Origin of the sequence: Rhizobium centroccidentale (assembly GCF_030182565.1) — a bacterium.
Lineage (GTDB): Bacteria > Pseudomonadota > Alphaproteobacteria > Rhizobiales > Rhizobiaceae > Rhizobium.
In genome coordinates, this window is record NZ_JAQJCG010000020.1 from 1 (window position 1) to 56,166 (window position 56,166).

Genomic DNA, 56,166 nt, shown 5'->3' on the forward strand with positions numbered 1-56,166 from the left:
TCGCGGTTTACGCTGGTGACGCGGGGTGGAGCAGCCCGGTAGCTCGTCAGGCTCATAACCTGAAGGCCGCAGGTTCAAATCCTGCCCCCGCAACCAATCTTTCCCTCTCCAAAGCCATTATCGCGGGCGCGAAGACTTCTTCTTCGCTGGCAATCCTAGCGCGTCAGAATGCCCAACATAACATCACATCAAGGCCGCAGGGCAAGGATAGCGATACGTTAGTTCTCATTTCGTCTCCTTCCTCTTTTTGTCTTCAGTGGCTTGATAGCTACGGCATCGTCACCATTGGCTTCATTGTCGTCGATAAGGCCGTCGTCATAGCTGTCGACTTCATCCTCTTCAATTTTGTGCGTCGGGAATGAAATATAATCTAATACGTCAGGGTTGAAGAACGCGGTGCGATGATAGCCCTCATATGGTAACCGGATCATGTTTGGTTGGTCGTCATCGTTCCCGCTGTGAGGATAATAGATATCGATAAGCGGCTCGATGCACTCGAAAAGGTTGCATTCGACATAAGTGATTTCTCGCCGCTTGCCGGTCGAGAACTGAACTGTCACTGTATGCGTGAGGGCCATAATCTCATCGGTTTCCCTCGCGCTCCTGGCCTTTTCAATCGGGAGGTCCTCGGGTTTGATAGCTCCCTTGGCGACCAGTTCATCGAACTGCTCATCGGTGATCATGATCTGACGTTGGACCCGCTCAACATCGTCCTCAGAAAAATCCGAAGTGTAGTCGTCGCCCACAGCCTCTTCATTTAGGATGGCCTCTACGATCGCCCAGTCGCGGGTGTCGGGCATCTGAATTGGCGTTGCCAGTTTGTAGTCATCATGATCCGGTCCGTAGGTGTCATAAGCTTCACTGGAAAAATAAAACTCAGAAATCGCTTTGCGCCGGATCGCGACGGTACGGTTGCCCAGGTCTTTGATCACGATGAATCGCTTGTCGCTCTGCAACTCGCTATAGGCTTGAGCGTAGGCCGCTTTTGAAATCGAAAGCACCAACGGCTCACCGCCACCGACGAAATGCACTGCACACTCACCGTAATATTGTAGATCCAGCGGGGCACTATCATCATAGAACGCTGCCTTTTTTGGTGGATGCTGACCAAGCAATTCCAATTCGGTTGTTTTGAAGTGCTTTGCGAGCTTGGCAAGGTAGCTCGTCGGAATCTCGGCCTTGCCCGTTTCCCAGCGCTGATACGTCGGTTGCGTCACGCCCGCCGCCTTGGCTGCCTGGGTCTGGGTCTCGGCATTCATAACTCGGAAATGCTTCAGTCGATTGATTGCCATTTGATTCTCCTGGAGGAGTTTGTATGCGTATATATGCGCATACACTCCGGTCACGCAAGGGAACCTTTTTGCTTCTAGATTGGGATACAGTCTGCGGACTGAATTAGTTTGCGTACATCTCTGCACGGTACCCGGCGAAACCAGTTCTGAATGAATGACCGACTCTTGACGTTTTGCAATCAGTTCCATTTCGCTAGCGAGCTACGCTTTCTCAGGCATCAGCCTCGCTCAGCGGTGATGATCCATGCGCGGGAGTCGAAGAGCACGCCTTCGGAGGTCATATGCGCTTCCAGTAAATCACGCAGTCGCTGCAGTGGTTGGTCGGGCGCCTCATCGGTGTGCACGAGCGCGTCCTTGACCATGTAGAGGCCGGCAAGGGCATCAAGGGCGGCATCGACATTGGCCCCATAAAACACTGGTTCGCGCACCTCTATAAAGTCGATCGAGATGAAGCCGGCGGCGCTTAGCAGTTCTTTGGCTATGGTGCGATCGCCAAGTGAAAACGGCTTGCCGGCATTTTCTGGAATTGCGCTTCCCGCAGCCAGCGCATTCCGGATTGCGCCAGACCATTCGTTGCGCTCCTGGCTTTGCCATACCATCCAGGCGATGCGTCCGCTCGGGCGTATTGCATGGGCGATATTGGCGAATGCTACCTGCGGATCGGCAAAGAACATGACGCCGAACCGGCTGATGCATAGGTCGAAGCCGGCGGCTGGAAATTCGTGGACTTGTGCGTCACCCAGCTCGAAGCCGACGTTGCGCAATCCCGCTTCAGCGCTACGTTGGCGCGCAATCTCAAGCATCTCGGCGGACGTATCCACGCCGACCGCGCTGCCTTGTGTTGCAGCAAGAGCTGCTTCCCGAGTGGTTTGTCCAGCGCCGCAGCCGATATCGAGTATCCGGTCATGCGTCCGGACGCGGGCGACGGCTCGCAAATGCCGGTTATGCCGTGATAGTTCAGCGTCGTAAAAATCAGCACATTGCAGCACTACAAGCCTCCCTCATTTCGTCTCAATCGCCATCGGGATCACTTCTCGCAAGACCTGCGAGCAGTTCTAACGCATTGTTCTTACACAATTCCGGATGGAAACCGCTGGGCATTTTTCTGAAACTGCTCTGATGGACGTCGATACCCCGTGTTGTAGCTTCCTCATAAACTGATTGCATAACAGGATCAGTTATGCAACATGGATTCCAGTTGCAATTTGCAATCGGATGGATTTTTCATGGAACAAATGGGATCATTCGCCGCCACCGAGACGTCAATCGAGGTCAAGGGCGCGAAACTTCAGACGGAGGCTTTCGGTGATCCCTCCAGCCCGCCCATCATACTGATCATGGGAATGATGGCTTCGATGCTGTGGTGGCCGGACAGGTTCTGCGAGGCTCTTGCCGCCCGCCAGCGCTATGTGATCCGATACGACCAGCGCGATACCGGCCTCTCGACACACTATCCGAGGGGCGAACCGCGTTATTCGTTCGACGACCTGGCCGACGATGCCATCGCCATTCTCGACGGCTACGGATTGGAAACGGCGCACGTGGCGGGCATATCAATGGGCGGCGCGGTTGCACAAGAAGTCGCATTGCGCTATCCCCCGCGTGTACGGACACTCACGCTGATCAGCACATCACCGCTCGGAGTCGGGGGCTTGCCCTCCTCGACAGAGGCCTATCAAGAGCATTCCAGGTCTGCCGAAGCAGTCGACTGGTCGAACCTCGAGGCTATTGCCGATTTTCTGCGTCGCGATACGGCGATGCTGGCCGGCACTCGGCATCCGCACGATCCTGATGCTGCAAGGGCCCTGATCGCCCGCGACATGGCGCGGGCGCCGTCATTTGCCAGTGCTACGAACCACTTCACGCTGGTGAGCGAGGACAGGCCAGCGAGGCTTCACGCTTCCGATATCAAGCTGCCGGTCCTTGCGATCCATGGCACGGCCGATCCGCTGTTTCCCATAGGGCACGGCGAGGCCTTCACTGGGGTCGTGCAAGGTGCGCGGCTGCACCGAGTCGAAGGCGGAGGGCACGAAATCCACGAGCTCGACATTGACGAGATCGTGCAGGCCATCATCGATCACACGGCCTGACAGACGTCCGCCCGACAGACAACCGGAAAGCCAGGCATGACCTCGCTTTCCGGTTCGTTAGAGCAATTCCAGGAAAAGTGGGTAGCGGTTTTCCGTCCGGAATTGCGAGATAACAAAGAGATAGAGCGGTTCAGAGATTCCGTGAAAAACTGAATCGCTTCAGAAATCAGCTTCTCGGCTTCAGGTTCTCTGCGTCGTAGAGCGGCTTGTAGCCGACGCCGGCGACTTCGACCGGGTAGGTCTCGCCGAAATATTCGACCTTCAGCTTGCGGCCTTCCTGGGCATAGGACCATGGGAGATAGGCGAGTGCGATATTCTTGCCGATGGTCGGGCCGTAGGCGATCGAGGTGGTGAAGGAGCGGCGGCCGAGGTCGTCGACCAGGGTTTCGCCGGTTTCGGGATCCATGACTGGGAGAATGCCGACGGGGTAACGGGCGACGCCGTTGGAGTCGATATTATCGGTCATGACGAGCGTGCAGAGCATGGCCGGCTGGTGTTCGCGGGCGCGATATTCGAGGTGCTTCGCCTTGCCGCAGAAATCGGCGTCTTTGACCTTCGGGCGGGCGAGATCGGCTTCCAGCAGATTATATTCCGTCAGCAGGTCGGCATTCTGCAGGCGTAGGCTCTTTTCCATGCGGCGGCTGTTGGCATAGGTCTCGACGCCGACGGCGATGGCGCCGGTGGAGCGCAGCGCATCCCAGACGGCTAGTGCATCGCCATAGGCCATGTGCAGTTCCCAGCCCTGTTCGCCGACATAGGAGATGCGGAATGCCGCGACGTTCCTGCCGGCAATGCGGATCTGCTTGATCGCGGCGAAGGGAAAGTTTTCGTGCGAAAGGTTTTCCGGGCTTTCGACGACCTTCTGCAGGTTGGTGCGGGCATTCGGTCCCCAGATGCCGATCGTCACATAGCGTTCGGTGACATCGGTGATGGTGACGTCAAAGCCCTTGTCCTCAGCAACGCGGCGCATGTAGTGGAAATCGCGCGGGCCGGCATCGGCGCCGTCGATCAGACGGCAGCGGTCGGCCATGCGGATCACGGTGAAGTCGGCGCGCACCATGCCTTCGTCGTCGAGGAAGTGGGTGTAGATGCCCTTGCCGATATTGGCGTCGCCGCCGATCTTGGCCGCGCAGAGCCACTCTAGCAGCTCGACATGGTCAGGGCCTTCGATGTCGTACATGGCGAAATGCGAGAGGTTGATGATGCCGCAATCTTCGCTCAGCGCAAGGTGCTCGGCATTGGAGACGCGCCAGAAATGGCGGTTGTCCCATTCGTTTTCACGCACGGGGATGCGGTCACCGTATTTTTCCAGCAAGTGCTCGTTGGCGGCATAGCCATGCGCACGCTCCCAGCCGCCAAGCTCCATGAAATAGCCGCCAAGCTCTTTTTCCCGCTCATAGAAGGGCGAGCGGCGGATGTTGCGGCCGGTGGCATAGGGTTCGCGCGGGTGGACGGCGGGGTTATAGATCTTCTGGGCGGCCTCGGTGCAGCGGCCTTCGATGAATTTCTCTTCCAGCATATGTGGGTAGAAGCGGGAATAATCGATCCTGTTGTGGTCGATCGGCGTGCGGCCGTCGGTCATCCAGTCGGCAACGAGCTTGCCGAAACCGGGGCCGTCCTTCACCCAGATGGCGACGCAATACCAGAGACCGCGGACCTTCTGGCTTTCGCCGACGGATGGGCCGCCATCGGTCGTGACCTGCAGCAGACCGTTGAAGGAATGGCCTTCATTGTAGCCGAGTTCGCCGAGGATCGGCGTCAGTTCCATGGCGCGCTCGAGCGGCTCGATGATCTGCTCCATGTCGAGATCGCGCTGCGAGGGCGACAGACGTGCCTCGTGCTTTTCAAGGAGATCGCGGGGATGGCAGAGGCGCGGGTTCTTTTCCTCGTAGTAACCCCATTCGATCTGGCCGCCCTCGGCAGTCTTCGGGTCGCCTGTGTCGCGCATATAGGCTGAGTTGCCCTGGTCGCGCATCAGCGGGAAGCCGATTTCCTTGCCGGTATTGGCGAATTCATTGTAGGGGCCGAAGAAGGTCAGCGGGTGGTCGACCGGCATGACCGGCAGGTCTTCGCCGACCATTTCGGCGATCAGGCGACCCCAAAGACCGGCGCAGACGATCACGTATTCGGCTTCGATCGTGCCGCGATGGGTAACGACGCCAGCGATGCGGCCATCCCTAACGATCAGCGACTGGGCCGGCGTGTTGGCGAAGGAAAGGAGCTTGCCGCTCTTTTCGCCCTGGTCGATCAGCTTGCCGGCAACGGTCTGCGAACGGGGAATGACGAGGCCGGCATCCGGGTCCCACATGCCGCCCTGAACCATGCTTTCCTCGATCAGCGGGAATTTCTCCTTGATCTCGGCGGGGTCGACCAGGCTCACGCGCGTGCCGAAGGCCTTGCCCGAGGTCACCTTGCGCTTGATTTCCGCCATGCGGTCATCATCGCCGACGCGGGCGACTTCGAGGCCGCCGACGCGGGCGTAGTGGCCGAGCTTATCGTAGAAATCGATGGAATAGAGGGTCGTCCAGCAGGAAAGGAAATCATGGCTAGTCGTGTAGCAGAAGTCGGATGCGTGGGCTGTCGAGCCGATATCCGTCGGGATGCCCGATTTGTCGATGCCGACAATATCGTCCCAACCGCGCTCGATCAGATGGTGGGCGATCGATGCGCCGACGATACCGCCAAGCCCGATGATGACGACCTTCGCCTTTTGAGGAAATACTGCCATTGCGTGCGACCCTGATTGATATTGGAAATGGATTTTATGATGTGTGCGGCGGCGACCAGAGCCTGTCTACGACATAATCAAGATGCTTGCACGACGATCGTAAGGCCGTTTCTTATCGAGATGCAGGGCGATAGCCGTTGATCGCCATGTCGCAAAGGCGACGGCATCTCTTCGATCGCTTATTGCGGGATCGACTGCATCATGATCTCGCGGCGCAAGACGGGGCCTTCTTCGCCGAAATAGGTGGTCAGCAGCTTGGCGAACGCGTCCGACTGGTAGGTCCCGGTCAATGTCTGATCGACGAGCAGGCGGAAGGCGGAGTCATCTTGCCGCAGGGCTATGCCATAGGGCTCATGCGTGAAGAGGCGGTTGCCGATGGCCAGCGCGGACGGGTTATGGGCATGGGAAGCCAGATCGAAGAGCAAGGCACGATCGGCGAAATAGGCATCGATCTTATGGCCTTCGAGCGCGACCAAGCCGTCCTGGTGCGTGGCGAACTCGGCAATCCGTGTCTTCGGCACGTCGGAGCCCAGCGCCTCGCGCAGCGTTGCGCCCGTCGTCGTGTTGGCACGAACACCGATGGTGCTCGTTGCCGGTGCCGCCTTGGCCGAGACCTGCGCCAGCCGCTTGTCGAGGAATAGCGCCATCAGATAATCGGGTGAATCCTTGCGCAGCAGGGCGCTGGCACCGGTGATGAAGATCGGCTGCGAGAAATCGACGCTTTGACGCCGGCCTAGGCTAATGGTCAGGGCGCCGCAAAGAAGATCGACCTGTCCGCTTTTGACTGCATCGAAGCCATCGGCAAGCGTCGTTTCGACATAGTCGCGCTTGAGATTGGCGACCTTGGCCGCGACAGCATCGGCAATCTTGCCGCAGAGGTCGATGGCATATCCCGTCGGGTTGCCATCCTTCTTCTTGAAGGAGAAGGGTTCTTCGTCGCTGATATAGCCGATGCGGATTGTGCCCTTTTGCGCGATAATGTCGAGCGTCTGCGCGGCCACCGCCGTATAGGCAGATATGCCAAGGAGAATGCCTGCCAGAACCAGTCGTCTCATGCAGTTTGCCGGCATGATCCCGATCTCCAAAAGAAAAATGGGCAATCGCAAGGGCTTAGGCGCAGATTATGGGTTGGCAAGTTTTTGTCAACGATGGATTGTCCCAGATGGTTGGCGATCGAGCAGGAGTGGCGGAATCGTTGCTCCCAAGCTGGTGTCCATAAACGTCCCTGCCGTTCATGGTGTCTGCGACGCGTTTTGGTAATATCACGAAGAGTTTCGTTACCCTGCCTCGGTTTGTGGCCTATCTCTACCGCACAATCGCAAATCCACGGAGATACGGAATGCAAGGGAGCAACGGGCCTGGAGGTCGAGGTGGTGTGATGGGCAGAGCGGGTTTTGCGCTATGCACCGGCTTTACCCTTTTTTCCATGGGCTTCGGTCTCGCGCTGACCTCGCCTGCCGCCGCGCAGACGATCATCGACGACTGGCAGAAGGTGAAGCCGCCGGCGGCGCCGGAGCTGAAGCAGATTACAGTCGATCCGAAGACGACGGCGCTTCTGATCCTCGACTTCAACGGTGCGCAGGACCCGACCAAGGGACCGTGCAACGTGAAGACCAAGCCGCGCTGCCTCGCCTCCGTCCCCAAGGTGAAAACCCTGCTCGATCAGGCGCGCGCCAAGGAGATGCTCGTCGTCTTCAGTCTGGCCGGCGTTGGCGAGGCGCAGGATATCGCAACGGCGCTGGCGCCCCTGGCGAGCGAGCCGATCGTCAAGTCCGGGCCGGACAAGTTTATCGGCACCAATCTGCGCAGCATTCTCTCGGACAAGGGCATCAAGACCATCATCGTTACAGGTACGGCCTCGGAGGGCGCGGTGCTCGATACGGCAACGGACGCAGCACTCAACGGCATGAATATCGTGCTGCCGGTCGACGGCATGTCGTCGACAGAGCTTTATGGCGAGCAATATGTGGCCTGGCACATGGTCAATGCGCCGGGCGTCTCGCAGAAGACGACGTTGACCAGCATCGACAGGATCAAGTTCTGATCTCTGGATCGGATGGTGACATCCCGCTCGTGATGGCAACGGGATGCCGCCATCAATCGACTATACCAAAGCTTCCTCGAACAGGTTCAGCAGCCGCTTCCAATGCCTTTCGGCGCCGATCTCGTCATAAACGCCATGATCCGGCACCGTCCATCCATGTGCCATGCCTACATAGTTTTCGATGGTGTGATCGACGCCGCCGGTGCGGAGCGCCTCGGCAAGACGCGCCGATTGTTCCGGCGGAAAACTGTTGTCGACGCCGGCGACACCGACATAGACGCGGGCCTTGATCTTAGCGGCGAGCCGGTGCGGACTGTCTTCCGCGTCGCTCGCAAGATTGCCGCCGTGGAAGCTTGCGGCTGCCGCGATGCGGTCGGGATAGGTGGCAGCGGCAGTCAGCGCGCGGCCCCCGCCCATGCAATAGCCCACCACGCCGGCCGTACCTTTGGCGCCGGCGGCTGAGAGAGCGTCGAGGAAGGCGGCACTATCGGCCTTGGTCATTTCCTGCGTCGTGCCGCGCAGCATCGCCATGATCGTTTCGCGGGAGGCGGGATTGCCGAAGGCACTGCCGTCGAAGGGGCCATAGGCGCCGAAGCGATAGAAGAGATCGGGAAGCAGCACGACATAGCCTCCGTTCGCCAGCCGCTGCGCCATGCCATCGAGCGCAGCGCGCGGACCCATGGCATCCATATAGAGGACCACGCCGTGCTCGGCTGATTTACCATTATCGGGGCGGAAGATAGCGGCTTTGGCGGTGCCGTCGGCCGTCTTGATTTCGATATCCTGTTTCATCGTCATTTCCCTTGCGATCTCATTATCGGCTCATGTCCCCGCAGCGCATGCCACTTTGGCAAACGGTATATAGACCCTCAAGAGCATGTTTCTTCGAATGGCCGAGACCATCGATCAACATCTCTTGAGTTTCGGCGCTCGTCGTCTGTGACATAGTATCGCCGGCAACGACGTCTGTGCGATGATCCCTTTGGAGGATGCGATTTCATGTCTTTTCGCCAGATGGTTCCCGGCCTGGCGCTGGCCTTTTCGCTGTTATCGGCAACGGCATCCGCCGCTCCGCCCGAGCAAGGTCATGGCGCGCCTGCCAGCGCGAGCGGCGTGCTCTCGCTCCTGCCGCCCGATGCCCTGAGCGACCATGTTCTCAATGCTGACGGCAAGACCATTCCCTATACGGCGACAGCGGGTACGCTCGATCTTTTCGGTCAGGATGGGCAGCGCAGCGCCGCGATCTTCTACACCGCCTATGTCGCCAAGAACCGGGATGCGAACCGGCCCGTGACCTTCGTGTTCAATGGCGGGCCGGGTGCCGCCTCCGCCTTCCTCAACCTCGGGCTCGTCGGCCCGCGTATCGTCGATTTCGGTGCAGACGGGCGTGATGGCGCCAATGCCAGGCTGGTCGACAACCCGCAAAGCTGGCTCGAATTTACCGATCTCGTGCTGATCGATCCGGTCGGCACTGGCTGGAGCCGCACCGCCAAACCGGACGACCAAAATGATTTCTATAGTGTCGACAGCGATGCCGAAAGCCTGGCCAAGGCGATCGCTCTTTATGTCGCCCACAACAGCCGGGCGGCGTCGCCGAAATATATTCTCGGGGAAAGCTATGGCGGTTTTCGCTCGGTCAAGGTTGCCAACAGCCTGCGCGAGGACCAAGGCATTCTGATTTCCGGCATCGTCATGCTGTCGCCGCTACTGGAGGGCCGGTTTGTCTTCGGCGGGGGTGAGGATGCGCTTGGCGCTGCCTTGCAGCTGCCGTCGCTGGCGGCCGCCGAGCTGGAACGGCAAAATGCCTTTAGCGAGAAAGCAATCCAGGATGCCCAGGCTTTTGCCTTGAACGAATATCTGCCAACTCTTGCCAGACGGCCGCCATCGGGAGGTGCCGGTCAGGCCTTCTATGGGCGTGTAGCGAAGCTGACCGGTATTCCCCAAGATATCGTTGCCAGGAACCAGGGCTTTCTCAGCGGAGTCTATCGCAAACATTCCGATGGCGATGGCTCCGATGTGGCGAGCGCTTATGACGCCTCGTTCCTTGCACCGGACCCCTATCCGCAGTCGGATGCCGAGCATGGCGGCGATCCCGTTCTGGATGGCTTCGTCCGCGCCTATGGTGGTGCCTTTTCAGGCTATGCCCGCGACGAGTTGGGCTTCCATACCGACATGACCTATACGCTTCTGTCGTCATCGGTGAACCGGGAGTGGAAATGGGGCGGCCACAACGGCGGCTCGCGCGGGACCGCCGGTGTTGGCGACGATCTCAAGGAGCTGTTATCGCTCTCACCATCCTTCCGCGTGATGATCGGGCAGGGTTACAGCGATCTCGTCATTCCCTTCGGCGTCAATCAATATGTGCTCGACCATATGCCCCCAGCCTTTGCGGATCGCGTGGCGATGAAGCTCTATCGCGGCGGCCATATGTTCTACACGCGGCCGGCGTCGCGCGAGCAATTCACGGGCGATGCCAAGGCGTTTTATGCCGTGCAGGTCAAGGCAGCGCCGGCAACGCAATCGAATTGACTGCCGCCTCCGGGCTCTGCCTGGAATACGGCGGCGTTGCGAGACTGGCCTTCACCTGTTTCTCGTAACCATGGCCTTGATGGTTTCGCAGAGTTCGTCCTTTGCCTGCTGCGGACTGATGTCGCCCGTCGTGGCGGCATAGGACAGCGCTTCGGCGGCACCCAGCATCGCCCAGAGGCCCGCTGATTTGATGGAGCCTGCATCGGCGAAAGGAGCCAGCAGCGCACGGCATTTCTCGATGAAAGCCGTGTCATATTCGCGTTTGATTTTTTCAAGCTCCGGCGAGCCTGCGAGCGCAGCGATGATGCCGGGTATTTCGCGCCCCTGCAGCAGCACGCAATCGACATAGGAGGCGGCTATCACCTCGGCCCTGCCTGCCAGTGTCGGGCTGCTCGCATCCAGCACCTTGTCCATCACTGCCGTCTGTCTGATATCGTACTCGCGATAAAGCGCGGCCAGTAGGCCGGAACGAGTCGTGAAATGGTCGTAGACGACGGGTTTCGTCACACCGGCACGTTCCGAAAGCCGCCCCAATGTCAGGGCTTCCGTTCCCTCTTCGCCGATGATTTGCCAGGCAACCTGGATGAGCTGCCGATAGCGCTCCTCCCGCGTCAGCCGGCTGCGGGGCTCCGTTTTCTTCATTTGCACGCTTGACATCGCTATATACCAAAAGTAACTTACTAAAAGTATATAAGACTAAGCCGCCTCTCACAATCTGTCTGCAGGAGTTTTTCACATGCATGCGCTTATCGTCGTCGCCAATCCGAATCCCGATTCGTTCAGCCACGGCGTCGCGGCCAAGGTTGCTGAAGGTATCACGGCTTCGGGGGCCACGTTTGAAATCGCCGATCTTACGGCGGAAGGTTTTGATCCGAGGTTCAGCGCTGCCGATATTGCTGCTCATCTCAGAGAAGGTCCGTCGCCTGATGACGTCGTTGCCGAGCAAACACGAATCGATTGTGCCGATGCGCTGGTGCTGGTCTATCCCGTTTATTGGTGGTCCATGCCCGGGCTCCTCAAGGGATGGATCGATCGGGTGTTCACCAATGGCTGGGCCTATGACGACATGCCCGATGACAGGCCGGTCAAGAGATTGCGCCGCCTTCCCATCCACCTAGTCGCTATCGGCGGCGCGACCATGCGCACCTATGCGCGCCACGGCTATTTCGGCGCCATGAGGACACAGATCGACCAAGGAATTTTCGGATATTGCGGCGCTCCTGTTGCGACATCCGAGCTGTTGTTGACGGAAGCGCAGGATATGAGTTCCCACCTCGATACCGCCCGCGCCATCGGGCAAAATCTCTTTGCCACTTCACGATCAACAAAGGCGGCGGATGCGGCCTAATCGTGCTGTTGCAGCTGAAAGAGATGCTTGATGCGCGAGCTTAGCGAGGTCACATGAGCGCCATGGCCGAGCATATCGGCATTGGCGAAGAGATGCTGCTCCTCCTCTATGCGCTTCGCCAGGATGGCGCCGAGCTCTTCGGCAAGGGTCGGCCGGTCGTGCAGCAGCGGCGCGAGACATTCCTCGCCGATTTCGTAGGTGACGACGAAGGTCAGGGCGCGAACCGTCCCGACTTCGCCCGATCCCATCAGCAGCCCGTTCTCACCGAAATAATCCCCTGGCGCGAGGCGCGTCAGCTCGATCTGGCGATGCCCTTCGCGGCGGGTGATGCTGACGACGCCCGAGCGGACGATCGTGAGCGCCCGCATGCGGGTATCCTGTTCGGCGATGACGGCATCCTTGCGGTAGGTCCGGCGCTGCATATGCGACGCCAGATGTTCCTTTTCATCCTCGGTCAGCGATGAGAACAGAGGGATATTGCTGACCAATCGCCAGGGCGTTCCCGGAGCATGTTGTTTCTCGTCGGGCGTTCCTGTCTTTTGCTCCATCGGCAGCACGACAGTGCCGGGCTGATCGGCGAATTTCAGGCCCGCCGCCTTGGTATGGCGGAAGAGCAGATCATAGATTTCATTCTTTGCGGATTGTGTCAGCGACATGTCGCGCACGCGAAAGGACAGCTGCAGTTCGATTGCCTGCCCATCGATGGAATTGATGGCGACGCTGGGTTCCGGGTTCTTTTGGATCGAGTTGCAGCTGATCAAGACGTTTTGCATCACATCCGCAATGATGCGCGGTAGGGTGGTCGGCTGGATGCGTACGGTGACGGTTGCGCCGTGGCTCTCGTCGGGTGAGGAAAGATTCGTCAGCCGCGTCTTGGCAAGGATACTGTTCGGAATGACGATCAGATCGTTGGTGCCGCTCAGCAATTGCGTGGCGCGCCAATTGGTTTCGACGACGCGGCCCTGGACATCATTTTCGAGGACGATCCAGTCGCCGACGGAGTAGGGACGGCCGAGATTGAGGGCGATGCCGGAGAAGACGTCGCTGAGGGTGCTCTGCAAGGCGAGACCGAGAATGATGGCGAAGACGCCCGATGTTGCGATCAGCGTACCGATCGGGACGCTGAAGACATTACCGACGATGGAGAGAATGGCGCCGAGATAGATGACGCCGACGATCAGATCCTGCAGCAGCCGGCCTTCTCGGGGCTTGCGTTCGAAAATCAGGAACAGCCGCACGCAGGCGATCAGCACCCAGGCGCCGTTGACCCACCAGACGATCTTGGCAAAGCCCGTGAAGGTGCGCAGCGTCACCGAGTCCTGCGGTGGGCTCGGCTCATAGGGGACGATGCCGTGATAGAACAAAAGTGCCGTCAGGCAGACGAAGAAAGCGATCTGGCCGATCAGACGGCCGGCCCGCTGATGACGCAGCATGACGCGGCTGACGAATGTGCCGACGACAACCAGAATGAAGAACTGGACGATCGGATTGCCAAGAAGCGCAATGGACATGGGGACTTGGTCGCACTCGGTCTTTCGGATGGGCGTTAAATTGGCACGAAAGAAGCGGCAGCGCCATATGCAGAAAAAGTATGATTAATTGACGCCGACGCCTTGATCTCAGGACTTGCACCTTGATAATTAGATGACGATTATCATCTTATATCTGTCATCCCATCCTGCTATCTGCTCTCGCAGCGCAATCCTTAGCGCTCCGACATCATTAAGGAATATCCATGACACAGTCTTTCGAGATTCGCGGCGATCTGCTGATCGGCTCAGATTCTACCGGTGGCAACAGAACCGTGCGTGCCGTCAACCCGGCGACCGGCGCAAACCTGGAGCCGGCCTTTGCGATCGCCAGCGAGAGCGATGTCGCCAAGGCTTGCGAGCTGGCGGCCCAGGCGTTCGATGTCTACCGCGCCACCAGCCCGGAGCAGCGCGCGGCATTTCTCGAAAAGATTGCCGACAATATCATTGGCATCGGTGATGCGCTGATCGAGCGCGCGACGGAGGAGACTGGCCTGCCGGTGGCGCGTCTGCAGGGCGAGCGTGCACGCACCGTCGGCCAGCTGCGGCTCTTCGCGCAGGTGGTCCGCGCCGGCGAGTGGCTCGATCTGCGCGTCGATCCGGCCTTGCCGGAGCGCAAGCCGCTGCCGCGGCCGGACCTGCGCCTGCGCCAGATCCCGCTCGGCCCGGTCGCCGTCTTCGGCGCCAGCAACTTCCCGCTCGCCTTCTCGGTTGCAGGCGGTGATACGGCGTCGGCACTTGCCGCCGGTTGCCCGGTCGTCGTCAAGGGCCATCTTGCCCATCCCGGCACGGGCGAGCTTGTCGGCCGCGCCATCCGTGCCGCCGTGGCCGCATCCGGCCTGCCAGAAGGCACGTTCTCGTTGCTGACTGGTGCCAACGAGACTGGTGCTGCGCTGGTGCGCGATCCCCGCATCAAGGCTGTCGGCTTCACCGGTTCGCGCGGTGGCGGCCTGGCGCTCGGCGCCATTGCCGCGGCTCGTCCGGAGCCGATCCCGGTCTATGCCGAGATGAGCAGCGTCAACCCCGTCTTCCTCTTCCCTGCCGCGCTTGCTGCGCGCGCAGAGGCGATCGGTACGGGCTTCATCGACTCCCTGACGCTCGGTGCCGGCCAGTTCTGCACCAATCCGGGGCTGCTTTTCGCGATCGAGAGCCCGGATCTCGACCGCTTCGTCCAGGCTGCCAGTGATGCGCTGACCGGCCGCGCGCCCGCACCGATGCTGACGCCCGGGATTCACGCCGCCTTCGACAAGGGCGTTGCCGCATTGGCGGAACATGAGGCGGTCAAGACCGTCGCTCATGGCGCTCCGGCTGAAGGCGTCAACCGGAGCCCGGGCATCTTCTTCGAGACGGAAGCGGAGGAGTTCCTGGCCGATGAGCGCCTTGGGCACGAGGTTTTCGGCGCGGCAAGCCTTCTCGTGCGCTGCAAGGACATTGAGCAGATGATCGCCGTTGCTGAGAAGCTCGAGGGCCAGCTGACCGCGACGCTGCAGATCGAAGCGGATGACTATGCCACCGCCGCCAAGCTGGTGCCGGTGCTGGAACGCAAGGCCGGGCGCATCCTCGCCAATGGCTGGCCGACCGGCGTCGAAGTCTCCCATGCCATGGTGCATGGCGGGCCTTTCCCGGCGACCTCGGATAGCCGTACGACCTCGGTCGGCACGCTCGCCATCCGCCGCTTCCTGCGTCCGGTTTCCTATCAGGATCTGCCGGAAGGACTGCTGCCGGCGGAATTGCGCGATGACGGCGTCAAGTCGCTGCCGCATCTGCTCGATGGCGTGCGCAAGGGTAACTGATCAGGGCCTCATCCGCTCTCGCCCTTCGAGGGGTCCTTCGGACCCTCCTCAGGGTGAGGGCTAATCTTTTCTGCCAAACGAAGCTAAGTACGAGTCGTTTCGAGTGAGCGGCTTTTTCCGCCCTCATCCTGAGGTGGGAGAGACTGAGCTTAGCGAAGGAGCGACCCTCGAAGGACGAGGGTCGGCCCCAACGCGCCACGCCAGGTATGAAATCGATTGGAAACCTCAAACCTCCGCGTAAACAATTCCCGTAAACGAGCCGGCATGGTGCAGGAGCTCGCGCTCGCCTGAACCATCTAGGCTTGCGGAATAGAGATTGCCGCCGATGTCGGTGAAGAACATGCGGTTGTTCGGGAGGTCGAGCGAGAGGCCGATGCCTTCGTCGAGGCCTTCGAGGACGACTTCGGAGGTTGCGGCGATATCGTTCATCGCTGCGCGGTTGACGGTATTGCCGCGGGGGAGATTGCCACGGTCGGTCCAGTAGATCGTGCGGGTGGCGAGATCTAGCTCAAGATCGATCGGTTCCGGCAGCTTATCCAGCAGAATTTCGATATCGCTGCGGCTCGTCGCGGTTTCGCCGGCCGGGATATTGATGCCGGCACGGAAGATGCGGCCGAGACCGGCATCCGGCGGCCCTTTCTGGGTCCAGTAGATCTGGCCGAGCGGCAGGTCGAGGGCGATGCCGACGCACCAGCGTTCGATATCGGCGCTGTCTTCGGGGCCCTCACCATTCTGCACCAGGGTTTCGATATCGCTGCCGTCGATATTGGCGCGCATGACGCGCATGCCTTCGCGGTCGCACCAATAGAGCTTGCCGTTGTCGCGGTCGAGCTGGATTTGCTTCGGCGTGACGAGCGTGCTGCTCGGCGGAATCAGCGTGATGTGGTTGCCGCCGTCGAGGTCCATGCACTCGATGGAACCGTCATGGGCGTTGTAGTCGTTGCCCATCTCCGTCCAGTAGATCCAGCCGTTCTCGCTGTCGACGAGAATGCCGTCCGGGCTGCGGCCTTGCCGCTGGACGATGAGCTTCAAATCGGTGCCGTCGATGGCGGAGGAGAGGATTCGTCCGTCGTTGATATCGAGGAAAAACAGTCTTTCGATCTTGTCGGTGGTGGTGGCAGGCGTCCGTGCTTCTGACATGAGAGCATCCTTTCGAGGGGCGGATCTGCGGATCACAGCGCGGCAATCATGGCATCGTTTGATGACAGCATCATTCGCCGCTGCGATCAGGACGAGCATCTGCTGCGCTGCAGCAAAGATCAAGGGCCGGATTGTCGCGGTCTACGCGGAGGGCTGTCAAATAAGTGTCATCGGCCTGATATAAATCCCCGGCATTCCCATAGAGCTGCACCACAGTCGAGGGCGGAAACCGAAGCCGGAGGTGATTGATATCATGTCGACGCTCCAGCAGATCGCTTTTCGCGCCGGCTGTTCGGTTGCGACCGCCAGCCGGGTGATGAATCGCAGCGGTCCGGTCAGCGACGAGATGGTGCGGCGCGTGCGCCGGGCGGCGGCAGAGCTTGGCTATCGGGCGGGTGGGCGCATCGGCACCGGCCGGCCGGCGATAGGCGTCCTCATTCCGAGCATCACCAATCCGGTTTTCGCGGCTTCGCTTTCCAGCATCCAGAACCGAGCTCTTCACGCGGGACATAGCGTGCTGATCGCCCAATCGAATTACGATCCGGCACAGGAGGTCGACGCCGTCGCCTCGCTGCTCCAGCAGCAGCCGACTGGGTTGATCCTGACGCTCTGCGATCCCGAGCGCAGTCTTGTTCTGTCCTCCGCCCTGCCGCCAACCGTGCTGCTCGGAAACCTGCCGACCGCCCGCTTCACCGCTGCGGTCGCGACCGATAATTTCGGCGCGGGCCGGGATTTGACCGATCACCTCCTAGGTAAGGGTCACCGCCGCATCCTGTTCATATCTGGCCATTTCGCGGCATCGGATCGGGCGAAGCTGCGCTATCTCGGCTATATCAGAGCGATGGAAGCGGCGGGGCAACAGCCCCTCGATGCGCTCGAAATTTCCTTCGTAAACAGCCTGGAACAGCTCGATCTTTCCGATGCGATTTCGCGGTTCGACCCGACGGCGATCATTGCTTCCAACGATCTTCTGGCGCTCGGTGTCATGGGCGCGCTTCGGCGTCAGGGCATTTCGATCCCTCGTGATATTTCGGTCGCCGGCTTTGACGGAATTTCCCTTGGTTTTCTGGGTGAGGTGTCTTTGACGACCGTGGAAATTCCGGATGGAACCATGGGGGCCGCTGCCGCCTCGCTGCTGCTGGATATGGCTGAAAATGCCGCGCCGCCGCGTCATCTGACGGTACCTTATCGGATGCGTGCGGGCGGCACAGTGCGCGATCTTGCCATTCCGTCCTGACGCTGCCCACGAATGGGAAACGCCGCCTCTTTTTGGGAGGCGGCGCGGTTCGTTCATATTGGTTCGTAAGATCAGCTGCGCGGCAGCAGGCCTTCGATGTCCGAAGCAGCGTCGTCGAGCGCTTCCTTCGGAGCGGCAGAGCCGTCGACGATGCGCGAGAGATTGTCGACGATGGTCTGCGTGACCTTGACGCCGTTCGCGCCCGGGAAGGCATACCAGGGAACCATGATCGACATCTGGCTGAGGCCAGCCTGGAACAGCGGGTTCTTCTTGTAGAAGTCACCGAGATATTCGGCCGACTTGGCGGCAAGCTCGTTGTTCGGAACATAGCCGGTGCCGGGAACGACGACCGAAGCGCCATAGGGACCGGCGGCGAATTTGGCGAATTTCCAGGCGGCTTCTTCCTTGACCGGGTCATGGGTCAGGATGACGACGGCGTTGCCGCCCGTCGGCAGGCGACCATTGACCGGGTCGATCAGCGGCAGCTTGGCAGTGCGCAGGTCGAACTTGGCGCCGACATTCTTGATGGTGTTGACGAGAGCTCCGGTCGTCTGGAATTCGAAGCCGACCTTGCCGGCTGCGAAAGCCTGTTCGCCCGCAGCCTTGGTGAAGACCGGCATGCCGCCTTCCTTGACGAAGCGCTGGATCAGTTCGACGGCCTTCTGGCCCTCGGGGCCGTTGAAGGCAACCTTCGTCTCGTCGTCGCTCAGCATCTTGCCGCCGGCGCCGAAGAGGAGAGCCGAGAACATCCAGTCGTCGCCCTGCCAGCGGAAGTCCATGCCGTCGACGCCGTTGCCGAGCGCCTTGATCTTGCCGGCGAGTGCAATGACCTCGTCCCAGGTCTTCGGCGGGTTGTCCGGATTGCCGCCGGCAGCCTTCACCAGATCGGCGTTGTAATACATGATCGGGTTGGACGTCGCGAAGGCGAGACCGACCTGCTTGCCCTTGACCTGGGCGAGCTTCAGGATCGTATCCGAGAAGCCTTTCTCGGCCATGTTGCCCTCTTTCTTGACGAGGGGGCCGAGATCGACGGCGACATTGCGCTCGTCGATCATGCGCAGACGGTTGAGGCCGATGAAGGTGACATCTGGCATTTCGCTGGTGCCGGCCTGGCGCAGGATGGTCTGGATGCCTTCCTCATAGGTGGCCGAAGGAGCGGCGAACTGGATCTTGATGTCCGGGTTTTCTTCCATGAACTTTTTCGAGATCGTGTCCATCACGTTCTTGAAGAAACCGGGCATCGGATAATGAACCGTCAGGGTGGTTTCGGCATAGGCCGGGACCGACACGACCATCGAAATGGCCGCGGCGGCGAGAATCTGGGTGATATGCTTCATCGCTCGTTCTCCGTTTTCGAATTTCGAACCGGTCAGCCTTTGAGACCGGTCATGGTGATGCCCTCGACGAAACGCTTCTGTGCCAGAAGGAATGCCGCGACGAGGGGAAGGGTGATGATCAGGGTTGCCGCCATGAGTGCGCCGTAGTCGTCGCCGGCTTCGGCGGCGCGGAAATACATGAGGCCTAGCGGCGGCGTGAAATATTCCTGCTTGGTGATGACGATCAGCGGCCAGTAGAGATCGTTCCAGTGCGCGACGACCGAGAAGATCGCAAAGGCTGTAACCGCCGGCCAGGCATTCGGCACGATGACGCGGGCGACGATGCCGATTTCCGACATGCCGTCGAGGCGGGCGGCATGGATCAGATCGTCGGGCATGGAACGGAAGAACTGCAGGAACATGAAGATCGCGAAAACCGAGATCGAGAAGGGTGCGACGAGAGCTGTATAGCTGTTCAGGAGCGACAGGCTGTTGAAGCCGACATAGAGCGGCAGCGCCGTCGCATGGATTGGGACCAGCAGGCCGAGCATGACCAGCACCATCATGGTGCGCGCCGCCGGGAACTTCAGCTTCGCCATGGCATAGGCGCAGGGAATGGCAATCAGCACCTGGAAGAAGAAGATCAGGCCGCAGACCAGGACGCCGTTGAACAGCAGCGTGCCCATCGAAACCTTGCTCAGCGCCTTGGCGATGTTCTCCAGGTAATAGAAATGCGTCGGGATCAGCTTCAAGGCCGAGGTGAAGATATCGTCCTGTGCCTTGCCGGCGGTGGAGATCATGAAGATGTAGGGCGCCAGGAAGATGAGCGAGCCGATGATCAGCAGCGAGAGGCGCAGGATGCGGCCGGGAGTGAAGCCTGTCGAGGTCATGTGTAATGCACCTGCCGGTCTTGGACGCGATATTGCAGGAAGGTCAGCACCACGAGGATGGCGAGAAACACTGTGGTCATCGCCGAGGCGTAGCCGACGCGGAGATAGACGAAGCCCTCCTGGTAGATGGTGAAGAGCAGGACTTCCGAGGCATGGTTCGGGCCGCCGTCGGTCAGGGCCTTCACCGTGTCGAACACCTTCACGGCATTGATGATGCTGATGGTGGTCACGAAGAGCGTCGTCGGCCCCAGCATCGGCCAGGTGACGAGCCAGAAACGGTCGAATGACGACTTTGCACCATCCACTTCAGCTGCGGCATAGAGTTCTCGCGGAATGGCGGTAAGGCCGGCAAGGAACAGCACCATGTTGAAGCCGACCGACTGCCATACGCCGATGATCGACAGGCTGTAGAGGGCGGTTGCAGACGAACCGAGCCAGTTGGGGCCACGCAGACCGATCTCGGCAAGCAGCGCGTTGATCGGACCGATCGTCGGATGGAAGAGATACTGCCAGACGGTCGCCATGGCGACGATCAACGAGGCGACGGGCAGGAAGTAGGCCGTGCGGAAGAAACTGCGGCCGATGCCTTCACTTTCGATGAGCAGAGCGACGCCGAGGCCGAGCGCGATCGAGACGGGTGCCACGATGGCGGTATAGGTCGCTGTGTTCCAGAGCGATTTTACGAAGGCGCGGTCACGCAACAGATGCGCGTAGTTCTCGAAGGCGACGAAGCGCAGGCTTTTGTCGCCGAGCTGGAAATCCGTGAAGCCGAGCACGACGACGGCGACGATAGGCACGATGATGAAGAGCACGATCAGGATGATGGCGGGCAAGGCGAAGAGGAGAGCCGTACGGGCCTCGCCGCGCTCGCGTGCCGCGGCCGTCTGCATCGGCAGGGAGGTGGCAGCGATGCTAGCCATGCGCCTTCTCCCGCGTGGCGTCGACGGTCGTCGGGCTTGCGCGCAGGCGGCGGCCGTCTTCGGCGAAGACCATGGCCTGTTGGGCCATGAGCGTCAGCGCAACGGGCATGCCGGCCGAAAGGCCGGCAGCTTCGGCCGGCGAGAGCTTGACGACCATGGTTTCGCCGATGGCGTCGAGCTTGGCATAGAGGATGACTTCCGAGCCGAGGAATTCCATGCGCTCGATATGGGCGGCGAGCGCATCCTGACGGCCCTGGGAGAGCTGCACGAATTCCGGGCGAATGCCGAGGGTCACGTTCCTGCCGGCAAAGGTACTGTCTTTGAGCGCCAGCCGGATGCCGCCGAAGGCGACGGTGCCGTTTTCGGCGAGCGCCGGCAAAAGGTTGATGCGCGGCTGGCCGACAAAGCGGGCGACTTCGACATGGGCCGGATCGTCATAGATCGTCTGCGGCGATGCGAGCTGCAGCAGCTGGCCGCCGATCATGACGGCGACGCGATCGGCCATCGACAGCGCCTCGGCCTGATCGTGAGTGACATAGACCGTCGGCACGCCGGCGCGGCGGTGCAGATCGACGATCTCACCGCGTGCATGGACGCGCAGATTGGCATCGAGATTGGAGAGCGGCTCGTCCATGAGGAAGACCGCGGGACGGCGCACCATGGCGCGGGCGAGCGCCACGCGCTGACGCTGGCCGCCCGACATCTGGCCGGGCTTGCGGTCGAGCAGGTGATCGATCTTCAGCGAGACAGCCATTTCGCGGACATCGCGGATGATGCCGGCGCGCGCCGCGCGCTGGCCGGGGATCAGCGAGCCGATGAAGGGCAGGCGCTGGACGCGCGACAGGCGGCGCATGGCGAGCGGCACGGCGATGTTTTCCGAGGCTGTCAGATGCGGATAGAGCGCGTAGGACTGAAAAACCATGGCGATGTTGCGGTCCGCCGCCGCAACGCCGGAAACGTCGCTGCCGCCGAGGACGATTTCGCCGCTGTCGGCATGGTCGAGGCCGGCGAGGATGCGCAGCAGCGTGCTCTTGCCGCAGCCAGACGGGCCGACGAGAGCAATGAACTCGCCGGGCTGGACATCAAGATCGACGCCTTTGAGGATGGCGTTGCCGCCGAAGGATTTGGCGATGCCGTGAAGCGAAAGTGCGCTCATTCGGTCGGCTCCTTTGCCTTGGGGGCGGCTTGCGGATAGACTTCCATGACGACGTCATCGAGGAAGTAGGCGGTCATGCCGGGAACGGCGACGAGTTCGGTCGAGACCGTCTCGCCAAGTTCATGGATCGCCGCGCCGATCAGCCGTTCGCCCGGCATTTCGCGCTCCATTTCGCCGAGAATGAAGGCTGCCGGCGGTGCCCAGACCAGGTTGGTATTGTTGAAGCGGCCTTCCCAGGTCCAGTGCAGGTGGCCGCTGCCGAAGAGAGCCACGTCATGGGTTGCGATCAGATCATAGAGCTGGCGGCGCTGCGCCGGACGAACGCTCCAGTAGCCGGTATCGCCCTCATCCGGCGCATCGACGAAGAGCGGCTTGTGCGCAAAGAGGGCAATGCGGCGCTCGCCACGGCTTTCGAGCATCTCCTGCAGCCAGTCGAACTGCTTCTGCTCCTCGGCATCCTCGAAGCCCATCAGCAGGCTGTTGAGGCCGATCAGCCGCCAGTTGTCGATATCCTTCGCCCAGTAGTCCGGACCGACCAGGCGGCGCCAGCGGTCCAGCCGCTCCGGATTGACAGGCTGATAGGAGCCGGGCAGGTGGCCGACATCGTGGTTGCCGGGCACGATCAGCATCGGCACGGAGACCTGCCGCATCAGATCCATGGAAAAGAGGAGATCTTCGTCTTTGTCGGCACCATCGACGCTGAGATCGCCGGTGTGAACGACGAGATCGGCGCCGCTTGCCTCGATCCATTTCGCCAGCGGCTCCCAATTGCCGTTGAAATGCGGCTTGTTGGGGCTCAAATGCGTGTCGGTGATCTGGATGATCTTCAAGGCGCTTCTCCGAAGTCTTCAGAATGGTGCGCCTGCGGAAGGAATGGCCTTCAGAACGGCGCGTCTCTGCGCTCTCTTTAGAAGGCTCCCATGTCAGTTAGGTAACGGGTCTTTTCAGCTGTTTTTCAGTTTTGTCACATCACCGTCAAACGACGCTGCAGCTCGCCTCATGCGGAATGGATGGGCTGTACGCGGCGGTATAGGTGCTATAGATCGTTGCGAAAGGGACCAGACATGTCAGACGAACAGAGCCGCATCACCAAACTTGAGGAAACGGTCGCCTACCAGGCCAAGACGATCGAGGAGCTTTCCGATCAGATTGCCGAGCAATGGAAGGTGGTCGAGCAGACCAGGCAGAAGCTGGACCGGCTGACCGAGCGCTTCCTGACGCTGGAGGAGCAGTCGCTCGATGCACCGGCCATTACCAAGCCGCCGCATTACTGAATAAGGCCGCCGCAGCGTTCACGTTTCGGTGTTACACGCCGCCGTATGTAACATTGAGCCTCGCCTTCCCGTATCTCCGTCTGACCGAAGAGTTTAGAATGGCGGTCGAGAGGAGAGTGTCATGAAGACTTCATCGACAGATATGATCCGCATCGGCTCGGCGCGGGTTGCGCGCCTTGCCGGACTCACGGCGGCCGCAGTGCTGGCCGGCGCCATCGCACTGCAATTTGTCGGCCGCGCATCGGCCGAGGATGCGCGTGTCATCCCGCCGCCGAGCGTGGACGAGAAGGCCGGTTCCGCCAGCGCGGAGACAGCGGTGCTTGCCGGCGGCTGCTTTTGGGGCGTTCAGGGCGTCTTCCAGCACGTCAACGGCGTCATCAGCGCGACGGCAGGCTATACCGGCGGCAGCAAGGATGCCGCTCACTATGAACTGGTAAGCACAGGCGATACCGGCCATGCCGAATCCGTGCGCATCGTCTTCGATCCGCACAAGATCAGCTATGGCCATCTGCTGCAGATCTATTTCTCAGTCGCCCATGATCCGACGGAGCTGAACTATCAGGGGCCGGATACCGGCACGCAGTATCGTTCGGCGATTTTCCCGACCAGCCAGTCGCAGGCCGATATCGCCAAGGCCTATATCGAGCAGCTCAATCATGCCAAAGCCTTTGATGCCGCAATCGTCACCAAGATCGAGCCGGCGCGGCAATTCTATGCCGCCGAGGCCTATCATCAGGATTTCCTGACGACGCATCCGACCTATCCCTATATCGTCATCAACGACCTGCCCAAGATCAAGAACCTGCAGCATCTCTTTCCCGGCGATTATCGCGCCGACCCGGTTCTGGTGACGGCAAGCGCCAGTGTGAAATGATGGCCTGCCCTGACCGGCGAGCGATGACCGCCGGTCAGGGCCGCCTTGCAAGAAATGCTCGTTACTCCTGGCTCGTCTGGTGTATTGCTGCGCCGTCAGACATTCATCAAGAGTGCGTTTCGTCATGATCGTCCGCGACCGGCCGAATCTCTTCCAGCTTTTCTTCATCGTCCGCGGGTCGATCATTCGGCGTATCCTGCCGCAGATCATCGCCATCTTTTTGCTATCGGCGCTGATCGTCTGGGGTCATGAGGCTCGGCCGAACCTCATCGTTTCCTTCAACGGGTCAGCGCTTTCGCTGCTCGGCATCGCACTTTCGATCTTCCTCGGCTTCCGTAACAATGCCTGCTACGACCGCTGGTGGGAGGGGCGGCGCGACTGGGGACAGCTCGTCCACCTCGCGCGCAGCTTCGCTCGGCAGACCCTGGTGCTGGAGAGTGCGGGCGAGGCCGGTGTTGAAGCGCGCAAGAACCTGCTGCGCCTGACCATGGCCTTCGCGCAGGCGCTGGTCTGTCTTCTGCGTGAAGGCAGCGACGAGGGCAAGGTGCTGCGCCTGCTGACCGCAAGCGAGGCGGAATTCTATCATGCGGCCCAGAACCGGCCCGACCTTATCCTGCGCCTCATGTCAGCCGATCTCGCGCGGCTGAAAGCATCGGGTGGGATTTCGGATATCCAATATCAGATGCTGGATATCACGATTGGTCAGATGGGTGCGGTGCAGGCGGCTTGCGAGCGGCTGCGCAACACGCCGCTGCCTTTCGGCTATACGCTGCTTTTGCATCGCACGGCCTATCTCTTCTGTTTCCTGCTGCCCTTTGGCTATGTCGATACGCTCGGCTGGGGCTCGCCCTTCGTGACTGCCCTCATCGCCTATACCTTCTTCGGTCTCGATGCGCTGGGCGACGAGCTGGAAGACCCTTTCGGCCATCGCCCCAATGCGCTCGCCATCGGTGCGCTTGCCGATACCATAGAGATCAATCTGCGCGAAGCGCTCGGCGAAACCGACCTGCCGCCGCTGCCGCAGCCCAAGGATTTCCTGCTGATGTAAAAAATCAGCAAAAAATATTCGCCGGGCGATGGAATAGAATCCGGAGTGCTTCCGTATATAGGTGTATGGAACGCAAAGGACGCACATTCGATGTTTTGGGGCAGCTCGGTTCGCTGAGACGTTACGCCCGCTCGCTCGTGCGCAATGCGGACGAGGCCGAGGATCTGGTGCATGACGCGTTGGTCAAGGCCTATGAGCGCAAGGCATCGTTCAGGCGCGACGGCAATCTGCGCACCTGGCTGCTGTCGATCCTCCACAATGTGCATATTGACCGCCTGCGCCAGAAGAAGTCTTTGAACCGCCGTCACGAGGAGGCTGTGGCCGACCTTGAAACAGCGCTGCCGGCATCGCAGGACCATACGGTGCGTTTGAACCAGGTCCGCGAAGCTTTCTTCAGTCTGCCCGAGGAGCAGCGCGAGGCGCTGCATCTCGTGGCGATCGAGGATCTCTCCTATCAGGAGGCGGCATCAGCACTTGGCATTCCTGTCGGCACGCTGATGTCCCGCATTGCCCGGGCTCGCGCGACGCTGCGCAGTTTCGAGGAGACAGCCTCCAAGGTTTCTCATCTCAGGCTTATCGAGGGAGGCGGCAATGAAAATCGTTGATCCGATCATCGATACCGATCTCGATGCCTATGTCGACGGTGAGCTCACTCTCGCACGCCGTGTCGAGGTGGAATCCTATCTCTCGGAGCATCCGGAGATCGCGGCCAAGGTGATGGCTGATATGAGCATCCGCGGCGAGCTGCGCATGGCGCTGGCCGGCGAAGGCCATGTGGTTCGGGCAGAAACGCGTGAGGCCGCGCGGCGGCTGGAGCGCGGGCTGGTCTATGGCCGCATGCTGGGCTCCTTCCAGCGAGTTGCCGCCATTGCGGTGCTGGTGACCACCGGCTGGGTTGCGCATACGTCCTTCGGCGCCTTCACGGCGAGCGAGGTGAGTGCGTCCACGCGGCCGCCGGCCTTCGTCGACGACGCGGTGCGCGCCTACAAGACGACGACTGTGCGCGAGGAGCTCAAGCCGCAATCGGCGGCTGCGAATTACAATCCGGATGAAATCCGCGCATCGACGGCAATCATTTTGCCGCAGCTGCCGGGTGGCTGGCGCGTCACCGATGCGCAAATCTATCCGTCCGAATTCGGTCCGAGCGTCGAAATGATGGTCGATGCCGGCGAAGACGGGCATTTGTCATTGTTTGCCGTTCGTCCGGGCAATTTTGCCGTCCAGGATGTCAGTCACATCAAGCGCGACGATGTCCAGGCTGCCTATTGGCAGATCGGCGAAGTCGCCTATGCGCTGATCGGTAACGGCAAGGCGGGTCAGCTTGACGGCGATGCCGAAAAGCTTGCCCGCAGCCTCTACTAGTTTGGATTAAAGGAGAACGACCATGAACCCGACCAATCCGCGATACGGCTACGGAGCCGCCGCCGGCTCTCAGGCGCTCTTCGACGAGGGGCTGCGCCGGCACATGCTGCGCGTCTACAACTACATGGGTATCGGCCTTGTCGTGACGGGAATCGTCGCGCTGATCGTCGGCACGACGCCGGCGCTCTATGTGCCGATCTTCCAGAGCCCGCTGAAGTGGGTCGTCATGCTGGCGCCGCTCGCCTTCGTGTTCTTCTTCTCGTTCCGCATCCAGTCGATGTCGGCCAGCACGGCGCAGATGATGTTCTGGGCCTTCTGTGCGGTCATGGGCCTGTCGCTGGCCTCGGTCTTCCTGGTCTTCACCGGCACGAGCATCGCGCGCACCTTCTTCATCGCCGCGACCATGTTCGGCGCGACGAGCCTCTACGGCTATACGACCAAGCGTGACCTTTCCAACATCGGCTCGTTCCTGATGATGGGTCTGTTCGGCGTGATCATCGCCAGCATCGTCAATATCTTCCTGGGTTCGAGCGCGCTGCAGTTCGCCATCTCGGTCATCGGTATCGTCGTCTTCGTCGGTCTGACCGCCTGGGATACACAGAACATCAAGGAACAGTATGCCGAAAACTACGATCAGGAATCGCAGCAGAAGCTTGCCGTCTTCGGTGCCCTGTCGCTCTACCTGAACTTCGTCAACATCTTCCAGCTGCTGCTGAACTTCACCGGCGAGCGGGAGTAGTTTGAAATTGCCTGCTTGAGCATGGTCTGAGCTAAAGGGCACTCCACGCCTTTGGTGATCATGCTCCGGTAATGCGTCTCCCTGGGGGCTTGTTGAGACGCATGACGCGCCTGCAGTATCTGCGCCGATACTGCAGGCGCAACTTTTTTGAGGGCGAGCCAACTTGGCTAAGCCGCTCGAAAATCACCTTCGCCGCCAGGCGGCAAAGGGGGAAGGTGCCGGACCAAAAGAGCACTGGTTTAAAGAAGAGGCCCGACAGCGCAGATCTGCTGCTGTCGGGCCTTTACTTATTCGGTCTGAATATCCTCGACCCCCCTCAGGAGAGGGCTAGATTGTTACCATTCGGCGACGCTGCCGTCCTCGTGGCGCCAGACCGGATTGCGCCAGCGATGGCCTTCCTTGGCGCGTTCGATAACATAGGCTTCGTCGACTTCGATGCCGAGCCCGGGACCCTGCGGAATGCTCACGAAGCCGTCGGCATACTGGAACACCTCCTTGTTGGAGATGTAGTCGAGGATGTCGTTGCCCTTGTTGTAGTGGATGCCGAGGCTCTGCTCCTGGATGAAGGCATTGTAGCTGACGGCGTCGACCTGCAGGCAGGCGGCAAGCGCGATCGGGCCGAGCGGGCAATGCGGCGCCAGCGCCACGTCATAGGCCTCGGCCATGGCCGCGATCTTGCGGCACTCAGTGATGCCGCCGGCGTGAGAAAGATCGGGCTGCAGAATGTCGACATAGCCGTCCGACAGGACGGACTTGAAATCCCAGCGCGAATAGAGGCGTTCGCCGAGCGCAATCGGCGTCGAGCAATGATTAGCGATTTCCTTCAGCGCCTCGCGGTTTTCCGATAGAACAGGCTCTTCGATGAAGAGCAGCTTGTAGGGTTCGAGCTCCTTGGCGAGCACCTTGGCCATCGGCCGATGGACTCGGCCATGGAAATCGACGCCGATGCCGATATAGGGACCGATCGCCTCGCGGATGGTGGCGATGGTTTCGACGGCCTTTTCCACCTTGTCATAGGTGTCGACGATCTGCATTTCCTCGCAGCCATTGAGCTTGATCGCCTTGAAGCCGCGGGCAACCACATCCTTGGCGTTGTTGGCGACGTCGGAGGGACGGTCGCCGCCGATCCAGGAATAGACCTTGATCTTGTCGCGCACCTGGCCGCCGAGCAGCGAATGGATCGGCTGTCCGAGGGCCTTGCCCTTGATGTCCCAGAGCGCCTGGTCGATGCCGGCGAGCGCCGACATGTGGACGGCGCCGCCGCGATAGAAGCCGGCGCGGTACATGACGTTCCAGTGATCTTCGATGAGGAAGGGATCCTTGCCGATCAGATAGTCTTCCAGCTCGTGCACGGCTGCCTGCACGGTCAGCGCACGGCCTTCGACCACGGGCTCACCCCAGCCGACGATGCCCTCGTCGGTCTCGATCTTCAGGAACAGCCAGCGCGGGGGAACGATATAGGTCGTCAGCTTGGTGATTTTCATGGGAATGATTCCGTTTGGCTTTGGGTTGTGTCAGCGGCGTGAGACCGCAGATCTCGGGGTTTCGGGATTTGTTTTCCGGCCTTTGTCCAGTCGTTCGACGGCGAGATCGCGGGCGGCAAGATCGAGCATATGGTGAGCGCAGACGCGGGCTGCATCGCGGTCGCGCAGGCGCAGCGCTTCCACGAGTTCGCCATGAACGGCAATCGCCTCGTCACGGCTCTCTGCGGCGACGTTGGAGGCGTGAAGCGCATATTTGAGGCCGGCATGCATGGCACTGGAAAGACGCAGGAACACCTGGTTGTGGCTGGCGCTGAGCAGCAGCTTGTGGAACGTCACGTCGGCCTCGGTAAAGCCTTCCGGATCATTGCCGCTGTCGCGCATCTGCTGCCATGCGCTCTCCAGGTCGGCAATTTCGCGAGCCGTAGCGCGCTCGGCCGCGTATTCTGCGGCCGCGGGTTCTATGGTGCGGCGCGCTTCAAGGATGGAGCCGAGAATATCGAAATCGGCGATATAGGGCCCCATCCATTCCAGCACATCCTGGTCGAGGATGTTCCAGTCGTCCTTGTCGCAGACCATGGTGCCGATGCGCGGCTTGCCGCGCACGAGGCCCTTGGACTCCAGCACCTTGAGGGATTCGCGAATGACCGTGCGGCTGACGCCGTACATTTCGCAGAGATCGTTTTCGCGCGGCAGGGTCGAGCCGGAGGGATAGCGTTCGGCGCAGATGTCTTCCGCGATGGCCGCTGTCACGTTTCTGCGCACGCGCGGACGGCGGCCAGGCTGAGCCGATGAGTCGTGCTCCTGTCTTTCGAGCGATTCCACCCTATCTCCTCCGCACCGTTTCGCATGCTTTCCTGAATACCTTCTCTTTCGACGAGAGGGCTTCCATGCGGGCGATGCCTTACGCGCTTCGCGACTATGCGAATGCGACAATACGGGAATCATCATACATTGGCAATACGCTTGTATGATGATTTAAAAGGCCTCGGTAACGCTATCCGGGAACAATCCCTCGTCCCGTGCTTTTCGAAATCGGCCTCGCTGCTGTTACGGCGTCGTCTTCGACGGATAGAAGGACTATGGTGACGATGCAGGCGGCCAAGCCGCTTGCCGTCGATCATCAACGGGAGGCGGTTCTGCTCCCGAAATTCATTCAACGACAAGGAGGACGACATGCAGATCAATCGCACAGGTTCGGCTCAATGGTCCGGTGGCTTGAAGGACGGCAAGGGTCAGATCTCGACGCAAAGCGGCGCGCTCAATCACTATCCTTACGGTTTTGTCAGCCGCTTCGAAGGTGTTGCCGGCACCAATCCGGAAGAGCTGATCGGCGCGGCGCATGCCGGCTGCTTCACCATGGCCTTGTCGCTAATCCTCAATGAAGCCGGCTTCACTGCCGAAAGCATGGAGACGACGGCCAAGGTAACGCTTGAAAGCGTCGAAGGCGGGTTCGCCATCACCGCCATCCACCTGACGCTGACCTGCAAGGTGCCTGGCGCCGATGAAGCGACCTTCACCGAGCTTGCCAACAAGGCGAAAGCCGGTTGTCCGGTTTCCAAGGCGCTTGCCTCCGTTCCGATATCGCTGGAAGTTCACGCCGCTTAAGCCGTCTGTCGGCCGTTCGCGTCGCGCTGGCTGGCGCGGCGCGTTTCGTATATATTCCGCATTCGGGGCATTGGGCTGTCATTTCCATCGGAATGCAATGCTCACTTGGAGGGGCGAATGTCTGGAATTCTCTTGATTCACGTCGTCATCAGCTTGATCGCCATCATCAGCGGCATCGTGGTAGCCTACGGCTTTCTCACTGCCGACCGTCATAACCGCTCGACGCTCGTCTATATGCTGACGACGGCTCTCACCAGCTTGACGGGTTTTCTGTTCCCGTTTCACGGCGTCACGCCGGCGATCATCGTCGGCATCATCTGTCTGCTGATCTTCATTCCGACGGCGCTGGCGCGTTACACATTTCACCTTGCCGGCATATGGCGTGCCGTCTTCGTGGTCGGCGCGCTCGTGCTGTTGTTCTTCAACTGTCTGGTGCTCATCATTCAATCGTTCCAGAAGATACCTGCGCTCAATGCGCTGGCGCCCACCGGGAACGAACCGCCGATTCTCGCCGCCCAGGTGGCACTTTTGGTGGTGATTGTGTTCGTCGGCTTTTTCAGCCTTCGCCGTTTTCATCCGACGCTTATGAGCGCCTGAGTAGCCGACTTTCGCTGCTGCGACAAAATACCGGACACTTTCGCTGCGTTCCGCCAGGAGCGTTGTCGATGATTTAACTCTTGTTTCAAGTAGTTCGGCGCATCCTCGGTTTATTCAATAGCATCTAAAAGCCGCCCAAGTTGTGGCCGGCTTCATTGACATCGGCGCTCTGATGGTTTACGAGTGACGAAAATTAAAAATCGTCACTCGTAAACCATCAGGCCTGCTCATGCTCGATCTTTCCGACGTTAGCGCCGATCCTGCCCGCCAGGAAAACATCACGCGCATCCTCGACGCCGCCGAAAAGCTGTTTCGCCACTATGGCTACAGCAAGACGAACGTCGCCGATATCGCCCGAGATCTCGGCATGTCGACGGCAAATATCTACCGGTTTTTCGGTTCCAAGACGGAAATCCATCAGGCTATCTGTGGGCGCATGCTCGGCCAGAGCTACCAGATGGCCCTCGCCATCCGCAATCAGCCCATCAGTGCCACCGATAGGCTGCGGGCTTATCTCATGGCCCAATATAGGATGACCCTGGAGGCCATGCTCGACGAGCAGAAGGTTCACGAGATGGTCATTGTCGCCATAGAGCGGGACTGGCATGTCATCGAAAAACATATCGAACGTAGCCAGGATCTGGTCGCCGAGATCATCGCCGAGGGGATTGCCGCTGGCGAGTTCGCCGAACAGGATCCGGGTATTGCAGCCAAGTGCTTCGGTGCGGCGACCGTCGATCTCTGTCATCCGCAAATGGTGGCGCAGTGCCTTGGCAAGACATACCAGGCCAAGCCCGAGGATATCATCGAATTCGTCATCAGGGCTTTGAAGAAATAGCAATGCACGCACCGGATGGCCGGCGTGTTCCCACTTTTTGTTCGATTTCAGGAGAGCGACATGGTTTCGCTAACGACCAACACCTTACGGACCATTGCTGGTGCGGCTCTCTTTGCCGCTTTCGGGCTTGGCCTCTCGGGCTGCAATGAGAAGAAGGAAGAGACGGCGGAGGTGGTCCGGCCGGTCAAGGTCGTCGAAATCGCCGAGGCAGACACGACGCGCAAGCTTGATTACTCCGGCGCCGTCCGTGCGCGGACGGAGATGAATCTTGGTTTTCGCGTCAATGGCAAGATCGTCGAGCGCAAGGTAGATATCGGCCAGAGAGTAAAGCCCGGCGATGTGATCGCCCGTATGGACGCGACCGATTATATTCTTGCCGTGCGCCGTTCGCAGGCCGATCTGGATGCGGCCGAAAAGCAGGTGCAGACGACCGAGCTTGCCCGCACGCGTGCTCAGACGCTCTTCGACAAAAACGTCACCTCCAAGTCGCAGCTCGAGCAGGCGGAGCTTTCCTATGAGCAGGCCGTCTCGACCCGGGATTCTGCTGTCTCGGCTCTGACCGAAGCCAAGAACCAAGTCGCCTATGCCGACCTGACCTCCGACATGAACGGTATCGTGACCGCAATCAATGCCGATGTCGGCCAGGTGGTCAGTTCCGGCACACCTGTCATCACCGTTGCCGTCGATGGCGAGAAGGAAGTGCAGGTCGCTGTCCCGGAAATGGACATCGCCCAGTTCAAAGTCGGCAAGGACGTCAAGGCGCGCTTCTGGTCCGACGCGGCCCTCGTGCTCAATGGAAAGGTGCGGGAAGTCTCCGGAAGCGCCGATCAGTCGCGCACCTTCGCGGTGCGTGTAAGCGTGCCGAACGATCCGCGCGTTCTCCTTGGCATGACTGCAACGATCGAGGCGCTTGCCGACAATACGCAGCCTTTTGTTTCCATTCCGCTGAGCGCGCTCGCGCAGAGGGATGGGCAGCAGATCGTCTGGCTGGTCGATCGCAGTGCCGGCACCGTCCATTCCCGCGCCATCAAGGTCGCGGACTTTTCCGATGACGGCGTGCGCGTGGCCGATGGCCTCAAGACCGGCGATGTCGTCGTTGCAGCCGGCACTCAGTTCATGAGCGAAAACATGAAGGTCAAGCTTTCTGGTGCCACAACCCAGCAAGCCTCCGCTGAAACCAAAGCCGCCTCGGCGGATATCGTACGCTGATCCGGATCGAAGGGACGACACCATGTCCATCAACAGCACCTCCGGCGAGAGGAAGCGCTTCAACCTGTCGCGCTGGGCGATCGCTCATCCCAGCATCGCTCGTTTTCTGTTCGGGCTAATCATCATCGCCGGCGCGCTCGGCCTGACCCATATGGGTCAGAAGGAAGATCCGGATTTCACCTTCCGCGTCATGGTCGTGCAGACCGTCTGGCCCGGCGCCTCGCTGCAGGACATGGAAGACCAGGTGGTCAACAAGATCGAGCGCAAGCTGCAGGAAACGCCGCATCTCGATTGGGTCAAATCCTATACCCGCGCCGGCTTTGCAATCACCACCATCCAGATCAAGGGCGATACCAATACCGCCGAGGTGAAGGACGCCTTCTACCAGATCCGCAAGAAAGTGGGCGATATCGGCAACGAACTGCCGTCCGGCCTGCTCGGCCCCTATTTCAACGATGAATTCGGCGATACCTTCATCACGCTGCATTCGATCAGCGGCGACGGCTATACCTATCCGGAGCTGAAGAAATTCGCCATCCAGGCCCGCGACATGCTGCTTTCGACGCCCGGTGTCGAGAAGGCGACCATCATCGGTGACCAGGCGGAGCAGATCTATATCGATGTCTCCTCCAAGGTTCTGGCCGAGCGTGGGCTAACGCTCACCGACTTGAAGAACGCCATTATCGGCCAGAACAACGTCGATCCGGCCGGTAATGTCGATACCAGCACCCGCTCTGTGCGCATCTCGGTCGAGGGTGACGTCAACAAGATCGAGGATATCAAGAACCTGCGGCTCAACGCCGGCGGCCAGGTAACCCGTCTCGGCGATATCGCTACCGTCACCGCCGGGCTGCAAGACCCTTATACCGCCAAGTTCCTCTTCAACGGCCATCCGAGCGTGCAGCTCGGCGTCGTCATGGCTCCGGGCTTCAAGGTGACCGATGTCGGCAAATCGGTTGAGGAAACCTACAAGCGATTCGAGGCCTCGCTGCCGATCGGCGTTCAGGTCGATCAGATCGCCAACCAGCCTGATGTCGTCACCGACGCAATCAGCGAATTCATGCATGCGCTGGGCGAAGCTCTCGTCATCGTGCTGATCGTCTCGTTCCTGTCGATCGGCTGGCGTTCCGGCCTCGTGATCGCCATCGCCATTCCGCTGGTGCTGGCCGCGACCTTCGCCATCATGTATGAGTTCGGCATCGACCTGCAGCGGATTTCGCTCGGCGCCCTCATCATCGCGCTCGGCCTGCTTGTTGATGACGCTATGATTGTGGTCGAGCTCATGGAGCGTAAGCTGGAAGAGGGGCTCGTAAAGCTCGATGCTGCCAGCTTCGCCTATTCCTCCACCGCCTTCCCGATGCTGACTGGCACGCTGATCACCACCGCCGGCTTCATCCCGGTGGGCTTTGCGGCATCGACAGCAGGCGAATATGTCCGCACGCTGTTTTACGTCGTCGGCATCGCGCTTGTGGTCTCTTGGTTCGTGGCCGTCTATTTCACGCCATGGCTCGGCTACATGATCCTCAAACAGCGGCATCATGCCGGTGAGCATCATGATGTGTTCGACACGCGATTCTATCGCCGTCTGCACTCTTCCGTCGCCTGGGCCGTACGCCACCGCGTCATCGTTCTGCTGCTGACGCTTGCCGCCTTCGTCGGCAGCCTCTGGTCCTTCCAGTTCATTCCGCAGAACTTCTTCCCGCAGTCGTCGCGCCCGGAAATCCTTGTGGACTTGTGGCTGCCTGAAGGCACCAGCATCAAGGAAGTCGAGCGGCAGGCACAGGCCCTCGAGGCACGCATGGCCGATGACCCCGACAAGCGTTTCATCGCCACCTATGTCGGCCAGGGCGCGCCGCGCTTCTTCCTGCCGCTCGATCAGCAGCTGACGAACCCGAACTATGCTCAGATGCTGGTTATGGCCAAGGACGAGCCGGCCCGCGAGCGGCTGATCACCAAGATGCGCGGCATCCTGGCGGCAGATTTCCCGTCCGTCCGCGGCAAGGTCGACCGCCTGTTCCTCGGTCCGCCCACCGGCTGGCCCGTGCAGCTGCGCGTCATGGGGCCTGACCGGCAGGAGGTTCGCCGTATTGCCGACGAGGTGAAGCAGCGCTTTACCCAAAACCCGCTGCTCGGCGCCATCCATGACGACTGGCTCGAGCCGGTGCCGGCCATGAAGCTGGTGATCGATCAGGACCGTGCCCGCGCTCTCGGCGTCACCTCTCAGCGCATCCGCCAGATGCTGCAGGCCTCGATGTCCGGCGTCACCCTCGACAATTATCGTGAAGGCGAGGAAACCGTCGGGATCGTTGCTCGCGAGCCGGAGGAAAGCCGTCATCTGCTGACCTCGGTAAACTCGGTCTATATTCCGACAGACTCCGGTGGGTTTGTGCCGCTATCGCAGGTTGCCAAGATCGTGCCTGTCATGGAACAGAGCATCGAATGGCGCCGTGACCGTCTGCCGACCATCAGCGTACGGGCAACCTTGCCCGACAATGTGCAGTCGAACGATGTGACGGCCAAGCTCTACAACGACATGGCTGATCTGAGGAGCAGCCTGCCGGCTGGCTACAAGATCGAGATCCAGGGCGGCGCCGAGGACAGTGCCGAAAGCCAAGCCTCGATCGCCGCCAAGGCGCCGATCATGCTCGTCATCATCGTCGTGCTGCTGATGGCGCAGCTGCAGCACTTCGGCAAGGCGATGCTGGTGCTGGCGACCGGCCCGCTCGGCATCATCGGTGCGGCGGGCGCCCTCCTGATCAGCGGTGCACCCTTTGGCTTCGTCGCGATCCTCGGCGTTATCGCTCTGCTCGGCATCATCATCCGCAACTCGATCATCCTCGTCGACCAGATCGACCAGGATATCGCGGCGGGCATGGACCGGAAGGAAGCGATCATCGGTTCTGCCGTGCGTCGTTTCCGGCCGATCATGCTAACCGCGCTGACGGCCGTGCTGGCGCTGATCCCGATCTCGCGCGGTGTCTTCTGGGGGCCGCTCGCCTACGCCATGATGGGCGGCATTCTGGTTGCGACCGTGCTGACGATCTTCGTGCTGCCAGCCGGCTACGCCCTGTTCTTCGGCCGCGATCCGAAGAACAAGTCGGCCGAGCCGCCGGCCAAGGAGCAGGCCGACGAAGAGGAGCAGAATACGATCCAGCTGCCGCCGGCCGTGGCGGCGGAGTAAAAGGTCTGAAAGAAACAAATATCCCGGCTTCGAGCCGGGATATTTGTTTGAACCGCTCAGATCGGCAGCAGGATCGTCTGTTTACCTTCGGCGATCTTGAGGATCGACAGCGTTCCGCCCATGGAAACGGCCGTATCGATACCGATGCGACTGAGACCAAAAACGGGATGCGAAGCCGGCGTGTGGCCGTGGACCACCAGCAGCGGCAATTGCGGTCCGCCCGACAGGAACGGCTCGCGAATCCACATCAGATCTTCATCCGTCTGCTCACTGAGAGGGAGGCCGGGTATGATGCCGGCATGAACGAAGAGTATCGAGCCGAAAGTAACAGCTGCAGCCAGCGAACGCAGCAGGTCGACATGCGCTGCCGGCATCGCCTTAAGCGTCATGTTGCGCAACTCCTCGACGCTATAGCCCAGGTCGAAAAGCATGTGTCTGGCATCGATGCCGTAGGATGCGAGCGTCGGCAAGGCACCGAACTCCAGCCAATGGATGTTGGTATCGGGATCGTCCAGAAAACGCAGGAAGACGTCGTCATGATTGCCGCAAAGCGCATAGCGATCGAAGCCTTCGGGCGGCAGTGCGCTGAGATGCGCCAGGACATCGCTGGAACGTGGGCCGCGATCGACATAATCGCCGAGATACATCAGCAGTTTTCGGCCGGGAAGGCTGCGGGCATCCGCTGTGATGCGCCCTTCGGCCTCTACCATCTCATCATAGCAGCCATGGATGTCGCTTAAGGCGTAGATCGCGGTGTAATCACGTCCAGTGAGGTCGATGCGGTCTCGTCGATGCTGCATGAAATCGACCCGTTTCCTGCCGGGTCGTGCCTGAACGCCCGCGGCAGTCCAATTGCTTGACATGGTATCGAGAAACCCGCCTTCGGCGGGCCTATATGGACGGTATTCCAAGCGTCGATCCGCCGCAAGTCTTACGAGCGCAGGCATTGGTCTGAACCGTTGAATTTTCAGAAAGATTCAGCATTATCTTTGGGAGGTAGCGCCTTATGCAACCTGCCGAATGATTATGATGCTTAACCGCGATAGGCGGCTTCGAGCCCGGCAATGTCGAGCTTGACCATGCCCATCCAGGCTCGCATGACGCGGGCAGCCTTTACCGGATCCGGATCGGCGATATACTTGCGGAGCACCGTCGGCACGACCTGCCAGTAGACACCGTAGCGATCCGTCACCCAACCGCAATGCACCGGCGTGCCGCCATCGACGAGACCGTCCCAAAGGCGGTCGACCTCAGCCTGGTCGGCGCAATCCACCTCCAGCGAGATCGCATGATTATATTCGATGCGGTCGCCGCCGTTCAGTGCCATGAAGCGCTGGCCGGCGAGCGTGAAAGTAACGACCAGAACTTCATCGGGCTTGCCGGAGGGCATGTCGACAATGTTCTTCTGCACGTGATCGATCCGGGAATCGGGGAAGAGCGACACATAGAAATTCGCAGCTTCCTCGGCTTCCCGCGCAAACCACAGGCATGGGGCAATCTTGGACATTGGGTGCTCCTCTCTCGTTGAATACCCTAAGGACGAAAGGGGAGCGGCAAGGCCGACAGGGTTACGAAAATTCTTCGACAATCATGAGCAGGCTGAAACAAAAATGTTAACCGCTCGCCAGCCTTTCGGCGAATTCGATCGCCTCGATCAGGCTGCGTTCATTGGCGATGCCCTTGCCGGCGATATCAAAGGCGGTGCCGTGATCGACCGAGGTGCGCACGATCGGCAGGCCCAGCGTAATGTTGACGCCGGAAAGATCCATCCATTTGCCGGTCGCGGGATCGATTTCGAAGCCGAGCAATTTCACAGGGATATGGCCCTGATCGTGATACATGGCGATGGCGGCGTCATACTGGCCGGCGCGCAGCTTGACGAAGACGGTGTCGCCGGGGACGGGGCCGACGATATCAAGCCCATCGGACACCGCCTTGGCGATGGTTGGCGCGGAGATATCGATATCCTGCCGGCCGAAGAGACCGCCTTCGCCGGCATGCGGATTGAGCGCCGCCACCGCGATCTTCGGGCTGGTTATTCCGAGGTTTTTGAGAGCCTTGTGCGTGAGGTCGATGACGAGCCGCAGCCGCTCGGGCGTCAGCCGCTTCGGCACATCCTCCAGCGCGACATGGGTGGTGACGTGGCTGACGCGCATATTGCCATGGGCGAGCATCATGACAGAGCCGCGCGCGCCGGTCAGTTCCGCCAACAGCTCGGTATGGCCGGCATAGTGGAAGCCGGCCTTGTTCAGCGCTTCCTTGTTGAGCGGCGCCGTGACGATGCCGCCGACCTTGCCTGACATGGCGAGTTGAACGCCCTTTTCGATCGCCTTGAACGCCATGCGTCCACCGTCTGCAGAAAGCCGGCCCGGCAGGATCGGTTCGCCCTCGGCATCGGCCTGGATGAAGCAGAGGTTCGGCCAGTCGCCCTCCATCTCAGCTTCCGGGATTGCGATGTCGAGGCCAAGCTGCTGCTCGGCAAGCCGCAGGGCCGGGCCGCTGCCGATGATGGTTAGCTTCAGCTTACCATCATCGAGTCGGCCTTTGAGACGAGCAGCGGCCTTGACGATGATTTCTGGGCCGATGCCAGCGGGATCGCCCATGGTGATCGCCAGATGCTGCGTCATGGTTCTTCTCCTCCGGCAATAAGCCCGTTTTCACTCAAGAGGTCGCGCCACAGGGTCGGGCCGCCGAATGCGCCTGATTTTGAGATGACTGTCGTGCCTTCCCAGGGGCCGCCGACGATCGTCGAGCGGGGCAGGCCGGGTGCTGCCTGGCCGGTGATGCTAAGAGCTGTCACATCGAGCGCCGAACAGAGATTGCGCAGGGTCTCGCCACCGGCCACGATCAACGTCCCAGGGGCTGGCAATGCCCTAGCCATGCCCCTGAAAGTCGCCGCGATGCGCTTTGCAGCGTCGTCGCGCTCAAGTCCCGTCGGCAGGTCGAGGCTCACCATGACTACGCCGCTTTGCTGGATTTGATGATGGATGGCGTCGGCATTGGCCTCTTCCGCAAGCTTCAGCCAATTGGGGCCGCAGGCCTGGAGCTGCGCCAGCGTGATCGGCTGGTCGGAGCCGAACAGGCCGAGCACCGGTCTTTGCAGCTTGCGCGAGATGGGGACCGATAGTGTCGGGTGGCGTTCGCCTTTATCCTTTTTGGTGCGGGGCAGATGATGAGTCGCCAGCTCGATATTACGCGCCAGAGCGCGGGCAAGACCGCCGGTGCCGCTCCAGAGGACCGGCTCCTTCAGCTCAGATGAGACCCATGCGATGATGGCATCGAGATCGTCATCCGTATGCACATCGAAAACATGGATGCCATCCGGAATGGGCTTGCCTTCGAGCCCATCGAGTGGCGTGTTGAAGGCCGGCAAACCCTCGGCGCGCAAATGCGCTGCGATATCGCCGCTGACATCGCGCCAGGCGTCCTTGCCGGCATAAAGCACCTGCCGTCCGCCGCGTGTGTGCCGCCCGTGATGCGGAAAGGCCGGCGCGAGGATGCAATGGCGCCAGTGGCCGAGCCGGAAGCAGGCAGCAAGCTCCACCGCCCAGGGGCCGCGAAACAGGCTGTCCACCTTCTTGAAGGCGAGATCGGCGCCCTCCAGCAGCGGCGCGATGCTGCCGACGATCACCTCTGCTTCGGTCGCCGTCTTCTCGCGAGTGCCGCTGTCGATCGCGAGACAATCCGGCAGGGTTGCGGAAAGCGCATCGCTGCGCTCCACCGCGATTGGCCCGTAGACACCTACGAATTCGACGGCGGTATCGAGCGCGCCGGTCAAGTCGTCGGCGATGAGGCGGAGGGTGGGCATGAACTCAACGAGCCTTGCGGGTATGGAATATGGAAGCAAGGCCTTACGGCTGCTTGAACGAAGCGCAATTTTCAGCCTTCCATGGGCCTTGTCAACGCTTGCTTTGTCATCGTTTCATTGATCGGGACGGCGACATTCGTCGTGTTCTCGCAGGCGCGGTGCTCACGCCTGCGAGATGTCAGTCCTTCCGCAAGTCAGGAAAGTCGGCGCTCAGCGTCACATCTTTCCAGGCATCGAAATTCGCTTTCAGCGCTTCGAGACGCTTGTAGGCGATATCAAGTGCTGCGGCACCCAGCAGCAATCGAAGCGGCGGCACCTCGGCTTCGACCGCCTTTATGATGGCGGCCGCTGCACGTGAGGGATCGCCGGGCTGGTTGCCGGAGGAGGCCTTCGTGGATTGGCGACGCTTTCCGGCGGTGTCGTCGTAGTCCTCTATCCGGATCGGGGACTCGACCATCGAGGGTCCGGCCCAATTGGTACGAAATGCTCCGGGCTCGACGATCGTCACCTTCAAGCCGAGTGGTGCAACCTCGTAGGACAGGGATTCCGAGATCGCTTCCACGGCAAACTTCGTCGCGTGGTAATAGCCTGTCGCGGCGAATGCGACGAGGCCGCCCAGCGACGAGATATTGACGATATGGCCCTTTCCGCAGGCGCGCATGCCGGGCAATATTTCCTTGGTGACATTGATGAGGCCGAACAGATTCGTTTCAAACTGTTTGCGTATGCCTTCATCGTCGCCTTCCTCGATGGCTGCGAGATAGCCATAGCCGGCATTGTTGACGAGCACGTCGATCCGGCCGAAAGCGGCGATGGAATCGGCCACGGCTGTGCGGATCGTGGAGACGTCGGTAACATCGAGGCGGAGTGCCAGAGCGCGTCCTTCGTGCTCGGCGACTAGGGCCTCCAGCTGCTCGGGCCGCCTTGCCGTCACGACCGCCCGCCAACCGCGCTCGAGTACGGATTTCGCAAGCTCAAATCCGAGGCCCGTGGACGATCCGGTGATAAACCATACGGGTGTGTCGCTCATGTTCTGCTCTCTTGTTTGCATGTTTTGGCAGCCTTCTGTCGAAGGATCGCCTTGAGCAAATCTAGGAGCGACTGATATCCAAGCGTTAGGGCAGAAGGACCAGAGTTTCATACGATCCTTCCAATTTTGCCTGTTGGCGATATCATGGACGGAAAACGCCGCCATCATCGAAAGCCGGATTTATGGAACCGTCGACGCAGCTGCGAGAGCTGATCAGCCGTCACTCTGCCGTTCAGAAGCAGACGACCGAGGTGCAGGGGCTGACGCTTTATAGGGTCGATCAGCCGACGCTGCCGACGGACGCCGTCTACAGCCCGAGACTGTGCATGGTGTTGCAGGGGAAGAAGACGATCCGGCTCGCAGAGCGCGTTTTCAGCGTCGATTCCTCGCAATATTTCATCGCGACGGTCAATCTGCCGGTGTCTGCGCGGATCGAGCAGGCCGATCCTGCCAGTCCGCACCTGGCGCTCTCCTTCGAACTGGAGAGGGAGGAAATCGCAAAGCTTCTTGCGGAAGCTCCGGTTGCCCACGCGGCGGATCCTCGCGATCACACCGGAATTGCGGTGTCGCAGCAGACGCCGGAGATTGTGAGCGCCGCATTGCGCCTTGTCTCCTGCCTGGATGCGCCTGACGATATCGAGATGATGGCAAAGCTTGCCAAGCTTGAACTTTACTACCGACTGCTGCGCGGCGAGCTCGGGCCGATGCTGCGGCAGCTTGCCACGTATGGAACGAATCTGGCGCAGATTGGCCGCGTCACCGACTGGATCAAGGGCCATTTCGCGGAAGCCATGAGCATCGGCAAGCTGGCTGATATGGCGGGAATGAGCCCCACATCGCTGCATCGGCATTTCAAGGCCGTGACATTGATGACGCCATTGCAATATCGAGCACTCATCCGGCTGCAGGAAGCGCGTCGCCGGCTGCTTCTTCGCGAGGGCAATGCACGAGAGATCGGATTCGAGGTCGGCTATGACAGCCAGACGCAGTTCACGCGGGAATACCGCAAATTGTTCGGTCGACCGCCGGCGACGGACGCGGCTTTTCTCAGCTGTAGATGAGCTTGACTTGCCAAATGATTTGCTCTGGAGAGTGAAGCGCACCGGATTTGCCGATATCTGGCCATGTTCCTGCCGTAGCGGCAGGGGCCATCATATTCGTCGCTTCAAGGAGGGCAGGGTGAGCTACGATTTCCATGTGGGCCAGAAGGTCGTCTGCATCGATGACAAATTCAAGCATGTCAGCATCGATCAGCTGATCCGCAAGGGGACGATCTACACCATCCGTTGGGTTGGCGAATATACGCATTATGTCGACGGCACCTTCATCGGCGTGAAGCTGGAGGAGATCCATCGCGGCAATGATGACGGGCCGGAAGGCTATGGCGCCGCCGATATGCCCTATCGCGCCAGCCGATTCCGCCCGCTGGTGAAGGACAAGATCGCCTCGCTCAGAAAGCTGCTCGCGCCGACGCCGGATGCGCCTGTCGAGCCGAAGGTGAAGACCAAGAAGAAGGAAAAGGTCTGACGGCGGCGGCATCGAAGCCAACCGCCCCTTTGGATTACCCCTGTCGCGCCCGCGCCAGCCCGTGCTCGATCAGCCGGCTGATAAGCTCCGGATAGGAAATGCCCGAGGCATCCATGGCCTTGGGATACATGCTGATATTAGTGAAGCCGGGCATGGTGTTGATCTCGTTGATGACGGCGCTGCCATCCGGCCGCAGAAAGAAATCGACGCGCGCCAGCCCTTCGCATCCGAGCGCGCGAAAACCGTCCGCGGCCATGCGCTTCAGCGCCTTTGCGGCCTCGGCCGGAATATCCGCCGGCACGGTGACGACTGCGCCGTTCTGGTCGAGATATTTCGCCTCGTAGGAATAGAAGCCGTGGGTCGCCGATGTCGCGATCTCGCCCGGTAGGGAGACGAAGAGCGTACCATCCGGTTGCTCTAGCACGGCGTATTCGATCTCGCGGGCACGCACGAATTCTTCTACTAGCACCTTGCGGTCATGCCGGAAGGCCTCGGCAAGCGCTGTCTCGAAGGCTGCAGCATCCTGCGCCTTGCTGACCCCGACCGACGAGCCCTGGCGCGTGGGTTTGACGAAGATGGGCGAGCCGAGGGTGGCGGCGATCTCATCGAAATCGGGCTTGTCGCCACGCGTCAGCGTTAGGGAGCGCGCCACGGGCAGGCCGGCCTCGCGCAGCAGACGCTTTGCCATGTCCTTGTCGATCGCATTGGCTGAACCCAGAATGCCGCAGCCGACGAGGGGCAGGCCGACGATCTGGGCGAGACCCTGAATGGAGCCATCCTCGCCGTTCAGCCCATGCAGCACCGGAAACAGCACATCGACCGCAGGCAGTTCGCGCGCACTAGTTCCTTCCAGCGCCAGCAGCCGTCCCTTGCCGCCCGGAACCAGGCAGACTTGCCGGCCCTCATAGGCAATCGGCTCCGGCAGCGCGCCGCCCTTTTCCTCGACCAGCAGCCAGCGCCCGCCGCGATCGATCAGGATCGGCACGATCTCATATCTGCTGCCATCGATCGCCTTGACGACATTGCGGGCCGACATGACGGAAACCTCATGCTCGCTGGACTGACCGCCAAACAGAACGGCAACGCGTAGTTTCGACATTGAGGCTTTTCTCCCGGGCCAAGACGGATGTGATGGGAGAAGGGTTTAAACGGGAGATTGCAGCGGAATTGGGGAGGGGGTGAAGCGTGCTGTCACAAGAACAGATTTGTATGTGTCGAAGGCGGCTTCATGTCAGGGCGCGCAGCTCCCCATCTGCATTGTCCAATTTGGGGAAAGGCAGAGCTTGATCGAAGATCGGCCACAATTCGTTGAGGAGGATTTTCGTTGCTCCATCGAAGTGGTTTAGACCAAGCGGCACCGGGACGTGCAGAATGAAATCGATACCTTCAAGGTCGCCACAGAAGGTCGCCTCGATCGGATTGAGATTATCGTACATCAGCACGATGCCGACGTTTCGCGGTTGGTAGTTCCCCGCCAACTCGACGAGATCGATCTGCATGTGTGCGTAGGTGTCGATATAGTCCTTTGCGAGCACTATGGGATCCTGTCCAAGTCGCGCACCCTGCCAGCGGCTTTCCAGTGTCGTCCGTTCGATGCGGGCGAACAGGTCCGGCCGAAAGCCGGTTTGGGGATTGATCGCGAAAGAGAGGATCGTGGCGTTGCTGCTGCTTTGCTCAAGCCGTTGATCCAGCAGCAACCCCATTCTGATCGCCGCGTATCCGCCGGCGCTGGAGCCGATCAGTTTGATCGCCGTGATATCATGCTCGACGATGTAACGCGTGAGGATGTCGAGGATGCGGTCCTGATGCTCAAGATACCAGGAGCCCTTCTCTTCCACGAACCAGATGGCATGCGCATCGTAGCGGATGACTTTTCGATAATTCTGGAACCGTGTTCCGAACGGCCTGCCGGGCTGTTTGCCGGGGCGATTCTCCGCACCATAGGAATTGAAGTAGACGATCAGATTATTGGAGCGATTTTGCCGGACAACCGAAAGCAGTTCTCCTTTTTGCGGTGCCGTCGTCTCAAAAATCGCTCGAAGTCCTCCGTTAATCATGATCGACTTCTATCCTCGGCCACAACGAATCTGATTGGTGTATTATGGCGCAAACGCCAAGTTCAGGTAACGAGCAATTTTACGCTTGAGCGCAAGGGATTAAGGGGTTTTCGAAGGAAAACTGGTGCTGCTGGAGATTTGAACTCTTGGCTTCTCCCTTGCCAAGGCAGTGTTACCCTTCCAGCGCCATCAGCCAGTGCCCGGTGCGATCGATCAGGATCGGCACGATCTCATATCTTGCGCCATCGATCGCCTTGACGACATTGCGGTCTGACATGACGGAAACCTCATGCTCGGTGGACTGATCGCCAAACAGAACGGCGACGCGTAGTTTCGACATTGAGGCTTTTCTCCCGAGCCAGGATGGATGTGATGGGAGAAGGGTTTAAACGGGGGATTGCAGCGGAATTGGGGTGGAGTGGGGATGGCGTCGAAGACGCTAACATCGGTTATGTGATAACGAGCAGCATCCTTATCCATAGACCCATAAGCCAATTGAGTCCCAGCGGGTGACGCAGAAATTAAGAGAGCTCGAATAGGGTTTGGTAGGCGCCGAAGTCCGCAAACGCTTGTAAGCACCGTTGAGTTAAGCCAAGGTGGGCCAGAGGATCACGGGTTTCAACATGCTGACACGAATAGAAATTGATGGCTTCAAGACCTTTGAAAATTTTGAGTTAAATCTTCGACCATTCACGGCAGTTGTCGGCCCCAATGCAAGTGGGAAATCGAATCTCTTCGATGCAATTAGGTTTATCTCTCTGCTTTCCCAGCAAGACATCCGAACTTCGATGATGGAACTAAGGGGAGAGCCTCAAGAGCTCTTCCGGGTAACGCCTACGAAGACATTTGACAGAATGCGCTTTGCAGTAGAAGTGCTACTCAACCGCGATGGTAAGGATCCGTTTGGAACAGCTTATTCATTGAAATCCCAGCGCATTCGATATGAACTAGAGCTTCATCTAAAGAAAGATGATCGAGGTTTCCCGGTGGGAATTTTTGTGCAGCATGAGACGTGCACAGCCATTAAGAAAAAAGATGACTCGTCTGATTTTATTAAGGTGCTGAAGTGGGTGAAGTATAGCGGCGGTTTGGCCCCGTTTATTCGGATGAAAGAGGAAGGCGGGGAAGCCAGTCGAAACGGTATCGAAATTCGTCAAGACGGAGAAATGAAACGCGGAAAACCTGTTACGCTTCCAGCAAACGAGGCTTCTCGTACCGCTCTTTCGACAGTCTCAACCGCTGAATTCCCCCATTTGTACGCCCTAAGAGAGCTTTTAAGTTCGACGAATTTTTTAGAGATCAACCCAACAGCTGCGCGCAAACCAAGTGATCGGTACGAGAGCAGAACTCTCAAGCCTGATGCGTCCAATCTTTCCGCTGTTCTCGCAAGACTTCAACAGGAAACGAGAAGCGATAGCGAACCTGACGGGGCCTTGGCTGACATCGCCAGCGACTTAAGTTCTCTTATAACAAGTGTCCGTGGAATCCGTGTGAATAATGATACTGAGGCGAAGGACTACTCTTTTAGCCTTCGATTGGCTGACGATCTGAATTTTAGTTCGCGAGTTATTTCAGACGGAACACTCCGACTTCTCGCTCTGCTAACCATTCTTAATGATCCTAAGCGGCGAGGCGTTCTTTGTTTTGAGGAGCCTGAAAACGGTGTCCATGAGGGCCGAATTGCGCAGTTAGTGAAGTTATTACGCACTTCCACTGATCTCGGGTCTTTTGAACCTAAACGGCCTCTTTTTCAGATTGTTATTAATACTCATTCACCAACCGTGATGCATAACCTCATGGACAATGAAATTGTCCTTGCCGACGTTGTTTCACATGTAGTGCCGAAGGTGGGAAAGTCACTAAAGACACGTATGCGCACAGGGATTGTGACCGAGCTAGATGGAGTCGATCCTAGGCGCTTGACTCGTTTTGAGGCCGATCGTTTGCTTAAGCAGCCATCGGAGGGCGTCTAGTGTATCTGAGTTGGGCCTTGTATGCAGAAGGTAACTCCGATCGGGATTACTTTGAAGCTTTCCTACCTCGTGTCCTTGAAGAGCTCATTCTTGCTGATGGAAAATTTTCGGTAGATGTTCCAAATAGTTGCGCGGTTCATTTAGGAAAATCTGGTCGTGGCATTGAAGAAGTAGCTGTCGAAGCTTGCGCAGCAAAGGGAGCATTTGAATTATTGTTTATCCATGCCGATACCGGCGGGAGGGCGTTAGCGGAAGGGATAGACGATCGTGCTCGGGCTTATATTGACAGAATGAGCGATGTTTGTGGAATTCGCAAAGATCGGGCTGTCATCATTGCGCCAAAACATGAGACGGAAGCGTGGTTGTTAGCAGATCGAAACGCTCTATTGGCAACGCTAGGTTATCGTGACAATCAGAATGCACTCGGTTTACCCAATAACGCGGATCAGGCAGAAAAACTGCCTGATCCTAAGGCAACCTTAAGGTCGGTCGTAGATGTCGTTTATGGAAATCGTATAACGGCGAAGCGCGACGTAAACTTTGGATCCATAGCTCTACAACAGGATTTCAAGAATCTTCGCGGATCTGCGTCGTACCTAAAGTTCGAGTCGGACTTGCGTGAAGCACTTTCAACATGGGGTATATTGTAACGAACTTTCCGCTGGTTATCGCTGAGCGGAATTCATCGAATTTCGGCGACGCTAATAGGGATGATCTGATCTAGTTGGCAACAATGCCTTAGCCGATCATGGATTTAGCTTACTGCTAAGATTCGGTATTTGGATTCCGCTGCCAAGGAAACTGGTGCTGCTAGAGAGATTTGAACTCTCGGCCTCTCCCTTACCAAGGGAGTGCTCTACCCCTGAGCTATAGCAGCATTCCGTGGCGCCACTTAAGTGCGCCGTATTGGGCGAGGCGGCTATTGCCATAGGTCGGGGCGGAGTGCAAGCCGCAAATTGCAAGTTCTTTGAAAGTTCGTTGGAAAAAATGTGTCGGTCTTTTGGCGCCTAAGGTTTTCCGCTATGAGGAAGCCATGGGTGCGGACAAGACGAAAAACGATGAAGGGCAGGCTTTGCAGGGTGGTTCGGCCTCCGGCGAGGCAGGCGAGACCGTGGGCGGCAAGCAGGTCACGGAGGCGGATCGGCGGCGCGAGCGTGCGGCGCAGAAGCTGCGCGAGAACCTGGCGCGGCGCAAGCAGCAGGTGCGGGCGCGGCGCGCCGGTCAGGCCGACGAGACGGATGGGCTGCCGGCGGCAAAGGCTGGGGATAATGCCGATTCCGCCGCAAAAAGGGACGAATCGCAATGATTGATGTCGCCCATCATCAAACGAATTGATGCGTTAATCTATTTCGTCTAAAGAGCGCCTTTTACCAGGTGCACGAAACCTGGCGCCCGCACTCAAAGGCGCCCGGAACTATCAGGAAAGGCGGGCCTCGCCCGTATTGCTTATATGGATCGTATCAGGATTGTCGGCGGCAATGAGCTCAACGGTATCATTCCGATCTCCGGCGCCAAGAATGCCGCCCTGCCGCTGATGATCGCCTCGCTTCTGACAAGCGATACCCTGACCCTCGAAAACGTGCCGCATCTCGCCGATGTCGAGCTCCTGATGCGCATTCTCGGCAATCACGGCGTCGATGTCGCCGTCAACGGCCGGCGCGAGCGCCAGGAAGACGGCTATTCCCGCACGATCCATTTCACCTGCCGCACCATCGTCGATACGACTGCACCTTATGAGCTCGTCGCCAAGATGCGCGCGAGCTTCTGGGTCATCGGGCCGCTGCTCGCCCGCGAGGGGCAGGCGCGCGTGTCGCTGCCGGGCGGCTGCGCCATCGGCACACGTCCGGTCGATCTCTTCATTGAGGGCTTGCAGGCGCTCGGCGCCACCATGGAAATCGATGGCGGCTATATCAATGCCACCGCGCCGAAGGGCGGCCTCATCGGTGCGCGTTATGACTTCCCGAAGGTTTCCGTTGGCGCGACGCATGTGATGATGATGGCCGCCACGCTTGCCCGCGGCACCACGATCATCGGCAATGCCGCCCGCGAGCCCGAAATCGTCGATCTCGCCAATTGCCTGATCGCCATGGGCGCCAAGATTTCCGGCGCCGGCACCAGCACGATCACCATCGAAGGCGTCACCTCGCTCTCCGGCGCCCGTCACCGCGTGCTGCCCGACCGTATCGAGACCGGCACCTATGCCATGGCCGTCGCCATGGCCGGTGGCGACGTCACGCTTGAGAATACCGATGTGGCGCTGCTCGACACCGCGCTCGAAAGCCTGCGCCGCGCCGGTGCCGTGGTTTCGCCGACCAACAACGGCATCCGCGTCATGCGCAATGGCGGCGGCATCCAGCCGGTCGACGTCGTCACCGATCCGTTCCCCGGCTTCCCGACCGACCTGCAGGCGCAGTTCATGGCGCTGATGACCCGCTCCTCGGGCGTCTCGAACATCACCGAGACCATCTTCGAAAACCGCTTCATGCATGTGCAGGAGCTTGCCCGCCTCGGTGCCAAAATCTCGCTTTCCGGTCAGACGGCCCGCGTCGAAGGCGTGCAGAAGCTGAAGGGCGCGCCTGTCATGGCGACCGACCTTCGCGCTTCCGTCTCGCTCGTCATTGCCGGCCTTGCCGCCGAAGGCGAGACGCTGGTGTCGCGCATCTATCACCTCGATCGCGGCTTCGAGCGACTGGAAGACAAGCTGACGCGCTGCGGCGCCGTCGTCGAGCGCATCAGCGACTAAGCCCTATCGCGCTTTCCCCCGAGCAATCGCATATGGGCAAATCGGCGCGGCAAATTCCTTCTCCCCGCTGGGGAGAAGGGGTGGCGGCGACTTCCGTTCATATGCGATTGTCCTCCCCCCGAGCAGCTTTCCGGTTTTCTGTATTCCGCTGTCGCAAAAGCGCGACAGCATTTTGGATGATCGAGCTTATTTCCATCCGTCGGCGCGAAGAGAGCCGGCAAGCCCGCTTTCTTCGGTTGCGTCTTTTGCGCTCGCATTTTATGTCCAGAATAGAGAAACCTCGGCAATCGTACTTGCCGGGTGTCCTGATGGCGCGATTAGGGATAAAGGACGAATGAGCGATCTCAAGCTAATGGCACTCGACACCGGAGACCTGGATGTCATCTCTGCCTATATGCAGGATAGCGTCTTCAAGGTCGGCGACATGTCCTATGCGCCGAAGCAGGAGCAGTTTTCGCTCGCGGCCAATCGTTTCGTCTGGGAACAATCGGACCAGCGCAGCAAGCCTTACGAACGCCATCGTTCCGCGCTGGTGTTCAAGCGCGTACAGGCCGTGCGCTCCAGCGGCTTCGACCGGCGCAACCGCGACGAAGTGTTGTCGCTGCTTGCCATCCGCTTCGAGCAGAAGGGCGAGGGGCCTGACGGCACGATAGAGCTTGCCCTTGCCGCCAACGCCACGATCGCGCTCGATGTCGAATGCATCGAGGCCCAGCTTGCGGATATCGGCGGGGCATGGGAAACGGCCCATAAGCCTCGGCATCCCGACGCGGGCGAATAGGCAGCGACGGTTGGATTTTTGCCGCCGCAGGCGGCCGCAGTGAAAGAGGAATATCAGTTTGGCTATCTGGCTGGATCAGGCGTCGGAAGGGTTCGAGCAGCAGTTCGCCGCATTCCTGACGACCAAGCGGGAAGTGTCCGAGGATGTGAATACCGTGGTGCGCGGCATCATCGACGATGTGCGGACGCGCGGCGATGCTGCCCTTGCAGACTATTCCAAGAAGTTCGACGGCGTCGATTTTGCCGTAACGCCGATGCGTGTCAGCGAAGCGGAGATCGATGCCGCGATCGAGGCCGTTCCGGCTGAGGTCCTTGGCGCGCTGAAGGTCGCTGCCACCCGCATCGAATCGCATCACCGCCGGCAGCTGCCGAAGGACGATATCTATGAGGACGATCTCGGTGTCGGTCTCGGCTCGCGCTGGACGGCGATCGAAGCGGTCGGCCTCTATGTGCCCGGCGGCACGGCGAGCTATCCGAGCTCGGTGCTGATGAATGCCGTTCCGGCCAAGGTCGCCGGCGTCGATCGCATCGTCATCGCCGTGCCGGCGACCGGCGGCGCCGTCAAGCCGGCCGTGCTTGCCGCCGCGCGCATGGCCGGCGTCGAGGAGATCTATCGCATCGGCGGCGCGCAGGCGATCGCGGCCCTTGCCTATGGCACCGAGACGATCGAGCCGGTCTACAAGATCACCGGCCCCGGCAATGCCTATGTGGCCGCGGCCAAGCGCCAGGTGTTCGGTACCGTCGGCATCGATATGATCGCCGGCCCCTCGGAAGTGCTTGTCATCGCCGACAAGAATAACGATCCTGACTGGATCGCCGCCGATCTGCTGGCGCAGGCTGAGCACGATGAAAGCGCGCAATCGATCCTGATCACCGACGATGCCGAATTCGGTCGGGCAGTGGAAGCGGCGGTCGAGCGGCAGCTGAAGCGGCTCAGCCGCTCGCAGACGGCGGCGGCGAGCTGGCGGGATTTCGGCGCGGTCATCCTGGTCTCCGATCTGAAGCAGGCGATACCGCTCGCCAACCGCATCGCGGCCGAACATCTGGAGCTGGCGGTCGACGATCCCGAGCCGCTTTTGGCCGGTGTTCGCAATGCCGGAGCGATCTTCGTCGGCCGTCATACGCCCGAAGTGATCGGCGACTATGTCGGTGGCTCGAACCATGTGCTGCCGACGGCCCGCTCCGCCCGCTTCTCCTCTGGACTTTCCGTGCTGGATTTCGTCAAGCGCACCTCTATTCTCCGGCTTGGAGCGGAGCAGCTTCGCGCGCTCGGCCCGGCGGCGATCGCGCTTGCCAATTCCGAGGGGCTGGATGCACATGCGCGGTCGGTCGCGATTCGCCTCAATCTCGAGGGGTAAGGCATGGCAAAGGGCGTCTTCCGGCTGAGCGACGTGGTCCTGGACGACACGATCGGCCGCTCGACGCCCGATGTCGAGCATGAGCGTGCCGTCGCCATTTTCGACCTGATCGAGGAAAACAGCTTCGCGCCCGTCGGGCATGAGGGCGGGCCTTATCTGCTGAACCTGTCGCTGGTCGAGCAGAAGCTGGTCTTCGACATCCGCATGGAAGATGGCGGGGTTGTCGCCACCCATATCCTGTCGCTCACCCCGTTTCGCCGGATCGTGAAGGATTACTTCATGATCTGCGAGAGCTATTACGAGGCGATCCGCTCCGCCACGCCAAGCCGCATCGAGGCGATCGACATGGGCCGGCGCGGCATCCACAACGAAGGCTCCCAGACGCTGATGGACCGGCTGAACGGCAAGATCAGCGTGGATTTCGATACGGCGCGGCGGCTCTTCACGCTCGTCTGCGTGCTCTACTGGCGCGGGTGACTGCCATGGACGAGCCGCAGGCGATCGAGCACAATGGTAGGTCGTCCGGGGGCAAATCCCCCAGCGCCATCCTCTTCATGTGCGGCCTGAATACCATTCGTTCGCCGATGGCCGAAGCGATCGCTCGGCAGATGCTGCCGCAGGGCACCTATATCGCCTCGGCGGGGGTGCGCGCCGGCGAGCGCAATCCCTTCGTCGATGTCGTGCTTTCCGAGATGGGGCTCTCGCTCGGCCGGCGACAGCCGCAGACCTTGGAGGAGCTGGAAGATGATTTCTTCGATATCATCATCACGCTCTCTCCTGAAGCGCATCACGCCGCGCTGGAATTGACGCGGGCCAATGCGATTGACGTCATCTATTGGCCGACGATGGACCCTTCCGCGACGGACGGAACACGCGATCAGGTTCTGGATGCCTATCGCGGGGTGAGGGACTATCTTCTCGGCCTGATCGAGAGCAGGCTTGTGGAACATCGCGGCTCGCTTTAGAGCTGCAAATGAAACAAATGCAGAAACCCTTATCAACGTGGTTCACAAAACCGCGGCGATTGTGTAGTTTCCGCGCAAATTTCCGGCGACCCAGCCTTTTTAACAGGAACGCCGGCCCCAACCGACAGGAAAAGAAGCTTTAATGCCGAAAGAAGAAGTCCTCGAATTTCCCGGTGTCGTCACCGAACTCCTGCCGAACGCGACCTTTCGCGTGAAGCTGGAAAACGAGCACGAGATCATCGCCCACACCGCGGGCCGCATGCGCAAGAACCGCATCCGCGTTCTGGCGGGCGACAAGGTGCTGGTGGAAATGACCCCTTACGACCTGACCAAGGGCCGCATCACCTACCGTTTCAAGTAGTCCGCCGCTCGCTGGAGCCGGATGCCGCCGACATTTTCGGCATCACGCTCCGGAGCCGGCTCTCATTCCCGCATGACAGGTCGAGATCTGATGGCGTTGAAACACAAGCTGATACTGGCCTCCGGATCGCCGCGTCGCGTCGAGCTCCTGCATCAGTCAGGCATCGAGCCCGCGCGTCTCATGCCGATGGACATCGACGAGGCGCCGAAGAAATCGGAGCATCCACGCTCGCTGGCGCGCCGGCTTTCGGCGGAGAAGGGCGATGCCGCCTTTGCCGCCATCAAGAGCGATGCCGCCTGGCAGGGGAGCTATATCCTTTCGGCCGACACGGTCGTCGCCGTCGGGCGGCGCATCCTGCCGAAGGCGGAATTCGTCGATGAAGCGGCTGCGGCCCTGCATCTGCTCTCCGGTCGCGGCCATGTCGTCTATACCGGCATCTGCCTGATCACGCCGGACCGGAAGGCGCGCCAGAAGGTGGTGGAAACCAAGGTGCGTTTCAAGCGGCTTTCGAGCCGCGATATCGACATGTATCTTGCCTCCGGCCAGTGGCGCGGCAAGGCGGGAGCCTACGGCATTCAGGGGCTTGCCGGTTCCTTCGTGCAGAAACTTGTCGGTTCCTACACCAATGTCGTCGGATTGCCGCTTTATGAAACCATGCTGCTGCTGGCAGGCGAGGGATTCGATGTCCACGCCGGATGGCAGGAAGGATAGTCGTCATGACGAAGGCTGAAGAGATCAAGGTCGGTTCGAAAGTCGAGCCGCTGCGAAAGACGCGTCCCTGTCCGGAATGCGGCCGCCCTTCACTGCGTGAGCATTATCCCTTCTGCTCGGATCGCTGCCGCTCCGTCGATCTCTCGCGGTGGCTCAATGGCTCCTATGCCATTCCCGTCACCGAGGACGAGACGAAGGCCGACGGCTCCGATCAGGACTGAACGCAGTTTTCCAAAGAGGTTCGATGTTGCGAACCTCTTCATTTTGTTCGCGAATTGGCAAAATTCGATTTCCTGTCAAAAAAGAGTCATTTGCGGCTGGACATGGCCGAACAAGATGCTATAACCCCGCTCGCTTCCGGGGCGAACCAACCGCCCAGCGCCCCTCAAGGCTCTTCTCTCGACGCGAAGCACGGATGCCCAGATAGCTCAGTTGGTAGAGCAGCGGATTGAAAATCCGCGTGTCGCTGGTTCGATTCCGGCTCTGGGCACCATCTTTTCTCCCCAATCATGCGGACAATGAAGCCTGACGCTGGCTTCGACCAATTCTTCGCCGAGATCGTGTATTTGCAAGAATACGCGGCCGATGCGTCGACCATGGTTGCATATCCAGATGCGTGTGGTGTATGATCGCAACAATCCTATAGTTGCGTTTCATTAATTCGGTGCATGACCCCATCAAGATATTGATGACATTTGGAATCAAGCGTACGAATTATTGACAGATCACCTATTGATTCGAAGCGGATCATACCGCACTTTAGATACAGCGGGATAAAGTGATCTCGTAAAAGCCGGCGTTAATTGCAATAGCAAGCTACCGAGGCGCCATGTTAAACAACGATGTTCTGTTCAACACGTTCGCCCGTACTTTTGAAGCACGGCGCGAAGTCGAGATGTCATTCTCAGAATACCTGGAAGCGTGCCGGGATGATCCGCTCATGTACGCAAATGCGGCTGAGCGGCTGCTGGCAGCCATGGGCGAACCACTGCTGATCGATACGGCCAAGGATACAAGGCTTGGGCGTATCTTCATGAACCGGACCATCCGGACTTATCCGGCTTTTTCGGGCTTTTTCGGCATGGAAGAGACGATCGAACGCATCGTCGCCTTCTTCCGCCATGCGGCCCAGGGGCTGGAGGAGCGCAAGCAGATCCTCTATCTGCTCGGGCCCGTCGGCGGCGGCAAGTCATCGCTCGCCGAGCGGCTGAAATCATTGATGGAAGTTCATCCCATCTATGTCCTCAAGGCCGGTAACGAGCTGAGCCCAGTCTTCGAAAGCCCGCTCAGCCTGTTCGATCCTGTCACCATGGGGCCGATGATCGAGGAGCGCTATGGCATTCCGCGCCGTCGTCTGACCGGGCTGATGAGCCCCTGGTGCCTGAAGCGGCTGGAAGAGTTCGAAGGCGATATTTCCCGCTTCCGCGTCGTCAGGATGCAGCCCTCGAGGCTGCGGCAAATCGCCGTCGCCAAGACGGAGCCGGGTGACGAGAACAATCAGGACATCTCCTCGCTGGTCGGCAAGGTGGATATCCGCAAGCTCGAAAGTCTCGCGCAGAACGACCCGGATGCCTACAGCTACTCTGGGGCATTGAACCGTGCCAACCAGGGCATCCTCGAATTCGTCGAAATGTTCAAGGCGCCGATCAAGATGCTGCACCCGTTGCTGACGGCGACGCAGGAAGGCAATTACATCGGTACGGAAAATATCGGTGCGATACCTTTCTCCGGCATCATTCTGGCACACTCAAACGAGTCGGAATGGCAGACATTCAAGGCCAACAAAAACAATGAAGCGTTCATCGACCGTATCTGCGTGGTGAAAGTGCCTTATTGCCTACGGGTCACCGAAGAGCAGAAGATCTATGAGAAGCTGATCGAGGAATCCGAGCTCAGCGACGCGCCCTGCGCGCCGTCGACCCTGGAGACGCTCGCCCGCTTCACGGTTCTGACGCGGCTTTCCAAGCACGAAAATTCGACCGCCTTCTCCAAGCTTCGGGTCTACGACGGCGAGAGCCTGAAGGAGACCGATCCGAGAGCGCGTAGCGTACAGGAATATCGTGATTCGGCCGGTGTCGACGAGGGCATGGATGGGGCCTCCACCCGTTTTGCCTTCAAAGTGCTGGCGGCAACCTTCAACTACGATACGACAGAAGTCGGTGCCGATCCGGTACATCTGATGTACATGCTGGAGCAGTCAATCCGCCGCGAACAGCTGCCGCTTGAAACCGAGAAGCTCTATATTGAGTTTATCAAGAGCGAACTGGCACCGCGCTATGCGGAGTTCATCGGCAACGAGATCCAGAAGGCCTATCTGGAATCCTATGCGGATTACGGTCAGAACCTCTTCGATCGCTATGTCGACTATGCGGACGCGTGGATCGAGGATGTCGATTTCAAAGATCCGGATACCGGCCAGCTTCTCGATCGCGAGCTTCTGAACCAGGAGCTCACCAAGATCGAAAAGCCGGCAGGCATCGCCAATCCGAAGGACTTCCGCAACGAGGTGGTCAAGTTCTGCCTGCGGGCACGAGCGAGCCACGGCGGCAAGAATCCGTCCTGGACCAGCTACGAGAAGATCCGTGAAGTCATCGAAAAACGGATGTTCTCTCAAGTGGAGGACCTTCTGCCCG

Annotated in this window: 54 protein-coding genes and 3 tRNA genes (1 of these 57 only partly in view); 33 read left to right on the top strand and 24 right to left on the bottom strand. The window is 59.8% G+C overall.

All coding sequences use genetic code 11. The annotated features are described in order from the left end of the window. The first annotated feature begins 19 nt into the window (after window positions 1-19). Window positions 20-96, top strand: a tRNA-Met gene (locus PH562_RS22995). A gap of 122 nt (window positions 97-218) precedes the next feature. Here the strand turns inward: PH562_RS22995 and PH562_RS23000 are convergent. Together PH562_RS23000 and PH562_RS23005 are read right to left on the bottom strand one after the other, a co-directional pair. Next, a complete protein-coding gene (locus tag PH562_RS23000; protein ID WP_285175911.1) occupies window positions 219-1,292 on the bottom strand; it encodes a helix-turn-helix domain-containing protein in 1,074 nt (357 codons plus the stop codon). Between the two features lie 218 nt (window positions 1,293-1,510). Next, window positions 1,511-2,281, bottom strand: a complete 771-nt coding sequence (locus tag PH562_RS23005) for a class I SAM-dependent methyltransferase (protein WP_285175913.1) — start codon at window positions 2,279-2,281, stop codon at window positions 1,511-1,513. Between the two features lie 237 nt (window positions 2,282-2,518). Here PH562_RS23005 and PH562_RS23010 point away from each other — a divergent pair, with 237 nt between their 5' ends. Next, window positions 2,519-3,382, top strand: a complete 864-nt coding sequence (locus PH562_RS23010) for an alpha/beta fold hydrolase (RefSeq protein WP_285175914.1) — start codon at window positions 2,519-2,521, stop codon at window positions 3,380-3,382. Between the two features lie 166 nt (window positions 3,383-3,548). On the opposite strand, the gene PH562_RS23015 is transcribed toward PH562_RS23010, so the two are convergent. Together PH562_RS23015 and PH562_RS23020 are read right to left on the bottom strand one after the other, a co-directional pair. After that, window positions 3,549-6,110 (bottom strand): GcvT family protein, encoded by a 2,562-nt coding sequence (locus PH562_RS23015; protein ID WP_285175916.1) that lies wholly within the window; start codon window positions 6,108-6,110, stop codon window positions 3,549-3,551. A 179-nt stretch (window positions 6,111-6,289) separates the two neighbouring features. Then, a complete protein-coding gene (locus PH562_RS23020; RefSeq protein WP_285175917.1) occupies window positions 6,290-7,180 on the bottom strand; it encodes an amino acid ABC transporter substrate-binding protein in 891 nt (296 codons plus the stop codon). A gap of 308 nt (window positions 7,181-7,488) precedes the next feature. Here PH562_RS23020 and PH562_RS23025 point away from each other — a divergent pair, with 308 nt between their 5' ends. Further along, the gene (locus tag PH562_RS23025; protein WP_285175919.1) at window positions 7,489-8,154 is read left to right on the top strand and encodes an isochorismatase family protein; all 666 of its coding nucleotides are present in this window, start codon (window positions 7,489-7,491) and stop codon (window positions 8,152-8,154) included. Between the two features lie 60 nt (window positions 8,155-8,214). Here the strand turns inward: PH562_RS23025 and PH562_RS23030 are convergent, their stop codons facing one another. Next, the gene (locus PH562_RS23030) at window positions 8,215-8,946 is read right to left on the bottom strand and encodes a dienelactone hydrolase family protein (RefSeq protein WP_285175921.1); all 732 of its coding nucleotides are present in this window, start codon (window positions 8,944-8,946) and stop codon (window positions 8,215-8,217) included. A gap of 207 nt (window positions 8,947-9,153) precedes the next feature. Between PH562_RS23030 and PH562_RS23035 the strand changes: the two genes are divergently transcribed. Beyond that, the gene (locus tag PH562_RS23035) at window positions 9,154-10,683 is read left to right on the top strand and encodes a S10 family peptidase (RefSeq protein ID WP_285175923.1); all 1,530 of its coding nucleotides are present in this window, start codon (window positions 9,154-9,156) and stop codon (window positions 10,681-10,683) included. Between the two features lie 51 nt (window positions 10,684-10,734). On the opposite strand, the gene PH562_RS23040 is transcribed toward PH562_RS23035, so the two are convergent. After that, window positions 10,735-11,325 carry a TetR/AcrR family transcriptional regulator gene (locus PH562_RS23040; protein ID WP_113230916.1) on the bottom strand — a complete coding sequence of 197 codons (591 nt, stop codon included), beginning with the start codon at window positions 11,323-11,325 and terminating at the stop codon, window positions 10,735-10,737. A 94-nt stretch (window positions 11,326-11,419) separates the two neighbouring features. Between PH562_RS23040 and PH562_RS23045 the strand changes: the two genes are divergently transcribed. After that, window positions 11,420-12,031, top strand: a complete 612-nt coding sequence (locus PH562_RS23045; protein WP_285175925.1) for an NAD(P)H-dependent oxidoreductase — start codon at window positions 11,420-11,422, stop codon at window positions 12,029-12,031. Here PH562_RS23045 and PH562_RS23050 read toward each other — a convergent pair. Beyond that, window positions 12,028-13,542 carry a mechanosensitive ion channel family protein gene (locus PH562_RS23050; RefSeq protein WP_285175927.1) on the bottom strand — a complete coding sequence of 505 codons (1,515 nt, stop codon included), beginning with the start codon at window positions 13,540-13,542 and terminating at the stop codon, window positions 12,028-12,030. The two genes, PH562_RS23045 and PH562_RS23050, sit on opposite strands and share 4 nt — an antisense overlap. 224 nt (window positions 13,543-13,766) lie before the next feature. On the opposite strand from PH562_RS23050, the gene PH562_RS23055 reads away from it, so the two are divergent. Beyond that, window positions 13,767-15,353 carry an aldehyde dehydrogenase (NADP(+)) gene (locus PH562_RS23055; RefSeq protein ID WP_285175928.1) on the top strand — a complete coding sequence of 529 codons (1,587 nt, stop codon included), beginning with the start codon at window positions 13,767-13,769 and terminating at the stop codon, window positions 15,351-15,353. Between the two features lie 225 nt (window positions 15,354-15,578). On the opposite strand, the gene PH562_RS23060 is transcribed toward PH562_RS23055, so the two are convergent. Further along, window positions 15,579-16,493: a YncE family protein gene (locus PH562_RS23060; RefSeq protein WP_285175929.1), complete on the bottom strand. Its 915-nt coding sequence runs from the start codon at window positions 16,491-16,493 to the stop codon at window positions 15,579-15,581. Between the two features lie 253 nt (window positions 16,494-16,746). On the opposite strand from PH562_RS23060, the gene PH562_RS23065 reads away from it, so the two are divergent. Then, entirely contained in the window at window positions 16,747-17,730 is a 984-nt protein-coding gene (locus PH562_RS23065; protein ID WP_285175930.1) for a substrate-binding domain-containing protein, read from the top strand. Between the two features lie 71 nt (window positions 17,731-17,801). On the opposite strand, the gene PH562_RS23070 is transcribed toward PH562_RS23065, so the two are convergent. Genes PH562_RS23070 through PH562_RS23090 form a run of 5 tightly spaced genes read right to left on the bottom strand, consistent with a single transcriptional unit; the run spans window position 17,802 to window position 22,842 of the window. Further along, a complete protein-coding gene (locus PH562_RS23070; protein ID WP_285175932.1) occupies window positions 17,802-19,067 on the bottom strand; it encodes an ABC transporter substrate-binding protein in 1,266 nt (421 codons plus the stop codon). 32 nt (window positions 19,068-19,099) lie between these two features. Further along, entirely contained in the window at window positions 19,100-19,936 is an 837-nt protein-coding gene (locus tag PH562_RS23075; protein ID WP_113230910.1) for a carbohydrate ABC transporter permease, read from the bottom strand. Continuing rightward, on the bottom strand, window positions 19,933-20,856 hold the full coding sequence (locus PH562_RS23080) for a carbohydrate ABC transporter permease (RefSeq protein WP_285175934.1): 924 nt from the start codon (window positions 20,854-20,856) through the stop codon (window positions 19,933-19,935). Before PH562_RS23080 ends, PH562_RS23075 begins: the two co-directional genes overlap by 4 nt. After that, complete coding sequence (locus PH562_RS23085) at window positions 20,849-22,012, bottom strand: ABC transporter ATP-binding protein (protein ID WP_285175936.1); 1,164 nt, start codon at window positions 22,010-22,012, stop codon at window positions 20,849-20,851. Before PH562_RS23085 ends, PH562_RS23080 begins: the two co-directional genes overlap by 8 nt. Next, window positions 22,009-22,842, bottom strand: a complete 834-nt coding sequence (locus PH562_RS23090) for a metallophosphoesterase family protein (RefSeq protein ID WP_285175937.1) — start codon at window positions 22,840-22,842, stop codon at window positions 22,009-22,011. The genes PH562_RS23085 and PH562_RS23090 overlap by 4 nt, the downstream gene beginning before the upstream one ends. Before the next feature lie 234 nt (window positions 22,843-23,076). Here PH562_RS23090 and PH562_RS23095 point away from each other — a divergent pair, with 234 nt between their 5' ends. From PH562_RS23095 to PH562_RS23120, 6 genes are all read left to right on the top strand, one after another. After that, window positions 23,077-23,286 (top strand): SlyX family protein, encoded by a 210-nt coding sequence (locus PH562_RS23095; protein ID WP_285175939.1) that lies wholly within the window; start codon window positions 23,077-23,079, stop codon window positions 23,284-23,286. A 121-nt stretch (window positions 23,287-23,407) separates the two neighbouring features. Continuing rightward, window positions 23,408-24,160, top strand: a complete 753-nt coding sequence (gene msrA, locus PH562_RS23100; RefSeq protein ID WP_285175940.1) for a peptide-methionine (S)-S-oxide reductase MsrA — start codon at window positions 23,408-23,410, stop codon at window positions 24,158-24,160. Between the two features lie 124 nt (window positions 24,161-24,284). Beyond that, window positions 24,285-25,208 carry a bestrophin family protein gene (locus PH562_RS23105; protein WP_285175942.1) on the top strand — a complete coding sequence of 308 codons (924 nt, stop codon included), beginning with the start codon at window positions 24,285-24,287 and terminating at the stop codon, window positions 25,206-25,208. Window positions 25,209-25,273: 65 nt separating this feature from the next. Then, complete coding sequence (locus tag PH562_RS23110; RefSeq protein ID WP_285175944.1) at window positions 25,274-25,813, top strand: sigma-70 family RNA polymerase sigma factor; 540 nt, start codon at window positions 25,274-25,276, stop codon at window positions 25,811-25,813. Next, window positions 25,800-26,570, top strand: coding sequence for an anti-sigma factor family protein (locus PH562_RS23115; RefSeq protein WP_285175946.1), 771 nt, complete (start codon window positions 25,800-25,802; stop codon window positions 26,568-26,570). Before PH562_RS23110 ends, PH562_RS23115 begins: the two co-directional genes overlap by 14 nt. Before the next feature lie 22 nt (window positions 26,571-26,592). Next, entirely contained in the window at window positions 26,593-27,309 is a 717-nt protein-coding gene (locus PH562_RS23120) for a Bax inhibitor-1/YccA family protein (protein ID WP_069615925.1), read from the top strand. 335 nt (window positions 27,310-27,644) lie between these two features. On the opposite strand, the gene dgoD is transcribed toward PH562_RS23120, so the two are convergent. Both dgoD and PH562_RS23130 read right to left on the bottom strand, forming a co-directional pair. Then, complete coding sequence (gene dgoD / locus PH562_RS23125) at window positions 27,645-28,793, bottom strand: galactonate dehydratase (protein WP_092712672.1); 1,149 nt, start codon at window positions 28,791-28,793, stop codon at window positions 27,645-27,647. A gap of 30 nt (window positions 28,794-28,823) precedes the next feature. Beyond that, window positions 28,824-29,615: a FadR/GntR family transcriptional regulator gene (locus PH562_RS23130; RefSeq protein WP_285175950.1), complete on the bottom strand. Its 792-nt coding sequence runs from the start codon at window positions 29,613-29,615 to the stop codon at window positions 28,824-28,826. A 351-nt stretch (window positions 29,616-29,966) separates the two neighbouring features. Between PH562_RS23130 and PH562_RS23135 the strand changes: the two genes are divergently transcribed. The 5 genes from PH562_RS23135 to PH562_RS23155 all read left to right on the top strand — a co-directional run bounded on the left by PH562_RS23135 (window position 29,967) and on the right by PH562_RS23155 (window position 36,223). Then, window positions 29,967-30,398 carry an OsmC family protein gene (locus tag PH562_RS23135; RefSeq protein WP_285175951.1) on the top strand — a complete coding sequence of 144 codons (432 nt, stop codon included), beginning with the start codon at window positions 29,967-29,969 and terminating at the stop codon, window positions 30,396-30,398. Window positions 30,399-30,515: 117 nt separating this feature from the next. After that, complete coding sequence (locus PH562_RS23140; protein WP_285175952.1) at window positions 30,516-30,995, top strand: hypothetical protein; 480 nt, start codon at window positions 30,516-30,518, stop codon at window positions 30,993-30,995. Between the two features lie 229 nt (window positions 30,996-31,224). Then, a complete protein-coding gene (locus PH562_RS23145; RefSeq protein ID WP_285175954.1) occupies window positions 31,225-31,833 on the top strand; it encodes a TetR/AcrR family transcriptional regulator in 609 nt (202 codons plus the stop codon). Between the two features lie 60 nt (window positions 31,834-31,893). Beyond that, window positions 31,894-33,042 carry an efflux RND transporter periplasmic adaptor subunit gene (locus PH562_RS23150; protein ID WP_285175956.1) on the top strand — a complete coding sequence of 383 codons (1,149 nt, stop codon included), beginning with the start codon at window positions 31,894-31,896 and terminating at the stop codon, window positions 33,040-33,042. A 22-nt stretch (window positions 33,043-33,064) separates the two neighbouring features. Next, a complete protein-coding gene (locus PH562_RS23155) occupies window positions 33,065-36,223 on the top strand; it encodes an efflux RND transporter permease subunit (protein ID WP_285175957.1) in 3,159 nt (1,052 codons plus the stop codon). Window positions 36,224-36,279: 56 nt separating this feature from the next. Here PH562_RS23155 and PH562_RS23160 read toward each other — a convergent pair whose 3' ends face one another. The 5 genes from PH562_RS23160 to PH562_RS23180 all read right to left on the bottom strand — a co-directional run bounded on the left by PH562_RS23160 (window position 36,280) and on the right by PH562_RS23180 (window position 41,061). Then, the gene (locus tag PH562_RS23160) at window positions 36,280-37,023 is read right to left on the bottom strand and encodes a metallophosphoesterase family protein (protein ID WP_285175958.1); all 744 of its coding nucleotides are present in this window, start codon (window positions 37,021-37,023) and stop codon (window positions 36,280-36,282) included. Between the two features lie 233 nt (window positions 37,024-37,256). Continuing rightward, complete coding sequence (locus tag PH562_RS23165) at window positions 37,257-37,730, bottom strand: VOC family protein (RefSeq protein WP_113230896.1); 474 nt, start codon at window positions 37,728-37,730, stop codon at window positions 37,257-37,259. Between the two features lie 106 nt (window positions 37,731-37,836). Then, entirely contained in the window at window positions 37,837-38,850 is a 1,014-nt protein-coding gene (gene pdxA, locus PH562_RS23170) for a 4-hydroxythreonine-4-phosphate dehydrogenase PdxA (protein ID WP_285175967.1), read from the bottom strand. After that, on the bottom strand, window positions 38,847-40,031 hold the full coding sequence (locus PH562_RS23175) for a four-carbon acid sugar kinase family protein (RefSeq protein WP_285175969.1): 1,185 nt from the start codon (window positions 40,029-40,031) through the stop codon (window positions 38,847-38,849). The genes pdxA and PH562_RS23175 overlap by 4 nt, the downstream gene beginning before the upstream one ends. Before the next feature lie 178 nt (window positions 40,032-40,209). Beyond that, entirely contained in the window at window positions 40,210-41,061 is an 852-nt protein-coding gene (locus PH562_RS23180; RefSeq protein ID WP_285175970.1) for an oxidoreductase, read from the bottom strand. A gap of 182 nt (window positions 41,062-41,243) precedes the next feature. On the opposite strand from PH562_RS23180, the gene PH562_RS23185 reads away from it, so the two are divergent. Both PH562_RS23185 and PH562_RS23190 read left to right on the top strand, forming a co-directional pair. After that, entirely contained in the window at window positions 41,244-42,122 is an 879-nt protein-coding gene (locus PH562_RS23185; RefSeq protein ID WP_285175972.1) for an AraC family transcriptional regulator, read from the top strand. Window positions 42,123-42,240: 118 nt separating this feature from the next. Beyond that, on the top strand, window positions 42,241-42,588 hold the full coding sequence (locus PH562_RS23190; RefSeq protein ID WP_113230891.1) for a CAP-Gly domain-containing protein: 348 nt from the start codon (window positions 42,241-42,243) through the stop codon (window positions 42,586-42,588). A 34-nt stretch (window positions 42,589-42,622) separates the two neighbouring features. Here the strand turns inward: PH562_RS23190 and PH562_RS23195 are convergent, their stop codons facing one another. The 3 genes from PH562_RS23195 to PH562_RS23205 all read right to left on the bottom strand — a co-directional run bounded on the left by PH562_RS23195 (window position 42,623) and on the right by PH562_RS23205 (window position 44,985). Then, window positions 42,623-43,687 (bottom strand): D-alanine--D-alanine ligase family protein, encoded by a 1,065-nt coding sequence (locus tag PH562_RS23195; protein WP_285175975.1) that lies wholly within the window; start codon window positions 43,685-43,687, stop codon window positions 42,623-42,625. A 127-nt stretch (window positions 43,688-43,814) separates the two neighbouring features. Beyond that, on the bottom strand, window positions 43,815-44,645 hold the full coding sequence (locus tag PH562_RS23200) for a hypothetical protein (protein WP_285175977.1): 831 nt from the start codon (window positions 44,643-44,645) through the stop codon (window positions 43,815-43,817). A gap of 172 nt (window positions 44,646-44,817) precedes the next feature. Then, on the bottom strand, window positions 44,818-44,985 hold the full coding sequence (locus PH562_RS23205) for a hypothetical protein (protein WP_285175980.1): 168 nt from the start codon (window positions 44,983-44,985) through the stop codon (window positions 44,818-44,820). Between the two features lie 283 nt (window positions 44,986-45,268). On the opposite strand from PH562_RS23205, the gene PH562_RS23210 reads away from it, so the two are divergent. After that, entirely contained in the window at window positions 45,269-46,618 is a 1,350-nt protein-coding gene (locus tag PH562_RS23210) for an AAA family ATPase (RefSeq protein WP_285175984.1), read from the top strand. Further along, entirely contained in the window at window positions 46,618-47,268 is a 651-nt protein-coding gene (locus PH562_RS23215) for a hypothetical protein (RefSeq protein ID WP_285175987.1), read from the top strand. The genes PH562_RS23210 and PH562_RS23215 overlap by 1 nt, the downstream gene beginning before the upstream one ends. Before the next feature lie 152 nt (window positions 47,269-47,420). Here PH562_RS23215 and PH562_RS23220 read toward each other — a convergent pair. Then, window positions 47,421-47,495, bottom strand: a tRNA-Thr gene (locus PH562_RS23220). A 156-nt stretch (window positions 47,496-47,651) separates the two neighbouring features. Here PH562_RS23220 and PH562_RS23225 point away from each other — a divergent pair. The 11 genes from PH562_RS23225 to PH562_RS23275 all read left to right on the top strand — a co-directional run. Further along, the gene (locus tag PH562_RS23225; RefSeq protein ID WP_285175990.1) at window positions 47,652-47,924 is read left to right on the top strand and encodes a hypothetical protein; all 273 of its coding nucleotides are present in this window, start codon (window positions 47,652-47,654) and stop codon (window positions 47,922-47,924) included. Between the two features lie 144 nt (window positions 47,925-48,068). Continuing rightward, entirely contained in the window at window positions 48,069-49,361 is a 1,293-nt protein-coding gene (gene murA / locus PH562_RS23230) for a UDP-N-acetylglucosamine 1-carboxyvinyltransferase (RefSeq protein ID WP_285175992.1), read from the top strand. Between the two features lie 334 nt (window positions 49,362-49,695). After that, window positions 49,696-50,139, top strand: a complete 444-nt coding sequence (locus PH562_RS23235) for a DUF2948 family protein (RefSeq protein ID WP_113409086.1) — start codon at window positions 49,696-49,698, stop codon at window positions 50,137-50,139. Between the two features lie 58 nt (window positions 50,140-50,197). Further along, window positions 50,198-51,496 carry a histidinol dehydrogenase gene (hisD, locus tag PH562_RS23240; protein WP_285175995.1) on the top strand — a complete coding sequence of 433 codons (1,299 nt, stop codon included), beginning with the start codon at window positions 50,198-50,200 and terminating at the stop codon, window positions 51,494-51,496. A 3-nt stretch (window positions 51,497-51,499) separates the two neighbouring features. Further along, a complete protein-coding gene (locus PH562_RS23245; RefSeq protein WP_015341224.1) occupies window positions 51,500-51,973 on the top strand; it encodes a UPF0262 family protein in 474 nt (157 codons plus the stop codon). Window positions 51,974-51,978: 5 nt separating this feature from the next. Next, complete coding sequence (locus tag PH562_RS23250) at window positions 51,979-52,461, top strand: arsenate-mycothiol transferase ArsC (protein ID WP_113230883.1); 483 nt, start codon at window positions 51,979-51,981, stop codon at window positions 52,459-52,461. A gap of 142 nt (window positions 52,462-52,603) precedes the next feature. Next, a complete protein-coding gene (gene infA, locus PH562_RS23255; protein ID WP_004117876.1) occupies window positions 52,604-52,822 on the top strand; it encodes a translation initiation factor IF-1 in 219 nt (72 codons plus the stop codon). Window positions 52,823-52,912: 90 nt separating this feature from the next. Beyond that, a complete protein-coding gene (locus PH562_RS23260) occupies window positions 52,913-53,533 on the top strand; it encodes a Maf-like protein (RefSeq protein ID WP_113230882.1) in 621 nt (206 codons plus the stop codon). A 5-nt stretch (window positions 53,534-53,538) separates the two neighbouring features. Next, window positions 53,539-53,754 carry a DNA gyrase inhibitor YacG gene (yacG, locus tag PH562_RS23265; protein WP_075851761.1) on the top strand — a complete coding sequence of 72 codons (216 nt, stop codon included), beginning with the start codon at window positions 53,539-53,541 and terminating at the stop codon, window positions 53,752-53,754. 196 nt (window positions 53,755-53,950) lie between these two features. Then, window positions 53,951-54,026, top strand: a tRNA-Phe gene (locus PH562_RS23270). A gap of 336 nt (window positions 54,027-54,362) precedes the next feature. Beyond that, window positions 54,363-56,166, top strand: partial view of a PrkA family serine protein kinase gene (locus PH562_RS23275; RefSeq protein WP_113230881.1) — the 5' portion only. It continues 143 nt past the right edge of the window; the window shows 1,804 of its 1,947 coding nt (coding positions 1-1,804); the start codon lies at window positions 54,363-54,365; its stop codon lies off the right edge, out of view.

Excerpts from the sequence above, each read along its gene's own strand:
- PH562_RS23195 (WP_285175975.1), bottom strand. The coding sequence starts at position 43,687 with ATGTCGAAACTACGCGTTGCCGTTCTGTTTGGCGGTCAGTCCAGCGAG.
- PH562_RS23040 (WP_113230916.1), bottom strand. The coding sequence starts at position 11,325 with ATGAAGAAAACGGAGCCCCGCAGCCGGCTGACGCGGGAGGAGCGCTAT.
- PH562_RS23180 (WP_285175970.1), bottom strand. The coding sequence starts at position 41,061 with ATGAGCGACACACCCGTATGGTTTATCACCGGATCGTCCACGGGCCTC.
- PH562_RS23045 (WP_285175925.1), top strand. The coding sequence starts at position 11,420 with ATGCATGCGCTTATCGTCGTCGCCAATCCGAATCCCGATTCGTTCAGC.
- pdxA (WP_285175967.1), bottom strand. The coding sequence starts at position 38,850 with ATGACGCAGCATCTGGCGATCACCATGGGCGATCCCGCTGGCATCGGC.
- PH562_RS23075 (WP_113230910.1), bottom strand. The coding sequence starts at position 19,936 with ATGACCTCGACAGGCTTCACTCCCGGCCGCATCCTGCGCCTCTCGCTG.
- PH562_RS23145 (WP_285175954.1), top strand. The coding sequence starts at position 31,225 with ATGCTCGATCTTTCCGACGTTAGCGCCGATCCTGCCCGCCAGGAAAAC.
- PH562_RS23105 (WP_285175942.1), top strand. The coding sequence starts at position 24,285 with ATGATCGTCCGCGACCGGCCGAATCTCTTCCAGCTTTTCTTCATCGTC.
- PH562_RS23115 (WP_285175946.1), top strand. The coding sequence starts at position 25,800 with ATGAAAATCGTTGATCCGATCATCGATACCGATCTCGATGCCTATGTC.
- PH562_RS23135 (WP_285175951.1), top strand. The coding sequence starts at position 29,967 with ATGCAGATCAATCGCACAGGTTCGGCTCAATGGTCCGGTGGCTTGAAG.
- PH562_RS23260 (WP_113230882.1), top strand. The coding sequence starts at position 52,913 with ATGGCGTTGAAACACAAGCTGATACTGGCCTCCGGATCGCCGCGTCGC.
- PH562_RS23035 (WP_285175923.1), top strand. The coding sequence starts at position 9,154 with ATGTCTTTTCGCCAGATGGTTCCCGGCCTGGCGCTGGCCTTTTCGCTG.
- PH562_RS23030 (WP_285175921.1), bottom strand. The coding sequence starts at position 8,946 with ATGAAACAGGATATCGAAATCAAGACGGCCGACGGCACCGCCAAAGCC.
- PH562_RS23060 (WP_285175929.1), bottom strand. The coding sequence starts at position 16,493 with ATGTCAGAAGCACGGACGCCTGCCACCACCACCGACAAGATCGAAAGA.
- PH562_RS23205 (WP_285175980.1), bottom strand. The coding sequence starts at position 44,985 with ATGTCGAAACTACGCGTCGCCGTTCTGTTTGGCGATCAGTCCACCGAG.
- PH562_RS23065 (WP_285175930.1), top strand. The coding sequence starts at position 16,747 with ATGTCGACGCTCCAGCAGATCGCTTTTCGCGCCGGCTGTTCGGTTGCG.
- PH562_RS23095 (WP_285175939.1), top strand. The coding sequence starts at position 23,077 with ATGTCAGACGAACAGAGCCGCATCACCAAACTTGAGGAAACGGTCGCC.
- PH562_RS23185 (WP_285175972.1), top strand. The coding sequence starts at position 41,244 with ATGGAACCGTCGACGCAGCTGCGAGAGCTGATCAGCCGTCACTCTGCC.
- PH562_RS23165 (WP_113230896.1), bottom strand. The coding sequence starts at position 37,730 with ATGTCCAAGATTGCCCCATGCCTGTGGTTTGCGCGGGAAGCCGAGGAA.
- PH562_RS23235 (WP_113409086.1), top strand. The coding sequence starts at position 49,696 with ATGAGCGATCTCAAGCTAATGGCACTCGACACCGGAGACCTGGATGTC.
- PH562_RS23000 (WP_285175911.1), bottom strand. The coding sequence starts at position 1,292 with ATGGCAATCAATCGACTGAAGCATTTCCGAGTTATGAATGCCGAGACC.
- murA (WP_285175992.1), top strand. The coding sequence starts at position 48,069 with ATGGATCGTATCAGGATTGTCGGCGGCAATGAGCTCAACGGTATCATT.
- PH562_RS23080 (WP_285175934.1), bottom strand. The coding sequence starts at position 20,856 with ATGGCTAGCATCGCTGCCACCTCCCTGCCGATGCAGACGGCCGCGGCA.
- msrA (WP_285175940.1), top strand. The coding sequence starts at position 23,408 with ATGAAGACTTCATCGACAGATATGATCCGCATCGGCTCGGCGCGGGTT.
- yacG (WP_075851761.1), top strand. The coding sequence starts at position 53,539 with ATGACGAAGGCTGAAGAGATCAAGGTCGGTTCGAAAGTCGAGCCGCTG.
- PH562_RS23120 (WP_069615925.1), top strand. The coding sequence starts at position 26,593 with ATGAACCCGACCAATCCGCGATACGGCTACGGAGCCGCCGCCGGCTCT.
- PH562_RS23175 (WP_285175969.1), bottom strand. The coding sequence starts at position 40,031 with ATGCCCACCCTCCGCCTCATCGCCGACGACTTGACCGGCGCGCTCGAT.
- PH562_RS23015 (WP_285175916.1), bottom strand. The coding sequence starts at position 6,110 with ATGGCAGTATTTCCTCAAAAGGCGAAGGTCGTCATCATCGGGCTTGGC.
- PH562_RS23055 (WP_285175928.1), top strand. The coding sequence starts at position 13,767 with ATGACACAGTCTTTCGAGATTCGCGGCGATCTGCTGATCGGCTCAGAT.
- PH562_RS23010 (WP_285175914.1), top strand. The coding sequence starts at position 2,519 with ATGGAACAAATGGGATCATTCGCCGCCACCGAGACGTCAATCGAGGTC.
- PH562_RS23025 (WP_285175919.1), top strand. The coding sequence starts at position 7,489 with ATGGGCAGAGCGGGTTTTGCGCTATGCACCGGCTTTACCCTTTTTTCC.
- PH562_RS23020 (WP_285175917.1), bottom strand. The coding sequence starts at position 7,180 with ATGCCGGCAAACTGCATGAGACGACTGGTTCTGGCAGGCATTCTCCTT.
- PH562_RS23070 (WP_285175932.1), bottom strand. The coding sequence starts at position 19,067 with ATGAAGCATATCACCCAGATTCTCGCCGCCGCGGCCATTTCGATGGTC.
- PH562_RS23245 (WP_015341224.1), top strand. The coding sequence starts at position 51,500 with ATGGCAAAGGGCGTCTTCCGGCTGAGCGACGTGGTCCTGGACGACACG.
- PH562_RS23140 (WP_285175952.1), top strand. The coding sequence starts at position 30,516 with ATGTCTGGAATTCTCTTGATTCACGTCGTCATCAGCTTGATCGCCATC.
- infA (WP_004117876.1), top strand. The coding sequence starts at position 52,604 with ATGCCGAAAGAAGAAGTCCTCGAATTTCCCGGTGTCGTCACCGAACTC.
- PH562_RS23200 (WP_285175977.1), bottom strand. The coding sequence starts at position 44,645 with ATGATTAACGGAGGACTTCGAGCGATTTTTGAGACGACGGCACCGCAA.
- PH562_RS23225 (WP_285175990.1), top strand. The coding sequence starts at position 47,652 with ATGGGTGCGGACAAGACGAAAAACGATGAAGGGCAGGCTTTGCAGGGT.
- PH562_RS23210 (WP_285175984.1), top strand. The coding sequence starts at position 45,269 with ATGCTGACACGAATAGAAATTGATGGCTTCAAGACCTTTGAAAATTTT.
- PH562_RS23150 (WP_285175956.1), top strand. The coding sequence starts at position 31,894 with ATGGTTTCGCTAACGACCAACACCTTACGGACCATTGCTGGTGCGGCT.
- PH562_RS23110 (WP_285175944.1), top strand. The coding sequence starts at position 25,274 with ATGGAACGCAAAGGACGCACATTCGATGTTTTGGGGCAGCTCGGTTCG.
- PH562_RS23050 (WP_285175927.1), bottom strand. The coding sequence starts at position 13,542 with ATGTCCATTGCGCTTCTTGGCAATCCGATCGTCCAGTTCTTCATTCTG.
- dgoD (WP_092712672.1), bottom strand. The coding sequence starts at position 28,793 with ATGAAAATCACCAAGCTGACGACCTATATCGTTCCCCCGCGCTGGCTG.
- PH562_RS23155 (WP_285175957.1), top strand. The coding sequence starts at position 33,065 with ATGTCCATCAACAGCACCTCCGGCGAGAGGAAGCGCTTCAACCTGTCG.
- PH562_RS23160 (WP_285175958.1), bottom strand. The coding sequence starts at position 37,023 with ATGCAGCATCGACGAGACCGCATCGACCTCACTGGACGTGATTACACC.
- PH562_RS23250 (WP_113230883.1), top strand. The coding sequence starts at position 51,979 with ATGGACGAGCCGCAGGCGATCGAGCACAATGGTAGGTCGTCCGGGGGC.
- PH562_RS23085 (WP_285175936.1), bottom strand. The coding sequence starts at position 22,012 with ATGAGCGCACTTTCGCTTCACGGCATCGCCAAATCCTTCGGCGGCAAC.